General features: G+C 40.9%; 55 protein-coding genes and 1 tRNA gene (2 of these 56 cut by a window edge). 18 read left to right on the top strand and 38 right to left on the bottom strand.

Annotated elements, in window-relative coordinates:
* On the top strand, window positions 1–409 hold the 3' end of the coding sequence (locus tag RMO68_RS06145) for an EAL domain-containing protein (RefSeq protein ID WP_310439844.1). Its footprint begins 1,250 nt before the window's first position; the window shows 409 of its 1,659 coding nt (coding positions 1,251–1,659); its start codon lies beyond the left edge, outside the window; it ends in the stop codon at window positions 407–409.
* Window positions 402–1,520, top strand: coding sequence for a HAMP domain-containing sensor histidine kinase (locus RMO68_RS06140; protein ID WP_310439843.1), 1,119 nt, complete (start codon window positions 402–404; stop codon window positions 1,518–1,520). Before RMO68_RS06145 ends, RMO68_RS06140 begins: the two co-directional genes overlap by 8 nt.
* 7 nt (window positions 1,521–1,527) lie before the next feature.
* Here the strand turns inward: RMO68_RS06140 and RMO68_RS06135 are convergent, their stop codons facing one another.
* From RMO68_RS06135 to RMO68_RS06110, 6 genes are all read right to left on the bottom strand, one after another.
* A complete protein-coding gene (locus RMO68_RS06135) occupies window positions 1,528–2,748 on the bottom strand; it encodes an HD-GYP domain-containing protein (protein ID WP_310439842.1) in 1,221 nt (406 codons plus the stop codon).
* Window positions 2,749–2,810: 62 nt separating this feature from the next.
* Window positions 2,811–4,247 carry a methyl-accepting chemotaxis protein gene (locus tag RMO68_RS06130; RefSeq protein ID WP_310439841.1) on the bottom strand — a complete coding sequence of 479 codons (1,437 nt, stop codon included), beginning with the start codon at window positions 4,245–4,247 and terminating at the stop codon, window positions 2,811–2,813.
* Between the two features lie 133 nt (window positions 4,248–4,380).
* Window positions 4,381–6,384, bottom strand: a complete 2,004-nt coding sequence (locus tag RMO68_RS06125; protein ID WP_310439840.1) for a PAS domain-containing protein — start codon at window positions 6,382–6,384, stop codon at window positions 4,381–4,383.
* On the bottom strand, window positions 6,344–7,123 hold the full coding sequence (locus RMO68_RS06120; protein ID WP_310439839.1) for an MBL fold metallo-hydrolase: 780 nt from the start codon (window positions 7,121–7,123) through the stop codon (window positions 6,344–6,346). Before RMO68_RS06120 ends, RMO68_RS06125 begins: the two co-directional genes overlap by 41 nt.
* Window positions 7,113–8,630: a response regulator gene (locus tag RMO68_RS06115; RefSeq protein ID WP_310439838.1), complete on the bottom strand. Its 1,518-nt coding sequence runs from the start codon at window positions 8,628–8,630 to the stop codon at window positions 7,113–7,115. The genes RMO68_RS06120 and RMO68_RS06115 overlap by 11 nt, the downstream gene beginning before the upstream one ends.
* A 53-nt stretch (window positions 8,631–8,683) precedes the next feature.
* On the bottom strand, window positions 8,684–8,944 hold the full coding sequence (locus RMO68_RS06110; RefSeq protein WP_310439837.1) for a DUF1294 domain-containing protein: 261 nt from the start codon (window positions 8,942–8,944) through the stop codon (window positions 8,684–8,686).
* A 60-nt stretch (window positions 8,945–9,004) separates the two neighbouring features.
* Here RMO68_RS06110 and RMO68_RS06105 point away from each other — a divergent pair, with 60 nt between their 5' ends.
* The gene (locus RMO68_RS06105; protein WP_310439836.1) at window positions 9,005–9,499 is read left to right on the top strand and encodes a histidine phosphatase family protein; all 495 of its coding nucleotides are present in this window, start codon (window positions 9,005–9,007) and stop codon (window positions 9,497–9,499) included.
* A 42-nt stretch (window positions 9,500–9,541) separates the two neighbouring features.
* Here RMO68_RS06105 and RMO68_RS06100 read toward each other — a convergent pair whose 3' ends face one another.
* The 11 genes from RMO68_RS06100 to RMO68_RS06050 form a co-directional block, all read right to left on the bottom strand.
* On the bottom strand, window positions 9,542–10,261 hold the full coding sequence (locus tag RMO68_RS06100; protein WP_310439835.1) for a nucleotidyl transferase AbiEii/AbiGii toxin family protein: 720 nt from the start codon (window positions 10,259–10,261) through the stop codon (window positions 9,542–9,544).
* Window positions 10,258–10,755, bottom strand: a complete 498-nt coding sequence (locus tag RMO68_RS06095) for a hypothetical protein (RefSeq protein WP_310439834.1) — start codon at window positions 10,753–10,755, stop codon at window positions 10,258–10,260. Before RMO68_RS06095 ends, RMO68_RS06100 begins: the two co-directional genes overlap by 4 nt.
* 51 nt (window positions 10,756–10,806) lie before the next feature.
* On the bottom strand, window positions 10,807–12,060 hold the full coding sequence (locus tag RMO68_RS06090; RefSeq protein WP_310439833.1) for a TolC family protein: 1,254 nt from the start codon (window positions 12,058–12,060) through the stop codon (window positions 10,807–10,809).
* Window positions 12,057–13,424, bottom strand: a complete 1,368-nt coding sequence (locus RMO68_RS06085; protein WP_310439832.1) for an HlyD family type I secretion periplasmic adaptor subunit — start codon at window positions 13,422–13,424, stop codon at window positions 12,057–12,059. The genes RMO68_RS06090 and RMO68_RS06085 overlap by 4 nt, the downstream gene beginning before the upstream one ends.
* Entirely contained in the window at window positions 13,417–13,908 is a 492-nt protein-coding gene (locus RMO68_RS06080; protein WP_310439831.1) for a toxin-activating lysine-acyltransferase, read from the bottom strand. The genes RMO68_RS06085 and RMO68_RS06080 overlap by 8 nt, the downstream gene beginning before the upstream one ends.
* Window positions 13,909–13,925: 17 nt before the next feature.
* Window positions 13,926–21,707 (bottom strand): Ig-like domain-containing protein, encoded by a 7,782-nt coding sequence (locus tag RMO68_RS06075; protein WP_310439830.1) that lies wholly within the window; start codon window positions 21,705–21,707, stop codon window positions 13,926–13,928.
* A gap of 12 nt (window positions 21,708–21,719) precedes the next feature.
* Entirely contained in the window at window positions 21,720–22,292 is a 573-nt protein-coding gene (locus RMO68_RS06070) for a hypothetical protein (RefSeq protein ID WP_310439829.1), read from the bottom strand.
* A gap of 106 nt (window positions 22,293–22,398) precedes the next feature.
* Complete coding sequence (locus tag RMO68_RS06065) at window positions 22,399–23,505, bottom strand: hypothetical protein (RefSeq protein WP_310439828.1); 1,107 nt, start codon at window positions 23,503–23,505, stop codon at window positions 22,399–22,401.
* Window positions 23,502–24,002: a GNAT family N-acetyltransferase gene (locus tag RMO68_RS06060; RefSeq protein WP_310439827.1), complete on the bottom strand. Its 501-nt coding sequence runs from the start codon at window positions 24,000–24,002 to the stop codon at window positions 23,502–23,504. The genes RMO68_RS06065 and RMO68_RS06060 overlap by 4 nt, the downstream gene beginning before the upstream one ends.
* A complete protein-coding gene (locus tag RMO68_RS06055; protein WP_310439826.1) occupies window positions 23,999–26,044 on the bottom strand; it encodes a peptidase domain-containing ABC transporter in 2,046 nt (681 codons plus the stop codon). The genes RMO68_RS06060 and RMO68_RS06055 overlap by 4 nt, the downstream gene beginning before the upstream one ends.
* Before the next feature lie 253 nt (window positions 26,045–26,297).
* Entirely contained in the window at window positions 26,298–27,041 is a 744-nt protein-coding gene (locus RMO68_RS06050; RefSeq protein ID WP_310439825.1) for an N-acyl amino acid synthase FeeM domain-containing protein, read from the bottom strand.
* Window positions 27,042–27,176: 135 nt separating this feature from the next.
* Here RMO68_RS06050 and RMO68_RS06045 point away from each other — a divergent pair, with 135 nt between their 5' ends.
* Entirely contained in the window at window positions 27,177–27,866 is a 690-nt protein-coding gene (locus RMO68_RS06045) for a hypothetical protein (protein ID WP_310439824.1), read from the top strand.
* Here RMO68_RS06045 and RMO68_RS06040 read toward each other — a convergent pair.
* Genes RMO68_RS06040 through RMO68_RS06030 form a run of 3 tightly spaced genes read right to left on the bottom strand, consistent with a single transcriptional unit; the run spans window position 27,863 to window position 31,107 of the window.
* Window positions 27,863–28,546, bottom strand: coding sequence for a response regulator (locus tag RMO68_RS06040; RefSeq protein ID WP_310439823.1), 684 nt, complete (start codon window positions 28,544–28,546; stop codon window positions 27,863–27,865). The two genes, RMO68_RS06045 and RMO68_RS06040, sit on opposite strands and share 4 nt — an antisense overlap.
* A 55-nt stretch (window positions 28,547–28,601) precedes the next feature.
* Window positions 28,602–29,315, bottom strand: a complete 714-nt coding sequence (locus tag RMO68_RS06035; RefSeq protein ID WP_310439822.1) for a response regulator — start codon at window positions 29,313–29,315, stop codon at window positions 28,602–28,604.
* Window positions 29,287–31,107 carry a 7TM diverse intracellular signaling domain-containing protein gene (locus RMO68_RS06030; protein ID WP_310439821.1) on the bottom strand — a complete coding sequence of 607 codons (1,821 nt, stop codon included), beginning with the start codon at window positions 31,105–31,107 and terminating at the stop codon, window positions 29,287–29,289. Before RMO68_RS06030 ends, RMO68_RS06035 begins: the two co-directional genes overlap by 29 nt.
* Window positions 31,108–31,337: 230 nt before the next feature.
* Here RMO68_RS06030 and RMO68_RS06025 point away from each other — a divergent pair, with 230 nt between their 5' ends.
* From RMO68_RS06025 to RMO68_RS06010, 4 genes are read left to right on the top strand one after another with little or no spacing between them, the layout of a single operon-like run.
* Complete coding sequence (locus RMO68_RS06025; RefSeq protein ID WP_310439820.1) at window positions 31,338–31,682, top strand: hypothetical protein; 345 nt, start codon at window positions 31,338–31,340, stop codon at window positions 31,680–31,682.
* Window positions 31,683–31,691: 9 nt separating this feature from the next.
* Entirely contained in the window at window positions 31,692–32,909 is a 1,218-nt protein-coding gene (locus tag RMO68_RS06020; RefSeq protein WP_310439819.1) for a nucleoside 2-deoxyribosyltransferase, read from the top strand.
* Window positions 32,906–33,508, top strand: coding sequence for a 7-cyano-7-deazaguanine synthase (locus RMO68_RS06015; protein ID WP_310439818.1), 603 nt, complete (start codon window positions 32,906–32,908; stop codon window positions 33,506–33,508). The genes RMO68_RS06020 and RMO68_RS06015 overlap by 4 nt, the downstream gene beginning before the upstream one ends.
* Window positions 33,505–33,903, top strand: a complete 399-nt coding sequence (locus tag RMO68_RS06010; protein WP_310439817.1) for a hypothetical protein — start codon at window positions 33,505–33,507, stop codon at window positions 33,901–33,903. The genes RMO68_RS06015 and RMO68_RS06010 overlap by 4 nt, the downstream gene beginning before the upstream one ends.
* Here the strand turns inward: RMO68_RS06010 and RMO68_RS06005 are convergent.
* The 3 genes from RMO68_RS06005 to RMO68_RS05995 all read right to left on the bottom strand — a co-directional run bounded on the left by RMO68_RS06005 (window position 33,900) and on the right by RMO68_RS05995 (window position 35,399).
* Entirely contained in the window at window positions 33,900–34,079 is a 180-nt protein-coding gene (locus RMO68_RS06005; protein ID WP_310439816.1) for an addiction module protein, read from the bottom strand. The two genes, RMO68_RS06010 and RMO68_RS06005, sit on opposite strands and share 4 nt — an antisense overlap.
* 99 nt (window positions 34,080–34,178) lie before the next feature.
* Window positions 34,179–34,254, bottom strand: a tRNA-Ile gene (locus tag RMO68_RS06000).
* Between the two features lie 35 nt (window positions 34,255–34,289).
* Entirely contained in the window at window positions 34,290–35,399 is a 1,110-nt protein-coding gene (locus RMO68_RS05995; protein ID WP_310439815.1) for an FtsW/RodA/SpoVE family cell cycle protein, read from the bottom strand.
* A 178-nt stretch (window positions 35,400–35,577) separates the two neighbouring features.
* Between RMO68_RS05995 and RMO68_RS05990 the strand changes: the two genes are divergently transcribed.
* From RMO68_RS05990 to RMO68_RS05965, 6 genes are read left to right on the top strand one after another with little or no spacing between them, the layout of a single operon-like run.
* On the top strand, window positions 35,578–36,555 hold the full coding sequence (locus RMO68_RS05990) for an RluA family pseudouridine synthase (protein ID WP_310439814.1): 978 nt from the start codon (window positions 35,578–35,580) through the stop codon (window positions 36,553–36,555).
* Window positions 36,500–37,759 carry a hypothetical protein gene (locus RMO68_RS05985; protein ID WP_310439813.1) on the top strand — a complete coding sequence of 420 codons (1,260 nt, stop codon included), beginning with the start codon at window positions 36,500–36,502 and terminating at the stop codon, window positions 37,757–37,759. Before RMO68_RS05990 ends, RMO68_RS05985 begins: the two co-directional genes overlap by 56 nt.
* Before the next feature lie 3 nt (window positions 37,760–37,762).
* Window positions 37,763–38,938, top strand: coding sequence for a tRNA (guanosine(46)-N7)-methyltransferase TrmB (gene trmB / locus RMO68_RS05980; protein WP_310439812.1), 1,176 nt, complete (start codon window positions 37,763–37,765; stop codon window positions 38,936–38,938).
* Window positions 38,931–39,602, top strand: coding sequence for an ABC transporter ATP-binding protein (locus RMO68_RS05975; RefSeq protein ID WP_310439811.1), 672 nt, complete (start codon window positions 38,931–38,933; stop codon window positions 39,600–39,602). Before trmB ends, RMO68_RS05975 begins: the two co-directional genes overlap by 8 nt.
* Window positions 39,589–40,401 (top strand): cell division protein FtsX, encoded by an 813-nt coding sequence (locus RMO68_RS05970; protein ID WP_310439810.1) that lies wholly within the window; start codon window positions 39,589–39,591, stop codon window positions 40,399–40,401. Before RMO68_RS05975 ends, RMO68_RS05970 begins: the two co-directional genes overlap by 14 nt.
* On the top strand, window positions 40,402–41,616 hold the full coding sequence (locus tag RMO68_RS05965; RefSeq protein WP_310439808.1) for a murein hydrolase activator EnvC family protein: 1,215 nt from the start codon (window positions 40,402–40,404) through the stop codon (window positions 41,614–41,616).
* 10 nt (window positions 41,617–41,626) lie between these two features.
* On the opposite strand, the gene flgH is transcribed toward RMO68_RS05965, so the two are convergent.
* Window positions 41,627–42,343 carry a flagellar basal body L-ring protein FlgH gene (flgH, locus tag RMO68_RS05960; protein ID WP_310439807.1) on the bottom strand — a complete coding sequence of 239 codons (717 nt, stop codon included), beginning with the start codon at window positions 42,341–42,343 and terminating at the stop codon, window positions 41,627–41,629.
* A 57-nt stretch (window positions 42,344–42,400) separates the two neighbouring features.
* Here flgH and RMO68_RS05955 point away from each other — a divergent pair, with 57 nt between their 5' ends.
* Both RMO68_RS05955 and RMO68_RS05950 read left to right on the top strand, forming a co-directional pair.
* A complete protein-coding gene (locus RMO68_RS05955; RefSeq protein ID WP_310439805.1) occupies window positions 42,401–42,844 on the top strand; it encodes a GatB/YqeY domain-containing protein in 444 nt (147 codons plus the stop codon).
* Window positions 42,845–42,865: 21 nt separating this feature from the next.
* Window positions 42,866–44,155, top strand: a complete 1,290-nt coding sequence (locus RMO68_RS05950) for a sensor domain-containing diguanylate cyclase (protein ID WP_310439804.1) — start codon at window positions 42,866–42,868, stop codon at window positions 44,153–44,155.
* A gap of 2 nt (window positions 44,156–44,157) precedes the next feature.
* Here the strand turns inward: RMO68_RS05950 and RMO68_RS05945 are convergent, their stop codons facing one another.
* From RMO68_RS05945 to RMO68_RS05900, 10 genes are all read right to left on the bottom strand, one after another.
* The gene (locus tag RMO68_RS05945) at window positions 44,158–46,179 is read right to left on the bottom strand and encodes a diguanylate cyclase (RefSeq protein ID WP_310439803.1); all 2,022 of its coding nucleotides are present in this window, start codon (window positions 46,177–46,179) and stop codon (window positions 44,158–44,160) included.
* Window positions 46,180–46,264: 85 nt separating this feature from the next.
* Window positions 46,265–47,050: an indole-3-glycerol phosphate synthase TrpC gene (trpC, locus tag RMO68_RS05940; RefSeq protein ID WP_310439802.1), complete on the bottom strand. Its 786-nt coding sequence runs from the start codon at window positions 47,048–47,050 to the stop codon at window positions 46,265–46,267.
* 4 nt (window positions 47,051–47,054) lie between these two features.
* Complete coding sequence (locus RMO68_RS05935; RefSeq protein WP_310439801.1) at window positions 47,055–48,308, bottom strand: hypothetical protein; 1,254 nt, start codon at window positions 48,306–48,308, stop codon at window positions 47,055–47,057.
* Window positions 48,301–48,681, bottom strand: coding sequence for a YkgJ family cysteine cluster protein (locus RMO68_RS05930; protein WP_310439800.1), 381 nt, complete (start codon window positions 48,679–48,681; stop codon window positions 48,301–48,303). Before RMO68_RS05930 ends, RMO68_RS05935 begins: the two co-directional genes overlap by 8 nt.
* Window positions 48,666–49,364 (bottom strand): tRNA1(Val) (adenine(37)-N6)-methyltransferase, encoded by a 699-nt coding sequence (locus tag RMO68_RS05925; RefSeq protein WP_310439799.1) that lies wholly within the window; start codon window positions 49,362–49,364, stop codon window positions 48,666–48,668. Before RMO68_RS05925 ends, RMO68_RS05930 begins: the two co-directional genes overlap by 16 nt.
* 190 nt (window positions 49,365–49,554) lie before the next feature.
* Window positions 49,555–51,459, bottom strand: coding sequence for a DUF3732 domain-containing protein (locus RMO68_RS05920; protein ID WP_310439798.1), 1,905 nt, complete (start codon window positions 51,457–51,459; stop codon window positions 49,555–49,557).
* On the bottom strand, window positions 51,449–51,910 hold the full coding sequence (locus RMO68_RS05915; RefSeq protein ID WP_310439797.1) for a three component ABC system middle component: 462 nt from the start codon (window positions 51,908–51,910) through the stop codon (window positions 51,449–51,451). The genes RMO68_RS05920 and RMO68_RS05915 overlap by 11 nt, the downstream gene beginning before the upstream one ends.
* On the bottom strand, window positions 51,907–53,070 hold the full coding sequence (locus RMO68_RS05910) for a hypothetical protein (protein WP_310439796.1): 1,164 nt from the start codon (window positions 53,068–53,070) through the stop codon (window positions 51,907–51,909). Before RMO68_RS05910 ends, RMO68_RS05915 begins: the two co-directional genes overlap by 4 nt.
* The gene (locus tag RMO68_RS05905; protein ID WP_310439795.1) at window positions 53,063–53,185 is read right to left on the bottom strand and encodes a hypothetical protein; all 123 of its coding nucleotides are present in this window, start codon (window positions 53,183–53,185) and stop codon (window positions 53,063–53,065) included. The genes RMO68_RS05910 and RMO68_RS05905 overlap by 8 nt, the downstream gene beginning before the upstream one ends.
* The gene (locus RMO68_RS05900; protein ID WP_310439794.1) at window positions 53,182–53,769 is read right to left on the bottom strand and encodes a hypothetical protein; all 588 of its coding nucleotides are present in this window, start codon (window positions 53,767–53,769) and stop codon (window positions 53,182–53,184) included. Before RMO68_RS05900 ends, RMO68_RS05905 begins: the two co-directional genes overlap by 4 nt.
* A gap of 225 nt (window positions 53,770–53,994) precedes the next feature.
* On the opposite strand from RMO68_RS05900, the gene kdsB reads away from it, so the two are divergent.
* On the top strand, window positions 53,995–54,714 hold the full coding sequence (gene kdsB / locus RMO68_RS05895) for a 3-deoxy-manno-octulosonate cytidylyltransferase (protein WP_310439793.1): 720 nt from the start codon (window positions 53,995–53,997) through the stop codon (window positions 54,712–54,714).
* A gap of 68 nt (window positions 54,715–54,782) precedes the next feature.
* Window positions 54,783–55,124 carry a hypothetical protein gene (locus RMO68_RS05890; RefSeq protein WP_310439792.1) on the top strand — a complete coding sequence of 114 codons (342 nt, stop codon included), beginning with the start codon at window positions 54,783–54,785 and terminating at the stop codon, window positions 55,122–55,124.
* Between the two features lie 12 nt (window positions 55,125–55,136).
* Here RMO68_RS05890 and RMO68_RS05885 read toward each other — a convergent pair whose 3' ends face one another.
* The 4 genes in view from RMO68_RS05885 to RMO68_RS05870 are tightly spaced (at most 42 nt apart) and all read right to left on the bottom strand, a layout consistent with a single transcriptional unit that may run on beyond the window.
* Window positions 55,137–55,601, bottom strand: coding sequence for a hypothetical protein (locus tag RMO68_RS05885; RefSeq protein WP_310439791.1), 465 nt, complete (start codon window positions 55,599–55,601; stop codon window positions 55,137–55,139).
* A 42-nt stretch (window positions 55,602–55,643) separates the two neighbouring features.
* Entirely contained in the window at window positions 55,644–56,600 is a 957-nt protein-coding gene (locus RMO68_RS05880) for a M14 family metallopeptidase (protein ID WP_310439790.1), read from the bottom strand.
* Entirely contained in the window at window positions 56,597–57,580 is a 984-nt protein-coding gene (locus RMO68_RS05875) for a M14 family metallopeptidase (RefSeq protein ID WP_310439789.1), read from the bottom strand. The genes RMO68_RS05880 and RMO68_RS05875 overlap by 4 nt, the downstream gene beginning before the upstream one ends.
* Window positions 57,547–57,671, bottom strand: partial view of an alpha-E domain-containing protein gene (locus RMO68_RS05870; protein ID WP_310439788.1) — the final stretch only. The gene runs 574 nt beyond the window's last position; only the last 125 of its 699 coding nucleotides appear in the window; its start codon lies beyond the right edge, outside the window; it ends in the stop codon at window positions 57,547–57,549. The genes RMO68_RS05875 and RMO68_RS05870 overlap by 34 nt, the downstream gene beginning before the upstream one ends.

The raw sequence follows: 57,671 nt of genomic DNA, 5'->3' as shown, positions 1-57,671 counted from the left end.
TTGGGCCTCTCGTAATAATATCATCCCTTCAAATATATGCTTTCACATCGCCGACGGAATCAAAATTCTCCAAAATAAAGTCCTTTTTGAGTATGTCCAATCCCTCCAAAAAAGTGGATTTAAAATTATGATAAGTGATTTCGGAATAGGTGAATGCAGTCTTCCGGTTATTCTGGATCTCCATCCTGATTTCATCAAATTCCATCCTGATATTGTTAAAAAAGGGTTGAAAGAACCCTATTTCGGATCGGTCATTGCAAAAACAGTAGAGATAATCCATATGACAGATGCTCAGGCTATCGCTCCGGAAATAACACAGGAAAAAGAGTTGCAATGGCTTAAAGAAGCAAAAATAGACGCTTTCGAAGGGGCCTTTGCCGGAGAAATATTTGAGGTGAACCGTGCATAATCAACTACCGCTTTTACTCCATTTGCAAGATACCGCTTCGCACTTTGTTCCTAACGATCATCTCCGCTCTTATTTTTCTGTTGAATCTCACCTCTTTGATCCGTTGCTGCTCGCTTCTGAAGAGCTCATAGGGGTTGTTTTAGAAACCGAAACTTTTGAAAAACATCATTTAGAGAGTTTTCAAACGCTCCATTCTCTCGGAAAAAAAATGGTCCTGATTCTTATCTGTGGAGGGGGAAAAGAAGAGTATATCCGTTCGGTTGCACTGATAACCCAATGTGTCACTTTTCCTCTTTTGCAAAATGGATCGGATTCTCTGTGTGAAATGATCTTGCCGATGCTCCGCGAACACGTTGATACACTACGCTATCAAGAGGCGTTAAAAATGCGTTCCCACCGTTCAGGTTCTGTTGATTCTCTCAACGTGGTCGCCCACCAATGGCGTCAACCGCTCAATCTTATCAGTATGGAAGCCATCAATCTCTCGATTCAATCTACCCTTGAGCCCTCCGTCCCCTCCGCATCCATTCAAAAAAGTACCCAAATGATCTCAGAACAATCTCAGCGGATGGCGGAGATCCTAAAAAGTGTTCTCAATATGGGCAAAACGCATCGGGGCAAAGAGCCGTTTTCCATTAACGCCATGCTGGATCGGGTTAAACTTTTTTTTGCCGATCAGCTCCAATTTGAAAGGATTGATTGCCGACTCATCGGACTGGAAGAGGATAAATTTCTCCACGGCTATTCAACCGACTTTGAAGAGGTTCTGGTGAATCTCATTGCCAACGCCAAAGATGCTTTTAAAACTATGGCGCTCGATTATCCCAAAAGCATCACGCTTGAAGCCAAAAGTGATGAAGCTTCCATACAGTTTATCCTCAAAGATAACGCAGGCGGGGTTCCTGAATCGATACGAGAAAAAATATTCGAACCCCATTTTTCGACAAAGGGACAGGGCGAAGGGTTTGGAATCGGTCTGCATATCGCACGGCTTATTGTCACACAGGAATTTAAAGGGAACCTTTCTCTGAACGTATCCGGTAATGAGACGACGTTTACCATTACGATACCGCGCCATGATACCAGCCAGCTTAAATTTATTTATTCGTAGAAATATATTAAAACTTTTCGGCATACATGGCTCGCGTGTAACAGGTATTTAGATTTTGTTGCACCAATTCGACAACCGCATCATCAAGCTTTAGATTGCGCATCGTGTTGAGGATTTCTAAAGCCTCCTGCGCATGCAAACCGACCCGATAGGGGCGATCTTGTACCAACGCCTGAAAGATATCGGCTACCGCTAAAATTCTCGCTTCTATAGGGATCTTATCCGCCATTAGATGGTAAGGGTAACCTTGCGCGTCTAATGTCTCATGGTGCATCGATGCGATCTTGGCAATCTCATGGAATCCTTTAATTTTACGCAGAATAACATTGGAATCAAATCCGTGCCGATTCATTTGTGCCCTCTCTTCATCATCCAACGGCCCCGCTTTATGCAAAATAGCATCCGCTACCCGAAGTTTCCCCAAATCATGGAAAAATGCCGAAAGCTCTACCGTCTCCTGCTCTTTTTCCGACAATCCGTACAAACCTGCGAGATAGCGAGCCAGTATGGCAACGCCATAGGTATGTTTAGCGGTAAACGGGCTTTTTGCATCGACAATCTCCGCAAACATCATGGCAATATTTTTCAGCTCTTGAAACGCTACATCCGATGAATCGGATTGGATGATCCAATCATCATAATACCCTTCCAGTGATTCGGGATCGAGATAATACCAAAATGAGTCTACCTGAGATACTTCGTTAAAAGCTTCCACAAACTTAGGTGAAAACATCTCCCCCTCATATTTTTGAATCGTCTCCCTGACTTTTCCTTTCTCCTGCAGCGTTGTTGATCCTAGCTGAACTCTCAGCGCATCTACCCGATCGGTCAAATAGATTAGATTAGCTTCTTCTTTTGTCTGCAAATTGAGCGTCTGAGGAAGCTGATTCCAATGGGTATGATGATATAAAATCACCTCGGCGTAATCTTCATACAAAGGGACTTTTCGAAGGAGAAAGGCACCTCTAACACAATGCACTTGAGAATTATCCCAATCGAGTTCACTCACAAGATGATGATGCACATCGGTTGACGAGACGCCGCAATCATGCAACATCCCCATAAGGATCAAACGATCAATCCGATCCTTCGACCATCCTAACCTTTTCGCGACTTCGGCAGACATATATCCGACCCGCTTGCCGTGCATCGTATCATCGATCCCAACAAAATCGAGTGCTTCCGAGAGAGCGTACGTCACTTCTCTAAGATTTAACACATATCCCATTCTAAAACCTTTTATTACTCTTTTAATATCATATCCGATTGAAAATATATTTATACAAAAATTTAACGACACAACTGCACCGGAGCTTCATTCAACATTGAATCTAGTTGTCTAAACAACTCCTCCGAAGAGTTTTCCATACGTCTAAACTGCTCCGTAATCACATCACACTTTTCACCTAAAAATGCAATATCCGTAATCGTCTCTTTAATCTCACCGATAATCGAATGGATCTCTTTATGCGGTTTCATAATTTTATGATAGGAAGAGACCCCTTCTATATCTTTTTTACCTTCACCCTTTTCATCCCATAGCCCAATACGACCGTTATGATGATTCAAAAAATCCTCATCGATTGAGCGGGTATAGACGGCATTATACGCCGACCCTTTCAGGAGCATATGGTCGATCTTAGCCAAAATAACAAATGCAGTGGATTCAATATCCCGTACGACTGAAGCGGTTTGGAGGGCATCGGTATTAAACAGATGAATCGTCTCATTAAAATTTTGGATCATGGCGCTGGAGCGAACGGCAATATTATTTATCGATTCCGAACCTGACTGGATTGCGATCGTATCCTCTTGAAGCGTCCGAATCGCAATCGATATTTCACCCGTTGCACTTTGCGTTTTTTCGGCAAGTTTTCGCACCTCATCCGCAACGACGGCAAACCCTCTCCCCTGCTCACCCGCACGTGCCGCTTCGATTGCCGCATTCAAAGCCAAGAGATTGGTTTGTTTTGCGATGTCTTCGATAATATTCACAACCGAGTTAATATCCCCCGCACGCAGAGTAAAGGTATTGATCGCCTCATTCGAATCTTGAACCAATTCACTCAAATTCAAAAGATTTTGGGATACCTCTTCGATCTCATTGACCGTCGTAGAAGATTGCGCGGCCGTACTGGTAGAGATTGACGCGATATCGGAGAGATTGCTCAAAGTAGTAACCAAATCTTTTTGGATAACGTCCAAACCGTTGGTAGAGCGGCTTATTTCAGCCAGCTTACCGTCAAGCTCAGAGAGCTTAAGCGCTTCATGACTCCTTTTCATTTTGGAGACATTCAAATTTATCGATTCGGCAGAGCGTTTAAATGCCCCTTTCAAACCCGAAACCTGTACCATTCGATAGTAATGATCTTGGCTCAATGCCTCGATGACGGCATACGTATCACGCATATAAACCTCGAGCTGATCGATCATATTATTCGTATTAAGACACAATGCCCGTAATTCGCCATGCTCATCGATCCTAATAATCCGTGACTCCATGTCCCCTTGTTCGATCTCTTTCATCGTTTCGGCAATAGCGTGAATCGTTGATTGTACTTTACGTATATTGATAAAAATAGCCCATGCGATTGCAAAATTAATTAGATTTAAAAGTCGTATCCAGTCAAAACCGATGGTAATGACTTCAATAACCAGTGCGATTGCAAAAACAATGATAGATACGATATTGAGATACTGGAGTTTAGCGAGTGAAGATAGCTTCATTTATAAAGACCTTCTCTTCAAATACTTTTCGATAGCGCTTTCGATTTACTCTACACATAATGTCTCACTTTTAATTTTGAATAACAAAATTATGCATTAATAGTGTTGCATTTGTGTGGCAATTTTCTAAAGACTACCCCTCTTTCGCCAAAAGCCGTATTGTAAAACAGACTCCGTTTTCACTGTTTTCGACGCTGATTTTCCCGCTCAAATGTTTTTCTATAATTGTTTTGGACATATATAGCCCTAAACCCGTACCCGTTTTTTCATCTTTTGTGGAGAAATAAGGGTCGAAAATATGGGGCATCACGTCGATAGGTATCGTTCCCCCGTTATTGCATAATCGGGTCACCACGTACCCCTTATCATCGAAAACATGGATAGTTATCCTCTTATTTTGCACCTGATTGCTCACCAACGCCTCTTTGGCATTGTTCACAATATTGATAATCACCTGAAGCAGTTCGCGTGAATAAATCTCAACGACGATCTCGGATTCATTCACAATCTCCAAAGCAATACCGTTATTGTGCAAACTCGCACCGATCATCGCTTCGGCTTCTCTAATAATGTCGATGATTCGAGTGGTATCTTTCTCTTTGTCTGGACGTAAAAAATTGCGAAAGACATCGATGGTTTGAGAGAGATAGCTGATATGCGACAATATCTCATTTCCATTTTTTTTGCACTGATCGGGATCGAGTCCGTCGAGATCGAGATCAATCAGGAAGTTGTTAATTGCCATCGATATCGTACTCAGGGGTTGACGCCACTGATGAGCAATCATACCGATCATCTCTCCCATTGCGGCATGGCGCGATTGGGCAATCATCATATCTTGGGTATTGCGTATCTCCTCTAACATCTGCTGATGCTGCGTAATATCGGTATGAAACCCGACCATACGGATCGGCTTATTGGTCTCATCAAAAATGACTTGTCCCCGATCCAGATTCCAGATATAGTGCCCCTCTTTGTGACGTAACCGATGAATATTCTCGTACGCAACTCCGGGGCTAGCGAGACTCGCTTCGATTGCACGAATAGCCTCATCCAAATCATCGGGATGAACAAGTGCATTCCATGTTTCTAAATGGTTCGTAAGCTCTTCGTCACGGTATCCCAGCATCATTTTCCATCGAGGTGAAAAATAGACCTCATTGGTGAGAAGATTCCAGTCCCACAAACCGTCACGTGATCCGTTGATGGCCAAATCAAACCGTTCTCTGGCACTTTCAAGTTCGGTAATATCATTGAGAATCATCACGTAACCCGAAAATTTTCCGCTTACATCATCCAAAGGGCGTATAAAAACATCATAAATGCTCCGTATTCCTTCATGCCCTTTTTTTTCATAGGTAAAACGGTAGTTCTCCCGCTCCCCTAAATCACCCATAGCATCAAATATCCACTCAGGAGTCGATATCGTTTTGTTTTTCATGTAGTAATAATGGCCGCTGGATTGTTTTTGATCAAATAGCACTTCACTCGCACTTTGGTTATAGTTGGTGATCACCCCAAACGAGTCGAGTAAAATAGCACCCGAAGAGAACGAATCGAAAACGGTCAAATAGAGGTTTTTTTCATTCGTTAGATGACGATTTTTCTCAGAAAGCTCAAAAATTTGTTCTTCCGAGCTTCGTCCATGCCATTCGATGGAATAAGCAATTTCTACGCGGTCAAAAAATTGTTTGACATACTCATAATAAAACTTCGGATCCTCAAATAGCTCTTTGTTTTCTTCGATCAAATCATGATAAGTTTGGCGATAGTATTTGAACAATGAAATAAACATCGCAAAATTGACCCCTCGGCTACGGTGACGCTGTGCTTCGAGAAGTCCAAACGCGGATGCGGGATCATCGTTGTAATGATCATCAGGCCCCAATGCCGGAGGGACAGGATGCGACTGCATCAACAGCTCCAGAGAATCGGTTAATCCTACGATAGAAATTTTCCATGCTTCGAGCAGCGTTGAGGTGTACTTCGTATAGTTATGTTGTTTTGCGTAGGTGAGGATCCGCTCCATTAACCACGTTTCATTTTCCCTTAGCCATGAGATAAAGAGAGAGTTTGAGTCAATCCGATGATCGTTCTCAGTTACTCTCATGATTGCCACACCCATAAAGTGCTTCACACTGTTCCGCTCCCCCTTCGACACGCTCAAACCATTCTAAAAAATATTTGACGTTTTGATCATGAAAGAGTGACCCGTGCTGAGGAGCGATGGTGGCTACATCATAGCGGCGGACACACTCGACCCATGCACGGCAAAAACGGTTCGATGCCATATAACGACTGTGAAACCCTTCCAAAAACGCTCTATGTTCCTCGAAATTATCTACCTTTTTGTTAAGGTTTTGAGGAGAGGCGATCGCCGCACCGATATCACCCGAAAAAAGGATTTTAGATCGACTGTCATAGAGTGAAAAATTACCGGGAGAGTGTAAAAAATGGGCGGGGATAAATCTCAGATAATCACTCCCGAACGAAATTTGTCCGCCGTGGTCTTCAAGCCCTATAATCCGATCCATATCCATCAGACCGTAATGTCCCATAAACCTGACCCAAAGTTGTGAGATGATGAGCTTTGCCGACGTGGCGACACTCCATTGATCGATAGCACCCGCCACATCGGGATCTTGATGGGAGAAAAATATGTATTTGATATGCGAAGGATCGATATGGCGGGAAATCGCATCGTAAAGCTCGCTGAATATAGCTCTGCTCCCCGGATCGATAAGTACCGCACTGCCGTTTTGTATGATCAAAAACTGATTCACCGATAACGAGTACGCTTCATGTTCTTCATCTTCGAGACTAAACATAATGCATTTGTGGTGAGCATCATCAAAAAGAAGCGTTTCATTTTTCATATTGTATTCCTTTAAATTCGCGGATTAATGTCATTTGCCGTTTTGCGATATAGTCGATCATATTTTTATGCCCCTGAGGATTCAAATCGTAAATAAAAACAACTTCAAAACGGTGATTCATCTCATTGATACGAAAAACCTCCGCTGAAGTATTGATAATCAGCGGACGCATATCGCCGGTGATAACGATGTCTAAAATAACAGTGTGTTTCTCCATAAATCCGGCGGGGAGAGAGGGAAACTGGATCCTCATCCCCCGAAGCGAAACGTCCATAATCTCCAAATCGACTTCAAATTTTCGCTCTTCATACAGCACCGTTACGGTTATATTGTTATCAGGGGTAACCCGTATCGCCTCTCTCCGCGTCGGAGAGGTCTGAACCAGACGATAATGATCAAAAACAACACTTTGATCGTCAAAATCGATCCGTTTAATCCCCTCCGCCAAAATCGCCATCGGAAAAAGCTCGGAGGTGAGATAAAAAATATTTTCATGCTGCATCGCTTTGAGCTGAACATAAGGAGCTTTGAGAGTGATCTTCTTTTTATCGATACCTATGACCAACCCGTCATTGGTAATATTCAGCCCTTTATAGAGGTTATGCACTTTGAGCTTTGCACCGCCGCGCATCGCCATTTCGATCAGCGCACGTACCGTTTTTTCATCTTTGACGATACTCTCCCGCTCTACCGCATTGCTATCATAGAGGTTCAGCAATCCCAGTTCGGTCACATCGTTCAGTGAGAGGACGGCATACCCCTCTTTCTCGGGTACACTCTGAAACGTGAGGATAAAATGGTGCGAAATATCCTGTGAATCTGCGATTTTAACATTAAACACTCTTCCCGGATGGGAAGAGATATGTTCGAACCATTGCATTGATTCATGATCGTAAACAAAACTTTTATGTTCAAGGAGAATTTCACCGAACGAATGAAACCGCTTCCGAAGTGCCTCGATACTGGGAACATTAAAAAAATCGAGACAAGGCTGATTGGCGATCACCACATTACGCTCATGCAAAAGCAAAACCAGATTATTTTGATAGTTAAACACGGCATGGAGATTGGCATTAAAAATTTTGCGATGAAACGATTCGGTGAGGATACTAACACATCGGGTAAAGGTGTCGACGAGCGTATCGATTTTTAGCGGTTTGGTAAGATAATCAAAAATACCTATTTTGATAGATTGATGGAGAAACTCGAGTTCGTCATGCGCCGTTGTAATGATGATGATGCTATCCGAATCGATCTCATGGATGGCTTCGGACATCTTCAACCCGTCCATTTTAGGCATATTAATATCGGTAATGATGATTTGAGGACGATGCTGTTGGAAAAGCCTTAGCCCCTCTTCTCCATCATACGCAGAGATGACGTTATCGAAAAACTTTTTAAATAGAATGGTTGCTTGGGTATTTAATCCCTCATTATCTTCCACGTAAAGCAGAGAATAAGAGTGCAAACTGGCGCGCAGCTGTTTGAGCACATTCGGATCACCCATCTTCTATCCTTTATTCAGTGATATAGAGTACAGAAGATCACTTAAAATCGATCTTAAATTTTCATAAAAAAAACTCCGAAAACAAGGAGATGCACTACCAATATCACCGATAGAACCCCTTTGAACTTTTGCGTTTTATGGTTAAAAAGTTTTTGCCCTGCAAGAGCGCCGACACTTCCGCCGAAAATAGTGAGAAGGAGGAGTCTGTTTTCACTAATACGCCGCTTTTTATGGATTGAGAGATATTTATCTATCCCGAAGGTTACAAAAGAGAGGAGGTTCAAAATAATGAGTATTGCAATGAGGTAATTCATATAGAGTATTATACGGAGATAATGATCGTTTTTTACCTTTCACACTAGGAGCTTATCGATATGAAAACACTCTACCTTATCCGTCACGCCAAATCAGACTGGAGCGATGCGTCATTGAGCGATTATGATCGCCCCTTGAACAAACGGGGAGCTAATGATGCCCCGCTGATGGGTTCGATACTTTTAAAGAGCGGCATCCGCCCCGATTTCATCCTCTCCAGCCCTGCCCTGCGTGCTAAAACCACCGCGATAGCTATTGCCCAAGCCCTTTCTTATCCGCCGGGTTCTATCCGCTACGATCATGCGCTCTATGCCTCTGACGTTGAGACGATCCTCTCCATTATCCGAGACGTATCCGTGAGTATCGATACCCTTTTTCTCTTCGGGCATAATCCTGAACTTACCGAATGTGCCAATTACATCTCAGGCGGCGATATCGACGACATTCCTACCTGCGGTGTAGTGGCGATGCGGTTGAAAAATGATAGTTGGGAGAGTATAGGGGCGAATTCAGCCAAAATAAGCGGGTTTGATTTTCCGAAGAAATATCGGTGATATGTTTTTTGGGGGTCATTCCATCATAATCTTTTTTGCGGTTTATTCAAAGAAACTGCCCAGTATTTTATCTACTTCTAAAAGATCTTGTTTCAAAGAGGTATCAAGTCGATCAAAAAGTTTTTTTCTCAATGATTCAAATGTCGGCGGTTCTCTATTATCGGTGAAGTATAAGCTTTCATCATCCTTTTGCTCTTTCATCGTATCGATACGATCGAGGACCCATGTCTCGTCTTTTTGTTTATAGTCATACACGGCCGCAAATAAATCATTTTCAGAGAGTATTCCTCTCTCAAGTATTTCCGATACATCATAAAGATCACGGATTTTTATACGGTCCATCAACGCTTTTACTTTCATCTTTGAGACATCAATGAGATTCAAAATGTTTACATGACTCCCGTTGTATTCGGTAAGTTCACCACTTAGGCACATTTGAGAAAACGGATCTTCCGGGAAAAAAAATTCCACCTTGACCCCGTCGATCATATAACGCATAAAGCGGGTATCAAAATCGATGCCGGAATTAATGGTGAATGCTGATGCTTTTGGATCCGGGATAAAACTGCCTTGATATCTCATCGCAAATGATTTAATATCAAAGACTGGGAGCGGTGATGTAAAAGCGAAATCGAGATCTTCGGATATTCGGTGCTCTATGTGATAACTCAGCGCAGTACCGCCGACGAACCGAAATGCATGCTTTTGAAACAATGGATCATTCTTAATCTTTTCAAGCAATAACTTGGCAGCATTGGTCATCGGATAGTTCGCATTGAGTAGTTTACCATCCGAACGACCGTCTGGTATTCAGGCAATACCGGAAGTTTACTTTTTGGTATACCGAATTCTTCAAGAACGGCTTGATAAACAGCTTTGGCGATCAATAGTACACGTCTACTACCGAACAAACGAACCAGTAGATGCATGTCATGCAAATTCGGAGATTTAACATATGTACTTATAACCCCATCGATATTTCGTACTTTATCAATCGGAGAACTCCAAAAAAGATTATGTCTGAACATTGAAATTTGGAAAAAGAACTCTTTTTGTGTCTCCGGAATTAAAACGTTTTTGTCCCGATAATTACCGCGTCTACTGCGTCGGATGATACTTACGGCGTTTGATATTGCTTCGGCATTTACCGTGGTGACGTTCCCGCCCGCTGCATATCGTTTAATTGTGCGCGTGCTTACTCCACTGGTTACGGCAAGCTCATCAAAGGTGATGTCTTTAGGTTTTGTGAAACGCATTTTGTGCCACTCTTTCTATTGTGTCATTTATGGCACTATTATAGCATGTTATCAAATATTTTGTATCATCAACTGACCCGTTAAATCCAACAAGCCGACCTCATTAACCATCATATCGTGATGAGAAATGTTTAATTCACTCTCAACACTTTTCATCTTGAGTTTAGCTTCCATAATGTCAAGTTGATTTTTAATCCCCTTTTCATATCCACTTTGAACCGATTGTAGGAATAGTTTCGAAGAGTCCAATGCTTGTTTAAGCACTTCAATCGATTCGTACAACGATTCACGTTGTGTCCATAACTCTTCAAACTTATCTTGAATTTGTAGTTGTGCTAATTCTTCATTGGATTCAGCAGCATTAAGTAGTAAGATGGCTTCTTGAACTCTCGAAGAGGTATATCCCCCTTGATAGATTGGGAATGAAAGTTGAATGAAGGCCTTATTGTCATATTTATGCGCTACGGGGTCATTGGTATAATTTTGACTACGCCCTAAACTCAAATCGGCTTTAGGGTAATGATCATAACGGCGAATTGCTACTTCATCTTCAGCCGCTTTTTTTGATAAACGGGCAATTCTGACATCTTTATTTTCATGGAGTCTGCTCATCCACTCCTCTTTAGACATAGAAAAGCCTTTATCGCTTTTGAGCGGAACGATGGAATCGAATTTCGCTTTGCACAGACGTTCCAGTTTGTTTTGTAGTGTCCAATACTCTCGTTTTTTAGCGAATAAATCAATCAGGGCTTTCTCTTTGTTCACTTTAGCTTCGATCAATTCAACACTATTGGACAAACCCATTGCAATCATCTCAGAGCTTTTGCGGAACTTTGTGTCATAGAACTCTTTTTGAAACTGTAATTTATCCATATTGGCTTGCGCTTGTAGCATTTGCATATAAGTCTTAATGACATCGACTCCTACCTGCTGAGCCTGTTTTTCGAGTTCCGTAGTGGAAGTATCGTACCTCGTTTGCATTTGATCAACTGCACGCCATAATTCGGGACGATACAACGGTTGAATTAGAGAAAGTGAGTAGGTTTTGTACACTTCAGATGTTTCTGTACCGTTGTAATACGTTTCGTACTCATATTTTCCCCCCGAGGCACTGATATCCACTTTTGGTAAAAGTCGTGATTGCGTCTGCCGAACATTCTCTTCGACCGCTTGAGTTTTAAATTTCTCGACACGATAACCCGGATGATTCATCAATGCGAGTTCATATGCCTTTTCCAATGTCAACACACTATCAGCAAAAACGCTGATACTGCACACTAATAATAAAAACAAATAGCGACTCATCGTTCACGCCCCGATTCTTGCCACGCTTTTTGTACAGGTGAGAGAAGATATTCCATAACCGTTCTACGCCCCAAATGGATTTCTGCAATCGTCTGCATCCCCGAAGTTAGTTTGAGCCGATTACCGTCTACTTCCAATTCTTGGATAGTTAATTGAATCAGTGCTTTATAGGTCATTGTAGCTGGTGCTGCTGCTGGATTAGAAGTATCCTGGGGAGATTGCTGAGCTGATTGAATCGCATCGGCACCGACATGGATAACTTCACCCTCAATCATCCCATATTTTTGGAATGGATAAGCTACCAGTTTGACTTTTACTTTTTGTCCTGGACGTACAAATCCGACATCTTCGTTTTTGATCATCACTTCGACTTGAAGAGGATCATTATGCGGAACCAAGGACATTAACACGGTCCCAGGAGATACAACGGAGCCTTGCGTGTGGGTCGCCAAATCTTTTACGATTCCGCTTTGAGGTGCTTTGAGTTCCAATAGAGAACTTTTATAAATGTTTTTACCCCATTCTTGTACCAAACGTTTATACTGTGATTGAGTATCGGAACGTTCATTTTCAAGTTGGCTTTTATCATTTGATGAGAGTTGTGCCAACCGCTTACGGGAAGCTTCTACCGCTGATCTCAATCCTGAAACCGTTGATTTTTGAGCTTGATAATCTTGCTCTTTTTCGATTTTCTCTCGCTCTTTATCATCCGCTTCGATACGACTGATGTATCCATCATTGGAGAGTTTTCTGTACGATTCGGCATTGCGGCGATACATCGGCAATGTTTTATCAAGTTTGCTTAATACTTCTTGAGCCGCAGATAGATCATGCTCCGTTTTTTTAAGCATTTGCATCTCTTGAGCGATTGCATCGTGATATGCTTGGCGGTGCGCTGTGTATTGCTGCTGCGTCTGAAGATACAAATCATCAGGATCTTCGCTACTTTTTTGCAACCCTCCCGTACCTAGCTCTGCATCGATTCGGCGTAGTTGAAGCGAACGAAGATGCATCTCCCCCTCGACACTTCGAGTATCGGATAACATAGCCGTGCCATCCATCCGCATCAATACGTCGCCTTCTTTAACCGATTGTCCTTCATATACGAGAATCTCTTTAATGATTCCCCCCTCGGCAGGTTGAACGATCTTTACATACGATTTGGGGATAAGACGCCCTTCAGCAGTCGCGACAATGTCGAGCTTGCCGAAAATCGCCCATCCAAGTAAAATGAAAAATAGAACAATAACCAGATAAAGAATGGTTTTTGGAAGCTTACTGGGTGGACTCTCCTGAATTGCCAGTAGTCCCGGAGCGAATTCAATCGCTTCAGGAGTCATTGTAGAGATACGTGATTCAGCCATTCGATACAGCATCCTTGAGTGGTACATCCCAGCTCATTAGCTGAAGCGGAGGATTGGCACCAGGCACGGGAGCAAATCCGTGTACCCGTTGACCGGGAAATAAACTGAGCGCTTCATTGATTGTCTCTTCACTCTGACCAAATGGGGTAACGATGTCGATCAGCCAAATATTTTCTCCCCCTTGCCATTCGTGCGGAGCGATTTTAGGGGTTCCAGAGAGGAGCCGATTATGTACATCGTCACTCACTTTTGCCCATGTGACGAAAGCAAACGGGATTTGACTTCGGGTATATAGGCGGCATTGATCGAGAATGATCGGAGGCATGATAGTAAAATCGGTTTCAGCGATAAACGTAAATTTTCGGATCGGATCTTTGGCATAAAGCCATATCGCCGGTCCTAAAATCGGCAGCTTGGCTAGTGCCTGCTGCGAATGAGCTAAATCTTCTTCGTTAAAAACGTGCGGCTTTGTTTCGTTAGGCATTATCTTCCTTTATATAGTTAATGATGGCACAAATTATTTTGTTCCGGTGTAAGCAACTGAGCTGCTATACCAAAAGCAGGACTGCTCAAAGTATCTTGAGCCGCTCCTATCGACATACGGAATAAATCCCCCTCTTTGGCATACGCAAATGCCAAATCTCCGCCCAGTGCCATTGAATCACTCGTATTCAAATGTTCTTGGAGCATCGTATTCATAGCATTCCATGCATTAAGACGCGGGTTGGATGCTTTAGCAGCATCAAAAGCGTCGACCAATGCTTTAAAGTCAAATGTCTCGATATGAGGCGTCTCTTCAACTGACCAACCGTGTCGTCCGAAATCATAGTCGTATTCAGATGAAACGATTTGTAGTGTATCGAAATTTTGGTTCGCCTCACCACCATACCAGCTTTTTAGTGTTACTTGTGAATTACATCCGATGTCGACGATCAAATCTGCCCCGTTTTTACGAAGTGAAATATCTCGATAATCGACATCATTGAGTGAGAGGGTATTATGTGCCCCTGCTGAGGGAAGGATCGTATCACGTCCATCACCTTTGTTAAATGCGAAGACATTGTATCCAGCCCCTCCGTTTAGGATATCGTTGTGATATCCTCCTGCAATAAAGTCGTTACCCTCACCGGCAGTAATCACATCGTCATGAGATCCACCTAACAATGCGTTATTTCCTAATGTATCAACCAATGTGTCTTCACCATTAGACCCACTGAGAATATCGATACCGCACCCGCCATCCAACATATCATTTCCTGTACTTCCGGACACTGTATCATTACCGCCTTGGGCATATATTTTATCCCCTCCACTTCCAGCATAAACAATATCATTTCCTGTGCCAGAGTAGATAATGTTGTTTCGACTATTACCGTAAATAATGTCATCATTACGCCCAGTAGTAATTGTTGTTTGACGATGGGATGCATACGTAACCTGCGTTTTAATCAGCAAGTCATCAAATGTTTTACTGCTGCCATCACTGAACATAAAATGCTCGATCGGTGATACGTAATTGCCTTTGGTATCTTTGGTAATGACAAAATCAAATCCTTGATCCGCTTGCTCGCATCCTCCTGCATTGAGTACTCTCACTTGCGCACTCAACACACCATCGGTATCAACGACACGAAGTGCTACGTTATCGAGACTGAATCCTTCAGTGAAATGTACCGTATCCTCTCCTGCTTCATCGCTGATCATATCAAGATCATCACTCATATTGATAATAAAGGTGTCATTCCCAAGTCCACCGATGAGAGTATCATTTCCGATCCCCCCTTCCAACGTATCATTACCTGCTTTACCGTCAAGTAAATCTTTACCGGCTCCACCTGAAATAGTGTTATTAGAACCGTTACCGATTAGGGTATTGTCCAGTCCGTTTCCTCCGGCGTTGATATTGCCATCTCCAATAAGGATGAGATTCTCGACGTTCTCCGGAAGTACATAGCTTACAGTGCTATAAATGGTATCAAGACCTTCGCTAACGTTTTCAAACACGGTATCATTTTCGGCATCGACGTAATAGTTATCATCTCCATCTCCACCGATCATCGTATCAATCCCCTCTTTACCGTCGAGGATATTATTCGCACTATTTCCGATCAGGGTGTTGTCCAGTACGTTTCCTGTACCGTCGATTGTCTCTGTTCCGACCAATGTCAAACGTTCTACATTATCCGAGAGAGTATAGGTGACGCTTGAAATCACGTGATCATCCCCTTCATTCAATCCTTCAGTAACGGTATCTCCGATATTATCGACGATATAGGTATCATCACCTGCACCGCCGCTCATTGCATCCATTCCCGATTGTCCATCGAGTCTATTATTGCCGCTATTTCCGATTAGAGTATTATCCAGCTCATTGCCATATCCGTCAATGTTGTCGGTGCCGATCAATTCCAGACGTTCGACATTTGCCGAAGCGGTATACGTCACCGTTGTTTTTATCGTATCGATCCCCTCGGCTATGTTTTCAAGCACAGTATCTCCGATAGTATCGACGTAATACGTATCATCCCCCGCGCCCCCGCTCATAGTATCCATTCCGGCTTTACCATCAAGTACGTTGTTCACGCTATTACCGATAATCACATTGTTCAGCTCATTTCCAGTAGCGGAGATATTATCCGATCCGCTAAGGGTAATATTTTCAACATGTTCAGGCAAAACGTAGCTTACTGAGGAGATGATCGTATCGATACCATTGTCCGCTGTTTCTACAGCAATGTCACCAATATTATCAACAACGTAGATATCGTTACCGGCATCAGCACTCATACGATCGGCTCCCGCTTTACCGTCAAGGACATTATCGGCGCTATTACCGATTAGAACGTTATCCAAGTTGTTTCCGGTTGCATCGATGGCATCGGTTCCGACCAGTGTCAAACGCTCCACGTTATCCGAGAGGGTATACGTAACGCTTGCAATTACATGATCATCTCCGGCATCGACCGACTCATATACAGTGTCTCCGACATTGTCCACGATATAGGTATCATCACCGCCGTATCCCGCCATCGCATCGCTTCCCGCTTTAGCGTCAAGTGTATTAGCCGCATCGTTACCTATGAGAATATTGCTCATGGCATTTCCGGTTCCGTCAATTGCATTACTTCCGCTCAACACCAAATTCTCGATTGTATCTTCGAGTGTCCGTGTCACGCTGGAACGAACCGTGTCAACTCCCTCACCTGCGTATTCGGTCACGATATCCTCAGTACTGTCGACAACGTAGAGATCATCCCCTTTGCCACCGATCATCGTATCGGCTCCCTCTTTAGCATCGAGGATATTATTGCCGCTGTTTCCGATCAGTGTATTATCTAAAGCATTTCCGGTAGCATTGATCGATGCTGATCCAGTGAGGGTCAGATGTTCGATGTTGTCTGATAGGGTATACGATACCGATGCTCGGACTGTATCTGTACCCTCCGTTGCGTTTTCGATCACTACGTCGCTGACGTTATCGACGATATAGAGATCATCACCGCTTCCCCCAATCATCGTATCTGCACCTATTCCGCCATTTAGGGTATCGTTCCCCCCTTTGGCTTCGAGGCGGTTATTGTTGGCATTACCGATGAGACGGTTGTCCGCATCGTTTCCGGTACCGTTGATCGCATCACCGCTGAGTGTGAGGTTTTCCAGTGTGGCTGCTAGGGTATAGTCAATCGAAGCAATTACTGTATCGTTCCCCTCATTTGCTACTTCGGTAACGATATCGGCTGTATTGTCGACGACGTAGGTATCATCTCCCGTGCCTCCAACCATCTCATCGGCTTCGCTACCGCCATCTAGCAGGTCGTCTCCCGCTCCGCCGTTGAGTAGATCGTATCCCTCCGTACCGAAAAGTTCATCGTTTCCGTCACGTCCGAAAAGTGCATCGTTTCCTCCTTCGCCGTAGAGCATATCGTTGCCCTCATCACCGCTAATGACGTCGTTACCGTATCCTCCGGTAACCATATCGTTGCCGCTTCCGGCAAAGACGACATCGTTCCCTCCATCAGCGAAGATCGCATCGTGACCATCACCGCCGAAAATCATATCATCTCCTAAACCGCCGTAAACGAGATCATCTCCCCCCTGGGCGAATACGATGTCATTATCGGCTCCGGCATAGACGATATCATTCCCCTCGCCCGCATCGATGACGTCATTTCCTCCGTCTTCGAAGATTACGTCATCACCACCGAATGCATTGATGATGTTGTTTCCGTTTTTGCCGAGGATTAAATCTTTATCCTCGGTACCGTTAATCTCTTCGCCATCAGGAGAGAATGGTGAAGCAACAACGCTTGACGTTGTACCCTCACTGTTATGAACCTGTGTCTCATTAGTATATTCGAGAGTCACGTCGGCGATCGCCATAGCACTGCCATCTCCCATCTGCATACTGCCAATACCGTGCAGCGTTTGCTCGTTGACGACCGAAAAGAGTCCGTCACTTGTCAATCCGACAGAAGCTACACCCATTTCACTCAATGTTTTAAACTCGCCGTCATCCGTGATGCCGTTTTGGTTGGTATCCTGCCAGATGCCGAATTTATCCCATTGTGCATCCGAAGCATTGAAGACTCCATCACCATTGGTATCAAATGCGTTCAGCCCTTCTAAATCGCTTTGCGCACCCTCTTTATAGCCAACAAAACTAATCTCAGATGCTTTTTCGATTTTTCCGTTACCGTCGCTATCAAATGCAAGTAATCCGTCACTTTCTGATACCCAGGCAGTGCGCCGTTTCCATCCATCACCCGTGACATCAAAAAAGACATTGGAATCATCTACACTGACAAACTCAAATCCATCACCGTTCAAATCGACGGCGATCGGTTTTTTACCGCCACCGCCACCCGGAGGAGTTGGCGGCGTATAATCACCGTAATGGTCGACGTATACAGTTTTTGTATACGATGCACCAGATGGGTCAGTGACTTTTACATCGAAAGCATCTGTCAATGTTGGAGAATATTCATCATAGTAATCTACAGGCACATTAGGGGAACTCCAAGCGGTATACTGGAACGTACCGTTTGAAGTCATCGATACGCCACCGTATTGAGGGTTGCCGACTATTTGATAGGTCAAAGATGCCGCCGAATTATCAATGTCAATTCCGATCACGGACCCACTACCTGTTTGCATTCCTGCACCATTTCTGCCATAAACGATATTAGCCCCGGACGGTGCATCGTTGATACCTTGCAATGTCACTGCAACATGCCCGGTTCCACTTTGACCGTTTGCCGTAGCAGTAGTCGTATAATCGAATCCTGCATCACTTCCGAAATAGTTGGCTTCAGGTCTGAAATGGACAAATCCATTTGCATCCACGAACCCACTGCCATGCCGGAAATTAGAGACTCCTGTCAGTTCCAAATCACGTCCGGTAAATCCTCCCAGCGTGTCGTTGGCTAACAGATCGGTACCGCTGACGATCATCTCGACATCTTCGTATCCGCTTATACCGTCTTGGTTTGCCTCTACCGCCGTCATATCGTCGATACGGGTCACCAACAATGACAAACCATCCGTACTTGAATCGATGAGTATCCCCTCCGGAACGACATTGACTTTTACCCCTGTCGTATCGGCTTCGAGATCGGGGCTAGAGAGGAGCTTTTTCACACCGTTTTGGGTGAAGGTGCCCATTGCGTAGTTGAGTTCGGTGATCCCGAGTTCATCCAGGGTCAGACTCTCTGCTTCGGCTTCTACGCCGTCACTATTAGCATCCTGCCACACACGCAGTTCGTTCCATACCGGGTCAGCTGCGGTGATCTTGCCGTCATAGTTGGCATCGACCCATCCCATCCCCGCCAGACCTCTACGTCCCAGTGCGACGGTAGAGTTGCTGAACATCTCCTGTCCGCTGTTGGTTTCGCCGTTGTAATCACGGTCAAGTGTGAGGAACGCGTCTCCGCTACCGACCCATCCCGTCTGTTTGAGATAGCCCGAATCGTCTACATCGAAGCTTACCCCTGAGGCAGCTTTGGAGAGGGTATCGATCATACCGTTACCGCTGAGATCGAGGGCAACTGGACGGAAAGTTTGCGTATCTCCTGTAATCTCTCCTGCGAGTTGTCCGTCACGTCCTGCGCGGGCTTCTTCGGTGAGTCCCGCTTTAGGATCGCCTGCATCGGTTTGTATTTTGGCAGTATTAACTTCCCACATAGGAGCGATAGCACTACGGGAGAGTGCAGAACGGATGATCGCTTCTCCGATAGATTGGTACGACTCGGGTGATCCTGCTGTAGCGTTGTACGGATTACCTGAGGTATCGAAGCGAAGAGAGGGATGCAGCTCAACTCCTGTAAGAGGATCGATATCGGTGTATCGGTATCCCGACATATCATAAGCCACACTCGGCATACGGTTAGGGATGATCCCAAGTGCGCTGGTAGGGTTGGTGAGCCGTTGTTGTTCGATAAGGGAGTTCATGGCGGTAATGACGCTTTGCATTACGCCGCTAACCGCCTCATTTCCTCCTGTTTCTCCGGCGCTTTGATAGGTAATACCGTTTCCGTTCCATACATACCGACCTGTTCCCCATGGATCGGGGATATCGTCGCCGCCGAAGAGACCGCTGATCATGCTGTAGACTCCGTAGGCAATGCCAACCCATTGCATTCCTGGAATTAATGACACTGCTGCTACGGCTATACCTACTTCATCCCCACTCTGAATAGCCAGTACAAGATTGAGATAAGGAAGAGCACCATCTGTCAAACCAAGTGCATTTGTCCCCATATGATCAATACCACTACCCATAAGCTGTTGTCCTATCTCATATGACAATCCACTCGTCGCACCAGCAAAACTGGCATAAGCACTTGCAGCAAAATTAATACTATTCACTGTCGCGCTAATTGCAGCCAGCGTATCACCACTTTTCAGTGCCGCATCTAAACTCATAATACTAAGAACTCCCGATGCAACACTAGATGCACCACTTAGTATTGTACTGCTTCCATGTGTTAAATCATTTGCTAGACGTAGTCCCGAAGTCACTATTGGTAAAGGTTCACCTGATTGGATTGCTTTGATAAGAGATAATGCGTCAATAATAGATGGACCATATGTTGAAACACCATCAATTAAATTACTAATTCCTGATGTGATTGGGGCAATTATTGCATTTATTTGTTTTTGCAAATCAATACTTAAACCTAAAATTGTATTAGGTTCTTCTTTGATCATTGTCCCATAACGATATAAGGATGCCAATTCACTATCAACCCCGAATGTCCCATCACCAGCCATAAAATCTGAATATTTGATTTCTCGATTTAATGTCTTGGTATAAAACCATTCACCCTCTACAGAGTTATGTATCACATACATTCCTTCATCTGTAGGAAGAGTAAGAGGCTGAATGATGTTTTGACCTAACATAGTGTTTAACACCGAAGCTGTCATATTGAAATTTAATGCAGGTAATCCATCTACATAATATCCGCCTCCAATGTCTGAATGAGCTCCGGTAACGGTTACATTCAAGTATCTTCCATCTTCGCTCATTCCAGGAGTAACAAGACTCATTGATGGAAACAATGTACGATACTCATTTGCCGCTGTAATTTGAAGAGCAGAAATAGTAGATGAAGATAGCGACAAATCACTACTTATTCCAGTTACAACAGGATCATATAGAATTACTGATTGGGCAATTGTGCCGGGTTGTTGAAGCACTTTGTCATATGTCGTAATCTGCTTCCATTGAGTCGGATCACCACTCGACATGTCTATAGAGATTACAGTTGAATCTGGGTCAACGATACCACGCTCATGAACCAACTGATTAAATTTTGCAATGACGGCAGAACCACGACTAAATCCCAATTCGCCTAATGAAATTTCAGCATTAGGATTTTCTATTAACCAATCTTTTGCTTGATAACAAAATTCTTTATATAATATTTCAGCTCGTTCATCATAAGAAAAACCAAAACCAGAATCCAAGCCACCATTTAAACCACCTTGTGTACCTGGACCTTCTTCATAAAAAAACCCTATATTAGAATTTGTTGCATTTATTGTTTCAAGCTGTCTACTTAAAATTCCTATGTTTGTTGCTGCACCCATTGCTGGATCATTAATATTATTCTCTGTACCATCTGCCAATGCTAAAAAAACACGTGAATTGATATTAGAAGTATCATATAGTTTAGGAAGACTCATTTGTTCAACTAAACGAATTGCAGTCATGTAGGTGTCGATTCCTGTCGATACAGGTATAGTTGTGACACCATCAATTAAAGTTGTCGTATCCGCCATTTCAATTCCTTTCTAATATATTTTTGAGAACATCAAAGTTCTATTACGATGGGAAGCTCTGTTAGACACATTACCGTCCTCGGGAACAATACTAATGTCGGCATCGCTATAAATACTAAGTGTTCGATCGTTAACTTCAATGACTATAAATGGTAATCTTGAAGTAGGTATAGGCCAATAAATACGATTAGGATCTTCTTTATTAGGAATAATTTTTCCTGGAAAAATTTCATCTAAATCGACCGTTGTATCAATAATACTATCATCCAATGCATGCCACTGAATTCTTAATGGACCTTCAAATGCTCGATAATATCCCATACCTCCACTTAAAAATTTAGTGTCATCATTTGATTTCTTTGATGGACAAATATCTCTTTGATGATTAGGGGTATATTCTCTATTATTTAATCCATGAGTACGATAATTACCATAACCAATTTTTAAATCACTTGCATCAAAACACTTTAATTTAATATTATGTTTCTCAAATGTTAAAACACCAGATTTTGCCATTGCACATCCTCCTAATGATAAAGTTGATAATATTAAAGTACTAAATAATGTACCTTGAACAATTTTCATACTGCTCTCCTAATCTCAATCAGATTATTAATGTACCCATATGTTTGGTCGGTTGCCGTAGCCCCCAGTTTATAGAGGCGGTTGATAAAATCAGCTGTGATATCCATTATTCATCTCCTTCGCATAGATTGATCATTTGAATGGTGCTCTCATTTTTGACACGGGGACCATCGGTATGTTTGTAGGCGATTTTGCATCCATCGGGGGATACCGCCAGACCTCGGTGAATATTGTCCAGTCCAGAACGTTCATTTCCGACGTACCAATCGTTGAGCCGTACGACCTGTTCTCCGCGAACTAGATAGGCTCCGCTATACATCTTACCGGGAGGCAGGGCATTAGCCTGTTCGTTTACAACAACAACTCCTTTTTTAGAGATAGCGGCTCGACTGGTGTATTTACTCCACCAGTAGGCATAAGGGAGCGGATAGTTCTCTACTGTCCCGTTTGGATGTAAAAATATCAATGCATCGGGACGGCTTGGGAGTTTACCGACCTTGTTTGCTCCGCTTAAAAGCATCTTAATGATATAGGTCTCTGCCCATTCATCCCACCAGACTCCCGATACATCTCCCGCTTTCAGCGGTAAATCAATCCGTTTTCCATCAGGTCGGATAACCCCTACCGGCGTTGAAGGGCGGGGATCGTTCTGGTCTTTTTTCCATCCCAGATCAACTACACCGTCTTGCTCGCGTAAGGGGTAAGTCCAGTTAGGAGTATTAGGTTTGAATGGTGGAGAGTTATATTTAAGACACATATGCATGTCACTATGCGTTGTAATAGGGTCTCCTTTCTGCCAAAAACGTTTAACTTTCTCTTTATGTTCAAATCCATTGAATCCATAGGCACTTTCTTGGGATTGCGCTCCATCGTTATAATATATACTTGAATATCCATTATACGAACACCACAACATCCCATCATGATAGGGAATGATTTTGTCTTTTTTTGTATCCCAAATTACCGTTTCACCGCTAAAAACAAAAGGCTTGAATGAAGACGCCTGCAAAAACGGCTCCCCTTTTTTCAGACGGGTAAAGATCACTCGGTCGTTATCAAGCCATGAAACGACGCTGGGGCAATCGGTACATACCTCTTCACCGCTTTTATGGATTGTATACGGGTAATCTTTTGTCGGGAACGGACCGCTGAATTCGAAGGCGTATCCGTAACAGCCTAATCCAAAAAGGATTAGCCGAAATAGTGTTTTCATTTTTGTTCTTCTCCTTTATTGGATTGATTGAGTGCCAACGCATAATTCCCACCCGTCTGAACAAACCCTAGACGTTTCATATAACGGTCCATAATCGATAAGTTATTCCCGCTATTGATTCCGGCATACAGTTCGACTGCACCACGGTTCTCAGCCCATTTTCTGAATGCGCTAAGAAGCCTAAGCCCAGCACCGCTCATTCTATGTTCTTGTAAGACCCCGATAATGACTATCGAAGCAATTATTTGGTCTGAAAAAATATGTTGCTCCGTCGAACCAATCAGTAGACCGACAATTTTATTTTTGCTGTTAACAGCAACAAAAAGACAATGTGTCTTGTTTTTATCTTGCCCTATCTGTATGATCGAATTTACTTGTTGCGTCACACGTTTATGATCAAATTCATACAGTTGTCCAAACCTGCTTAGTCGCTGAATTTCATATCCTACTTCTACAACTTGTGGTATATCTTCAACTGTTGCAAATCGTATTGTCATGCTGGCAGTGCCTCCTGTGATGGTTGGGATTCTCCGATCTGGACAAGTCGGTCTACTTTCAGATTTTTCGGAAGTCCATGGGTGATAAAGAGCATTGTTACTTTGCCGTGCAGCTGATTGACCGTCGTGGCAAAGTGCTCTGAGGTTTGTTCATCGAGCGCACTCGTTGCTTCATCAAAAATGAGAATTTTAGGCTGTTTGAGCAATGCACGTGCAATAGCCAAACGCTGACGCTGACCGCCGGAGAGTCCTGAGCCTCGCTCACCGATAACGCTTTGGTATCCGTCAGGGAGGGTTTCGATCGTCTCATGAATCTCAGCGAGTTTGCACGCATGGATAATTTGTTCAAACGTGGCATGCGGATTGGCGGCGAGAAGATTATCGTAGATCGTACCGGAGAAAAGAACCGTTTCTTGAGGCACTACGCCGAAATAGTGACGTAATTCGTTGGCGGAATAGTTTTGAATATCGTTTCCGTCGATACGAATCCGTCCGTCACTGGGTTGATAAAATCCCTGCAGCAGTTTGGCAAAAGTGCTTTTTCCCGATCCCGAGGGTCCCATAATCGCCACGGTAGAACCCGGAATAATAGATAGGTTAAAATCACGATATAAAAATGGGTGCTGCTCACTGTGACGAAAGCTAAGTCCTTCAATCTCTATGAGTCCTTTACCTTCTCTCAGACGTGAGGGCTGAATGGAGTACGGTTCAGTCGGAGCGTTCATCACATCCCCAAGACGTTTAACCGAGAGATCAGCCTGCTGAAACTGCTGCCATAATCCGACCAAACGCATCACCGGCTGAGAGAGTCGTCCTGCGAACATCTGAAACGCTACCAACATTCCTATCGTGAACTCAGTGCTGCTCATAACCATATAGGCTCCAACGACCAAGATAAGCAACGTCAAAAATTGCTCCATAAAACCTGCAATCGTGTTATACGTGTTGGAGAGTTGTTTTGTCTTGAATGTTGCGAGAAGGTATTCAGATAGATAGTCCGAATATCGGTTACGTAGCTGTGGTTCCATCTGCAAACTTTTTACCGTTTCGATACCGGAAACATACTCGGTTAAAAAAGCTTGATTTCGAGCACCCAGCAAAAATTGCTCATTGAGTTGATTTTGAAATAATGGGGCAACGAAGAAACTCATCAGTGCAATACTACCCAGAACCGCCAATGCGATGAGGGTCAGCATCACGCTGTAATAAAACATTATTCCTACAAAAATCAGTAAAAAGGGAAAATCGAGGATTAACGTCACCGCAGCCGAAGCAATAAACTCGCGTATCGTCTCAACGCCATGCAGTCGCGCGGCAATCACCCCGGTAGGGCGATGTTCAAAATAGCGGGGAGGCAGTTTGAATAGATGATCGAACACTCCTGCGGCAAGTACCGCATCGACCCGATTTCCAGTATGGAGAACCAAATACTGGCGTACCCATGAGAGGATTGCCGAAAAGACCATGAAAACTGCCAACCCGATCGCAATAACAAAAAGGGTACTCTCGGTACGATGGACAACAACCTTATCGATGATAGTTTGGGTAAAGAGCGGCGTCCCCAATGCCAAGAGCTGAATCACGAGTGATGCCATCAGTACATCTCGCCACACTTTTTTATGTTTTAACAGCTCAGGAACGAACCACTTAAATCCAAATGACCCCTTTTCATCCTCTAGGGCATCGGGATCATCCAATTTTCCCATCGATTTGGCCGCTAAAACAACAGAACCTAGATAACGCTCAGAAAATGCTTCCAAGGATAGTTTTACGGCAGCATTCGTTCCCGGTTCAAACAATACGACTTGCTCTGATGAAGCATCCGAGATAAGTACTACAGATGCACCCGAACCGTCTTCAGAATTCTTTGGTTTTACAAAAGCGAAACAGGGAAAAGAGAGATTTTGGAGTTTATGGGGTAAACATGTGATATTTTTACTTTTAAATCCAATATGGCGGATTGCCCGGATAAAAGCATCACTCGTATGAGGTAATGGAAATTGATTAAGAACCAGTTTAGGATCAAAAGCTACACGATTCAACGCACATAGACTTCCTAAACCCCATACGAATTCATCCGTGTGAAGGATATATGTATGAGTTTTGTTGGTTGATGATATGGAAAACTTAGATGTAATACGTTTAAGCATTCAGCATCCAATGGCAGACATTAAAAAACACAACTAATTGTTCCTTATAATTTTTAATACAAATTGTATTTTAAAGTTATCATAGTTTGCGTCACATTTTTTCAATTTAGCCTATATATAAAGCCGAAAATACTTTTTTTTGAATTTATTCTAGAAAGTGTTTTTTAAAAAAAGGGGATATTTCTTTCGGGTTCCATGAAGTGACTACAACATCGTAGTCTATATGTCCATAACCCTTCAATTCTTTTTCCACCTTAAACCCGCCAAACTTTGAATACAATTTAAAGTGACTTTGTTTCATAGCAGATACGGATGCGTTTATAGGATTATTTTCAAGTATCCGATAAATTCCTCGTGTTAAATATTTAAATTCCAAATTTAATCCGGATTTATCCTGTTTTGTAACAAGTCTGGATACTTCTCCTATAGAGGAATATTCTTCCCTTATATAGTCTAATGAATACTTTTCATCTGTAGGGAGTTTTTTATGGGTATCAAAAATAAGCCTGCATGTTCCGCTCAATTCATTGTTCGCTTTACAAAATATAATTGCGGCATGGTGATCAAATGTATCAAAATTTAAACCGCTTATACTATCCGGGAACTCATTCTCATATTTTAAGCTACCAAAAATATCACTTCGAAGTTTAAATACTTCAAGTAGTTCCTCAGCATTGTTTACAAGATGAACATTTTCTTCTTCATGATTCCAATTAAGACTTCTATTAAAATCCAATGTCTTTTCAATTGTACTTTCTAAAAAAACTCTTTGTCGAAATTGTTCTAAAATACTTATATTGTTTTGAGCTTCATGATGATCATTGTCAATTCGAAGTTCTAGTATTTCTTTTAGCTCTCTGAACACTTTATTTTTATTTATGTAGAACATGATTTCTCCTTATTTTTTTAAAGAGAAATTCTAAATATTAGCCGTCACAGTTAACGTTACTATTAACATCACGATAAGTATCACGTTTTAAAATTGAAATTTTTGATGTAGAATATTGTTTTCAAGGGGAAAAATTTGAAGCAGATTGCTCTAGTTTTACTGATCGTAATGAACTTATTTGCGGAAGAAAAAAATTTACATCTTTTTACAATTGAAAATCTCCGCTACGATTACACAGCAACTACAGAATCGCTTAACGATACACAGATATCTTATGATCTTCCTAGTCTCAACTATGTTTTTATGAATAAAAAATATCTAGCCTTAGCATCTTTTAAATACAGTCCTAAACAACATATTGGAAATACTGTTTTGGGAACTACAAATATTGACTTTGAACAAAACGGGCTGAAATATGAACTGGGAGCCGGATATAAGTATTACTTAACAGAGACCCTATATATAGGCCCTGCATTATTATTTAGCAATTCACACTCTACGCTTTATCAAATCATTAACAATAATGTAACGAAAACTGAAAAATATGATACTGATTTAAGAGCTTATTTTATAATGGGCTTGAATATTACCCATTCAACAATGTTGTTTTCTAGTTTAGAACTTAAAAATGATTTGCTGAGTAATGATTATGCGAAAGACTATTCACAATATAACACCTCTATGACTTTGTATCAATTTTTTTCTCCACAATTCTTTTTATATTTAAAATATGAACAATCATTAAGAGACAAAAACATACAAAATAATATTTCTGGAAATGAAAATTATAAAGGCTATGGAGCAGGCATTGGAATTAACTTTTAAACTTTCAATTTGAGTCCAAATGAGGGTATGGTCTCTATAAGCTCATAGTGTAGTTTCCCTCTTAATCTATAGAGTAATGTCCTATAAGACCCTGTAGATACAGGATAACCCCAGATCAATTTTTCCAATGTTTTAAATGGTACAATATTCCCTTTTACTTGAACCAGTTTAGTGAGTAGGATTTTTTCCTTCGGACTTAATTTTATAGGCTCATTTTTATAATACAAAAGCTCATACTCCACATCATAATAATACCCTGCTCCGATATCCGTCAATCTATTGTCAACGACACTATTATTTTGATCTACTTTATTTTTATACAAACCTAATGCAATGGTTGAATTAAGATCTTCACGTTTAAATGGTTTTTGTAAGTAACCGACAGGATCAGTTTGAATAGCTCGCTCTATCGTTTTGGAATCTGAATCGGCTGTTAAATAAATAACCGGTATATCTTGCGTCATTTTAATTTCTTGTACTGTTTCTATGCCATCTTTGTAACTATTTAAATTTATATCCATTAAAATGAGATCGGGCTTATTTCTTTTTACACTTTGTATCGCATCTTTGTAATTAGTCACGACAGCAGATACTTCATATCCGATTCGCTCGATAACTCTTTTAATTTCCATTGATACGATCGCTTCATCTTCTACTATCAAAATTTTAGAATTATTCATTGTGCAACTCCTAAAAATTTTTTAGCAGTTTAATGGGTATCCATCACAAAGAATATCACTTTTGTTGAACTTCCAACTTTAACCCAAACGTAGGAATAGTGTCAATGAGTTTATGATCTAATTTAGTGCGTAATCTATAAACTAAGTTTCTAAATGTGTTTTCAGACACTACTTCATTCCATATAAGATGTTCCAGTTCTCTAAATGTGACAATATGCCCTTTTGCTTGAACCAGTTTAGTGAGTAGGATTTTTTCCTTCGGACTTAATTTTATAGGCTCATTTTTATAATACAAAAGCTCATACTCCACATCATAATAATACCCTGCTCCGATATCCGTCAATCTATTGTCAACGACACTATTATTTTGATCTACTTTATTTTTATACAAACCTAATGCAATGGTTGAATTAAGATCTTCACGTTTAAATGGTTTTTGTAAGTAACCGACAGGATCAGTTTGAATAGCTCGCTCTATCGTTTTGGAATCTGAATCGGCTGTTAAATAAATAACCGGTATATCTTGCGTCATTTTAATTTCTTGTACTGTTTCTATGCCATCTTTGTAACTATTTAAATTTATATCCATTAAAATGAGATCGGGCTTATTTCTTTTTACACTTTGTATCGCATCTTTGTAATTAGTCACGACAGCAGATACTTCATATCCGATTCGCTCGATAACTCTTTTAATTTCCATTGATACGATCGCTTCATCTTCTACTATCAAAATTTTAATACTACTCAAGTTTGCTCCAGACAACTTCAACGCGGACTCCATTGTGTGAATCTGTTGAGATTTTCCCTTTTAGTTGACCATACACTAAACTCTCTACCAGTTCTAAACCTAAAGAATTCGTTGTTCTGCACTGATCATAACCAATGCCATTGTCACTGACAATCAGGCTATATACATTATCTTTTTCATCTAAACTGATGCTGATTGTCCCTATGTCATCTTTAAAAGCATATTTGCACGCATTTGTGACTAATTCGTTCACAATCAGTCCGCAATAAATAGCTTGGTCGATTTCTAATGACGCATGGATTTGATAGTTGATCTCCACTATCATCTCATAACTCTCTTGTATATCTTCAACGATACTATGAAAATATTGAAATGCATTGACGTCTGAAAATAATTCTTCTTTATACAATAGCTCATGGAGATGACTCATTGTACTTACCCTGTTTTGAATAGTCGTAAATGCATCTTGCAGTTTTGTATTGTCAAATTCATCGCTTTGCATTCTAATGAGAGAAAGTATGGTCTGCATATTATTTTTAACTCTATGATTTAATTCATTCAATAACAGTTGCTTGGTTGCAAGTACCTCTTGCAAATCTTCTGTTTTTTTCAATACTTCATACTCAAGTTTTACCTGTTCATTTTTTTGTTGTTCCAGAAGTTTTTGATGTACACTATCTTTTTCTAACTGAAGTTGCTTAATTCGGTATGCTAAAGCAATAGAAAAAACAATAGCTTCCAAAACTACTAATATCTCTATAAAGTAATGTGACAATTTATATATATCAAACCAGCCGATGCTTGAAAGATACATTGCAATACCCGCCACAATAAAAAGAAACCATCCAAATAATATGAATTTAGCTTGAGAATCTTTTTTTAGTGCAGCATATACCGTAATAAAAAGAAGTAACAGAAGTAAAACAACAGAAAATAGATTTCTAAATTGATTAAATTCATTCGTAAATACAAAAATCAGCAGTGTAAACGGAAATAGGATTAAATAATAGTGGAGTAACTTTTTAAGCTTTGGATACCGATTCATTTCCAACATAGAGTTTGTAAATAAAGCAAGAGCAAAAGCCGGAATACCGACAATTATAGCCGCTGCTTTAATAATAAACTCATTGAGTCGAGCATCGAGTTGAAATATATGAAAAAAGCCAGTATACACTGTATGGTGAAAGGAAATGCCGATCATATAGGCAACATAATATAAATAGGATTTGTCTCTTGTAAAAAAATAGAGCGATAGGTTATACAAGGCCAAAGCGATCATTGCACCAAAAAAAAGTGCCAGTTTTTTTTGATGATCAATTTCTGCTTCATAAAATTGGTTAGTTTTCCATAATTTTAAATCCACTATTAACGTTGTTACCTCAGAGTAAACTTTAACAAAATAGGTTTTTTCTTCATGGGCTTCCAGATTGATTTTAAAAATAGGATTAATACTTTTTTGACCAAGATTTCCAGATAAAATCCCTGATGTTTGCGGCGAAAAATTTTCATCAGGAGAATAGAAAAAAATATTTGTTGTCATAGGATTGTTGTATTCAAGAAGCCTAGAAATTTTAGCATCTGTTGTGTTTTTTACAGTGAACTTGACCCATAGATCAAAATCGGGAGAGTAGCCCAACAAGAGTCTTTTTGTATTGTTTTGGTTAAACTGAATATTTCCATTTTTTATTTCATTAAACCCTAAACTACGTGTATGGTCAATATAAATTGAACTATTTTCCAAGACATCAAATGAAGTCGTTTCATTGCCCACTTCTATAATACTTGCATGCATAGAAGTAATCAACAAAATCATGAATAAAAAATATTTAATCAATTACACCCAACTTTAATAAGAATACAAAAACATTGAGCTATTATCTCTTTTTGACCCTACACTTCTTCTGAAAACAATATACCATTATTACCTTATGCAACTTATATCTTTTCTTATCATTCTACAAAATACCAATGTAAAAAATATTCGTGACGCTAATCATGATGCCATATGGTTAGAATAAAAAATTTCAATAATATGGAGTAACAATGTCAGGTAGTAGTTCAAGTGGAAGGTCATACAGTGGTGAAAGAAGTTTCGGAGGTTTAGGAACTCCATCTATTATGGACTGTTCCAATCTTCAAGGTTCAACAAAAGTCATTTCACCTACTATGATCTATTTTGCCAAAGCATCTATTGGGAGTAAGTTAAAAATTGAATTAAAGGATGAAATAGTTTCCTTACTTGATTCATCTGACAATGCTGTTGGTGGAATAAACCCTACTTGGATTACACTTCTAATTGATTGTCTAAAAAAAGGTAATAACTATGAAGCAACTATCAATGATATAAATGGAGCAGCAATTGATGTCTATATCCAACCAATCCATTAAGGGCTAACAATGATACATATAGTTGGAGGGTTTTATAAAGAGTTATGTTTATATCCTAATTGGGATTATAATTTTGGTTCTGGAGGTAGAGCTGTAGCTATTCTCTCTCACTTTGGTGAAAAAATTTGTTTGCATTCATATGTTCATTCAGAGAAACAAAGTGAATTTAACTACTTTGCAAAAGCTTATAATATAGATATACAATCAATATCTTCAAGCGAAATAATTAACTTTGAATATTATCATGCATTATCAGCTCCTAATATACATACATTAAATAATCCTATTGAAATTCAGAAGTCTTTTACACTAAATGAAGATATTATTATTTGCTATGGCATGATGGAAGCTGAAAATCCTATATTAAATGCAGACTATGTCATTTTTGATCCACAATCTGAAAACAATCCTTCTATGATTTTTGACAATGGATCAGATATCAATCATCTTGCTTTAGTTTTAAATGTTGAAGAAGGGAAAAAGTTTACTTCTAAAGAGAACATTGACGATATCGCCAAAACTCTCTTTGAAAGATCGAAAAACTTAGAAGTACTAATATTGAAAGATGGACCATTTGGTGCACATTTATTTTGTGAAAAACAATATACTCATATCCATGCATATGAAACAAAAAATGTTTTCAAAATAGGCTCTGGAGATGTTTTTGTTGCTGTTTTTGGATATTTATGGGCTCAAGATAAACTATCCCCCATTGAAGCAGCTCAAAAAGCATCTTTAGCTGTTGCGATGTATTGCAATAATCAAATTTTACAAATCGTCAAGGATTCTTTATCTAATGATGAATTTTTCAAGAAGATTGCAATAAACGAAGAAACTTTTACAAAGAAAATTTATTTAGCAGGTCCCTTCTTTACTATGGCTGATCGTTGGTTAATTGAAGAAGCAAAATTTCAACTGGAAAAATTTGGTGCCAATGTTTTTTCTCCACTCCATGATGTAGGTTATGGTAAAGCAGAAATTGTTGCTAAAGCAGATTTAAAAGGTATTGAAGAAGCTGATATTTTATACGCTGTACTAAATTATTATGATCCTGGGACTATCTTTGAAATAGGCTATGCAATTTCAAGAAATATTCCTGTTGTTATTTTTATTGAAAATAAAACACCAATCAATATGACTATGTTTGAAGGGTCAGGATGTATTATTGAGAGTGATTTTGCTTCATCAATATATAAGGTCATTTGGGGAGCATCAAAAACATTATGACAGGCTTATTATTATCTGGTGGTCTTGATTCCATATCTATTTTATATTGGCAAAGACCTGATATCGCTTTAACAATTGATTATGGACAAAACTGTGCTAAGGCAGAAATTAAAGCTGCTGAGTATGCTTGTAAAGAACTAAACATTGAACATCATATACTAAATATAGATTGTTCCGTACTCGGTTCTGGAGATTTATCTCAAAACTCACCTCATAAACTTGCATCTCAAACTGATTGGTGGCCCTTTAGAAACCAACTTTTAATAACTTTTGCTGCAATGTACTTAATTAAATTTAATATTAAAAAAATATTGATAGGTTCTCTAAAACCTGATGAGCAATTTAAAGATGGTACATCGCAATTCACTGAGCTAATAAATAATCTTGTTTCATTTCAAGAAGGAGAAATAACTATCGATGCGCCTGCAATAGCGATGACAAGTAGTGAATTGATTGAAAAATCAAAGATACCATTATCCATTTTATTATGTGCCCATTCTTGTCATACTGGAGATACTCCTTGTGGTCATTGTCGAGGTTGTAATAAATATACAGCAACAATTGATAAATTATTAAAACAAATAAGCAAAAATATATGACACTCTCTAAATCTCTCTACACCCGCGGAATCCAATGCTCCAAATCCCTCTGGCTTAAAAAATACAGCTCTGGGGTGCTGTCCCCTCCCGATGCTACCGCACTCGCACGGTTTGAGATGGGAAATATCGTCGGCGATCTGGCATGTGCCCTTTTTCCAAACGGTCGTGAAATCCCCTATATGGAGAAGAACTTCGCAGGGATGGCGGAGCTGACACGGGAGTGGATGGATGAGGGGTTAGGAAAAAAGAAAAAAGGGGACAGGCTACTTAAAAGAAAAAAGGGGACAGGCTACTTATTCCCATTCTCTACTCCACTCATTCTGATTGAAAATACCCAACATAACGATATTTTCACCGTCGATCAAATAAGGGATTGTGCAACCTCTGTGGATTAATTTGTATGCTTACCTAATCCATTTAAAAACTCTTCTATCTCTTCCCATTCCTCATGTAACGGCGTAGTCTCCATCTTTCCACTTTTATACTCTTCGATTCGGCGCTTAACCTCATCAGCATGCCACGGGAGGCGCTGTTCATTTATAATCGACTTTTTATCTTCAAGAGCGGTCAATATAATGCATCTTAATTAAAGGTATTAAAATCATAACACGGTTTAAAGTATTTGAATTTAGGTGTGGAATGTTTTAATGAGGAGATATTAGACATGATGTGGTGGGTCAAGCAGGATTTGAACCTGCGACAACCCCGTTATGAGCGGGGGGCTCTAACCACTGAACTATTGACCCGTTTTTGAAAGAGCGCAATTATAAACGCTCTTTGATTAGACGAAGCTTTTTTTACCCGTATCTCCGTAAAGATATCGGAATCGATAGGCGAGAAGATTTTCCAAAATCGCTAAAATGACCATAAAGTTCACAAAACTGCTCCCTCCGTAGCTAAACATCGGCAGAGGAACCCCGACTACGGGGGCAAACCCGATCGTCATGGCGATGTTAACCGCCATATAAATGAAAAAGAGGAGCGATAACCCCCCTGCGACTACTTTTATATAGTAGTCCTCCGTCCAAAAGGCGATCATAAGCAGATGGATAATCAGCGCGGCATAGAGGGTGATAAGCAAAAATGCCCCGAAAAATCCGAACCGCTCTACCACATAGGCGAAAATAAAGTCACTTGATGCGATGGGGAGAAACTTCATCTGCGTTTGGGTCGCATCATCTTTATCTTTACCGAAAAAGCCCCCCGATCCGACGGCGATAATCGACTGCTCGACGTGGTAACTCGGTTTTTCGCCGACGAAATCGTGCAAACGCTGTTTTTGGTAATCATGCAGCTGCATGTAAATCAGCGGTAAAGAGATAACAAAAGTGACCGCCAAACCGATCCATACTTTCCAATGCACTCCGACAATAAATAAGATTCCGAATCCCAACATTGCCAAAACGGTGGCCGTTCCCAAATCGGGTTCTTTGGCGATAAGAAAAAACGGCATAATGATGAAAAATGAGAGTTTCAAAAACTCTTTAAGCCGATATCCGTCTCGCGGCGGGGGGTTACGGTTGATCAGATACGCAAGCATCAGAACAAATGCAGGCTTGAGAAGCTCAGAGGGTTGAAGGGTAAAATGGACAAACGGTATCTCAATCCACCGTTTTGCCCCCAGACGGCTATGCCCGACAAACTCGACCGCGATAAGAAGTAAGATACTTGTCCAATACGCAATCGGAATCATCCACAATAACCGACGGATGGGGAGGAGAAAAAGGGTAATAAATACCCCTAGCCCGATAGAAACATATACCATATGCTTTTGACCGAGGGTAGGATGGATCTCATAAATGAGCCAACCTGAAGTAAATATGAGCGGAATCAATAAGATAACCGTTATGAAATCAAAGTGTGCTAAAATTCGGCGATCAATATTAAGCACTACGATCCTTATTTTTTTGCTAATTGTAGCATAGCGGGCTTATATATATTTTTTTGAACGCAAATGGAATAAAATCCCTTTTGTTACGCTTGCCGCTATGGCACTGAAACTTGTCTCATTATGAGGCAGATTTTACAATGTCTTATCTTGAAAAAACGATACCAAAAGGCACCCTATTTTGACACAAGAAGAATCTTCATTCACGACTGACGAAGCCGTTCGTTTAGACGTTTTTTTAACGCAACAGCTGGCTCAGACCCGTAATCAGATCACTCAGCTTATCGAGCAGAACTGCGTTAGCGTGGACGCTAAAGCCACCGCTAAGTCGGGACTCAAACTCAAACCCAATCAAAAAGTCACCATCCGCTTCCCCGAACAAAAATCAACCCCCGCTCAAGAGATTGACTTCGATGTCGAAGTTTTATTTGAAGACGATGATATTCTCGTTATCAACAAACCCAGCTCCCTCACCGTCCACCCCGCACCCAGCGTCAAAGAGGCGACTCTCGTCGATTGGCTCAAACACAAAGGGATCGCCCTCTCAACCCTCAGCGGCGAAGAGCGTCACGGAATCGTCCACCGACTCGACCGCGGAACCAGCGGTGCGATGGTAATCGCCAAAAATAACGAAGCCCACGAAGCGCTCTCCTTACAACTCCAAGACAAGAGTATGGGGCGTTTTTATCTCGCCGTCATTACACCGCCGATGAAAGAGGAGATCACCGTGATCGACCGTCCTATCGGACGAAGCGCCCACAATCGTCTCAAAATGGCTATCAGCGAGAGCGGCAAAAGTGCCAAAACCGCCTTTGCCAAACTCCTCATGAGCCATGATGAAACCGAAGAGCTGATCGCGTGCAAACTTTTCACCGGACGGACCCATCAAATACGGGTTCATCTCGAATCGATCAGCCGCCATATCATCGGCGATCATCTCTACGGAACCTCCGCAAAAAGCGATAAAATGGAACGTATCTTGCTTCATGCCTATAACCTCTATTTTACCCATCCGACCACTAAAATAAGGGTCAATTTCACCGCCCCTTTAGGTTCCGTGGTAGAAAATTATTTAGAAAAACATTTTGATTCAAAGGAATTGCATGAACTCATCGATCCGTTACGCATTGAGCGCCTCTTTAGCTCTGAGTCTCTTTAGTTTTACCGGTTGTGTCCCTCAGCCTGTAGCCCCTAAAGCCGTTACGATTGACTCGACACTTCCGACTCCGTCCATGAACGGATTTATTGCCGATATCACCTCTATCGCTTTCGAGTGGAAGCCGGTTGAAGACCCTAGAGTGAGCGGCTATTACGTCTATCGTAACACTCCCGGTGCCGAAGATCAAAAGCTCCAGCGAATCGCAACCATCGATAGCCGTTTTGCAACCCATTATGTAGACAGCGACCTCAAACCCGCAAGTGAATACCAATACCGTTTTTCCGCTATTACCAAAGAGGGGAGCGAATCGGTTGCCAGTGAAACCATGCTCGTTGCCACACAACCGATGATCGCGCCGGTAAGCTTTTTCCAAGCGGTCGGCAATATGCCACGCAGTGCCAAACTCCTTTGGCGTCCGCATCCAAACGGTAAAATCAACAGCTACATTCTTGAGCGTCAAGATGCAACCGATTCAAAATGGGTCGCTATCGCAACGATTACGGGACGTTTAAACGCTGAATTTATTGACCGCGAGCTCAAAGACGGCCAAGTGTATCACTACCGCATTAAAGCCGTAACGTTCGATAAACTGGTAACAGAACCGAGTGAAGCGAGCAAGGTGATCACCAAACCTCTTCCTCCCGAAATCCGTAACATCACCTCGACCAACGATCTTCCGCGTGCCATTAAGTTAGGCTGGGAGCCGAGCAGTATCCCTGATCTAAGCCACTACAATATCTATCGCTCCGCTACGCCTAACGGTTCATTCGAGTATCACGTCAAACTCGAATCGACCAGTTTTACCGATACGATTACCGAAGACGGAAAATTTTATTTTTATAAAATAACCGCTGTGGATAAAGACGGATTAGAGAGTCTTCTCTCTTCGGTAGCGACCCAAGGCTCCACCCTCTCCAAACCGCAAACACCGATTGCCTATGAGGGGAAAATCGTGAACAAAGCGACGGAGTTACAATGGAAAAATACCGATCCGCGCACCGTTTCTTTTACCGTAATCAAAACCACTAAGACCAGTTGGATTAGCCGTGAAAGTATCGATATCAATAACATCATAGAACCGAGTTTCCGTGATACCGATATCCGAGCCGATGTCAGTTATCTTTATGAAATCATGAGCGTCGATAAAAACGGTATCCGATCTCTCCCGACCCAAGCTATCGAACTTAGATATGAGGCAAAATAGAGAATGCCGCATTTAAACCTCGAATCATTTCATCCCCTCACCTTTCCCGCTCATTGCGGTGAGGTAGAGTTTCTTTTTCAAGCGAATTACAAAAATCGCGACGAAGGGGCCCTGATCGCTACCCGATACAAAGGGAAAGAATTCTTCTTGGTTTACAAAAATAACGGCATCAAAAAACTCCTCAAAAGTGATAAAGTCACCCGCCCTTCCCCTAATTTCTTACTCAAACACGCACTGCTCGCCTATGCGAAGTGTTCAGGTTCCCCTGTTCTCGATTCCAATGTCGACAATGCCCCTGAAAACGCCCATCTCAAAACGCATGATGCCCTTAAATCAATCCAATTTTTCGCCGACAACTTCCCCAAAGAGCGTGAAGTAAGGATTGAGGTCGGATTCGGTTCGGCACGCCATCTCCTCCACCAAGCCCTCGCCAATCCGGATGTCTTGTTTATCGGGCTTGAAATCCATAAACCCTCAATCGAACAGGCACTTAAACAAATCGTTATCCAAAACATCACGAACCTCATGATCCTTGATTACGATGCGCGCCTCTTTTTGGAATTTGTCCCCTCCAATATCGTCGGTAAAATTTACGTCCATTTTCCGGTACCGTGGGATAAAAAACCTCACCGCCGTGTTATCTCCGAAGCCTTTTTAAAAGAATCGGAGCGGGTATTGCGTGTCGGCGGAACCTTGGAACTTCGCACCGACAGTGAAAACTACTACCGTTTCGCGTTGGAGACATTCAGTTCCCCGCGTCAAAGCCGTTTTGATGTTCGCAAAAACCAAGAAATCGCCATCGTCAGCAAATACGAAGACCGTTGGAAAAAGCAAGAGAAAAATATCTATGATGTCACCTTTACCTGTGACGTAGAGAGTCCCGAACCGGATATGGTAGGCGATTTTACCTTCTCCGAGGGGAATATCGACGCCGCTGTGGTAAATCGTCTCTCTAAAGAGACCTATAAACGCGAATGGGGATTTATACACGTAGAACGTACCTTTAGCGTCGGCGATAACGGAAGCATGATACGTATTGCTATGGGAAGTTTTGACCGTCCTGAGAGCACCTATGTTCTTATAGAAAACGGTACAGCACGCTATTACCCTTCCCTACCCGTTCGCTCTTCTGCGAATCTCAATGCCCACATCTTACTAGACGAGTTGATACATGGATAAAGTTATTATTGCAGAAAACCTTTCACTCTCCTATAAAGAGTTCGAAACCATCATCAGCAAAGCCAGTTTTGCTATCGACGCAGGAAGCTTTGTGTTTATTACCGGTGCCAGCGGAAGCGGTAAATCTACCTTGCTTAAATCGTTCTACGGAGCGATTGAACCTCGAGCGGGTCAGCTTATGGTCGGTGGAGTCAAAATGAGTCGTATCAGTACTTCCAAACTCAATTTCCTCCGCCGCCATATCGGTATCGTTTTCCAAGATTACAAACTGATCAAAGAGTGGACGATCGAAAAAAACGTTATGCTCCCTCTTATTATTTCAGGCTATACCAAAGATATCAGCAGTTCACAGGTACAAAAACTGCTCGGTCACGTCAAACTCATACATCAATCGGGTAAATTTCCGCTGGAACTCAGCGGCGGGGAGCAGCAACGTGTCGCTATGGCGCGAGCGCTTGCCCACAACCCTATTTTGATTTTAGCGGACGAGCCGACCGGAAATTTGGATGAATACTCATCGCAGGTGATTTGGAACCTATTAGAGGGTGCAAATACCCAGCTTAAGACGACAGTCGTCGTTGTAACCCATAATATCCCTTCCAGCATTACCGTCCCTTATAAACATTACCATATCGAGATGGGGAATATTCATGAAATCGCTTAAAAACCATATTTCACTCATCATTGCACTTTTTACCGTTTTGTTTTCGGTACAAATCTATGTCGCCGTTGATCGTACGATTGAAGCGTATGAAAATCGTCTCAAAAATGATTACTCTATTATTGTCGTTTCTAATAAAACGCTCAGCGGGGCTGAATTTAAAGCGATGGATTCGATCATCGAGCGAAGTGAGAGCATTGCTACCGATCAAGTACTCAAACGGTTGGAAGGGGAGATGAGCAAAAAAAATCTCGATCTTCTCAAACTGACATTGCCGAAGTTTTATCGTATCTATCTCAGCCGTTTTCCGACCCCTCAAGAGATTTCAAAACTTCAAAAACGGCTCCAAAAACACTCTGCGGTTGAGCGGGTTGAAGGGTATGCGCAAAGCCATGATACGGTTTATAAATTGATGCTTTTGTTTAAAGATGTTGTCCAAATTTTCTCGATTGCGATTGCGGCGGTCACTTCACTTCTCATCCTTAAAGAGATGCGATTGTGGCAATTCCAACATGCGGAACGGATGTCGATTATGGCGTTATTCGGTGCTCCCGTATGGCTTCGTTCGGCGGTACTCTTCCGTCTGGCAATCGTCGATGCCATCATTGCGACAATCGTGCTGTGCCTTGCCTTCTTTGTTATCGAACAATACGGATGGATGGATCTGCTCTTGCGCACCGTCGGCATCAGTATCGAACTTTTTGATTTTGTTAATGACGCTGTCCGATCCCTTCTCATTGCACTGGGGGTATCTATCGTCCTTACTTTGATGATTGTCATCGGAAATGAAGAAGAGGAATAAATGCGCACCCCTTTCTCGCTGATTCTCGTCACTTTATTGTCGATATCGCTCCCTGCGGCAAAAATTGATGATAAGATTCAAAATACCTCGAAACAATTGAACCAAACCAAACAGACCTATTCAACTTTAAATGCAAAACTCGAAGCAACCGCCTCTAAAATTATCCAACAACGTCAGATCGTCGGAACCCAGCAGCAGCATCTCAACACACTCGTACAAGAGCTTAAATCGAAAGAAAACACCTATCTCTCCAACAAAACGACGTTACGAGGACTCGAAACACAGCAATCAATGTTGATTAAAACTCAAAATGATATTGAACAACGTCTTGTTTTTGCAATCGCGCGCAATACTTCCATCTCATTACTCATCAATGACGACCGTGCGAAAGAAGCCGATGCTATCATTACCGAAGAGGCATTGAAACTTCATCTCAAGCAAATTCAACAAGAGATTAAAGAACTTAACTTCGTTTTTGCCGAAAATGCCGAAAAAATCTCCGGCCTTTCGTCACAAACTACGATACTGAAAAAATCGATTGCCGTGATTGATGAGCAAAAAAACAAAGTGCTAGAGACCAAAAAAGAGAATGAAAAAGCGATAGCGCTTCTCGAAAAAGAGAAAAATCAGTATAAAAAATCGTTAGACAAAATCCTGAATCAGCAACGCTCACTCCAAAACACCCTTGCCAACCTCAATATTATCAAACGTGAATCTCTAAAACCTAAAAAAGCTCCGCCATCTTTGGTAGCCCAAAAACCGGGTTCCAAACCGGTACCTGAAGATGTTAAACGTGCCGTTGCCCAATACAGCCCCTCTAATGTTGCGGGGTATTCGGGGGAACGTACCATTGCACCGCTTGATGGCTACGTCGTAACCAAGCGCTTTGGCCCGTATACTGATCCGATTTACGGCATCAAAATCTTTAATGACTCCGTCTCACTCCGTCCAACCGAAGCCGATGCCAAAGTCAAATCGGTACTCAACGGCAAAGTTATCCTTGCCAAACCGACTGCAATGCTTGAAAACGTTGTTATTATCGAGCACGATAACGGATTGCACACGATTTATGCCCATTTGGACAAAATTGCCCCTACGGTCGAAGTGGGAAAACGTCTTAAACAAGGTTCGATTATTGGGCGCGTAGGAAAAGAGTTGATGTTTCAGGTAACGCAGCGTAATGCACACATCGATCCGATGCAAATGATCCGCTAAGGATCATTCCTTAAAACGGCCAGACGGCTCCCACCATTTTACTTGCCCACCCTTGGTTGATAGAGCGGTCAATATCTCCTTCATTCGCATAAAGAATTTTAGCGTCAGAAATTTTAGCCGAGTTGATTTGGTTATTTTGATCGATATCATACGGTCGTATGACTCCGCTAAGTTGCATAATCTGCTTTTGTTCGTCTACCATTATCTCACGACGTCCCGTGATAAAGTAATTACCGTTTGACATCACTTTTACGATTCTTGCGGATACGGTCGTCGTAAAAGAGGCATTTTTACTGGAGGATCCCGATCCGGAATAATCCGATGACGATCCGGCACTAAACCCGACATTCGTTAAGCCGTTTAGTTTTCCGATTGCAGAATTTACGGCTGAATTTTGTCCTGCCGAACTGAAGAGCCCTCCGTTGAGACCCATAGTATCTTCTTCCGTCAATGCTTTATTCGCTTGATTCGAGCTTCTCGCCTGTTCAGAGATTACGACGGTGACAATGTCATTAACATGCATCGCTTTATGGTCGGAGAAAAGGGGACTGTCCCCTTGCCCAAAAAGACTACCCCGTGCAACGAAGCTGTTTTCTTCTTCACGGGATGGCATCTCTTCGACATATTTCGGCGGGGTAAACGTAATTTCAGGCTCAGTTAAATGGGCAGTACAACCGCTTAGTAACAAGGATGCTGAGAGTATCGAAAAATAAAGTGGTATGCGCATTATCCCATCCGAGTCATATTTAGCTATAATAAGCAAATATAGTTCCAAGGGATAGTTATGAGTTTAAAAGAACAAATCAATAATGATATTAAAACGGCAATGAAAGAGAAAAACGCTCCCCTGCGGGATGCACTGCGCCTTTTAAGCAGTGCGATGAAACAGATTGAAGTGGATGAGCGCAAAGAACTCAGCGATGAAGATATCATCAAAATCATCCAAAAACAAGTTAAACAACGTCAAGACGCAATGAGCCAATACCGTGATGCGGGACGTGAAGATTTGTATGAAAAAGAGGCTTCCGAAGCGGCTATTTTTGAACTCTATCTCCCGAAACAACTGAGTGATGAAGCACTAGAGAATGCTCTATGCACTATCATCGCAGAAACCGGCGCAGAATCGATGAAAGATATCGGACGTGTCATGGGTGCGGCGTCTAAAGCACTCGGTGCGACGGCTGATGGCAAACGTATCAATGAGTGCGCCAAAAAACTATTAAGCTAAATTACAAAAAAAAGGGGTCTGATGCTTCAATGGAAAAGTTATCTGCCGATTATACGCTTAACCTTAGAGCGTTTTACCCAAGATGTACAAAGCAGTGAATGCTTTGCCCACTACGATTCATCGTACGGACAAGTAATCAACGAGCAAAAAGAGCGGCTCCTCGTCGTATTTGACTCCTTTGATACCCAAGATGAAGCCGAAACCATTGAAGACTACCTCGATTTTTGTATTCACAATGATCTCCCCTATCTTTTCGTTCATAGTGAACTCTCAAGTGTTGCACGTGAAATTTTGGGCCTTTTGGCATCGGAAGAAAAGTGCTCTTCCATCGCCCAAGCTAATACCCAATTTACCCGTTTAGAATCCCGTATCGCAGAAGAGTATTACCATCAATTTTTACGTAAATTGGCAACCAAACATCATGTACGCCTCTCCCATCTCTCCCACCTGATTGAAAAACATCTGATGATCCATTATCAGCACCATCTAGAATGGATGCTCTTGCTCATCGCAGAGTTACAAGGAACCGCACGGGAAGGGAGCCATTGTGAACTCGACCATACCCAATGCTCTTTTGGGCAATGGCTACACAACCCATCCATCCCTTATCTCTCCAATACAAGTCATTTCAGCGATATTCAACGTCTTCATATCACCTTACATGAGTTGGCTTTCAATATTTTTTCACAACACAACTCCAAGCAACTCGATCATAAAAATATGATTCAGATGTTACAGCATCTGGATTACACTTCTTTAGAAATCGGTAATGAAATCGCGATTATCAATGATATGCTGATCATCGGAGAATATACGAAAGATCCGCTAACCGGACTTCTTGGACGGCGTCTGTTTGAAAAAATCGTCATGGGACAAATTGAGATCGCAAAAGCGACCGAAAGCGAATGCTCCATCATTATGTGTGATTTGGATCATTTTAAAGAGGTTAATGACCGTTTCGGCCATCTTGCCGGAGATGAAGTCATCAAAAGCTTTGCGGTGAGTTTACAGACAACTCTGCGGAAATCAGATTTTATTTTCCGATTCGGCGGAGAAGAGTTTTTAATCCTCCTCCCCTCTACGAACTATAAAGAAGCCCACCTTTTGGCTGAAAAAATATGTCGGCGAAGTGATGAAGCAAAACTCGAATACGAAGGAGCTCTTCTCACCTATACCGTCAGTATCGGTGTCTGTGAAATCGATACCCACGATCTCGCTTTCGTGACCAAAGATACCATTCAAAAATACATTCAAATGGTTGATTCCAAGCTCTATCTTGCTAAGCAAAACGGTCGAAATCGGGTCGAATAGCGTTATACCAGCTGATGAGGCTGACCGTAATGGAACCCTTGCGCATAATCGACGCCGATCTCTTTTAGGATGTCGAGAGTCTCTTTATCCTCTACATACTCCGCAATGGTTCTTTTGCCGAATTCTTTCGCGATCTGATGGATATGTTTCACAAAAATACGGTCTTTCTCATTGACCACAATATTTTTGACAAATTCACCGTCGATCTTCACATAATCGGTATCGAAATATTTTAGATAGACAAACGAAGAGAACCCTGAACCGAAATCATCAAGGGCAAACGTAATCCCTACTTTCTTCATCTCTTCAATAATATCCATCAATCCGTTCACATTGTGGATTGCTTCACGCTCTAAAATTTCGATGGTGACACCCGTGTTTTCAATCCCCTGAGGGTATCGTTCATAATGGGCTTTAATGACATCAACATAATCACCACCGAAAAGACTTTTGGTTGAAAGGTTAAAGAAAAAACGTTTATCCCACATCCCTTTCTCTTCACGTGCCAATAGCCCTTTTGTCAAAATAATCTGATCGATTTTCGGTGCGAATCCGAGGCTCTCCGCAACTTCGATAAACTGTCCCGCCGCCATATATCGCTGACCGTCACGAATACGCGCCAATACTTCGTATCCAAAAATATCTCCGCTTTTGACATCATAAATCGGCTGTACAAAAGGTTCCACTCTATCTTCATCAATCGCACGACGTAAGAACTCCCCTTTTTTCTGAATTTCGCTTGCCATCTCCTGATCACTCTGATCGGCGCGGGCAATCGTATTTTTCCCCGCACGTTTGGCCTTGTACATGGCCAAATCCGATCCGGTCAGCAATGTTTCGATATTCTCACCCTGTTCGGGATACTCGGCAATTCCGAAACTTGCGGTCAAAGAGACTTGATCGAACATCAATGAGATCGGTGTTACTTCAAGGGAAGAGCGGAGTTTTTCTACAACAGCATATCCGCTCTCATACGATGTTTCCGGCAAAATAACGGCAAATTCATCCCCTCCGATACGGGCTAAAACATCGGCATTTCGGAGATTCGATCCAAAAATATTGGTCACCTCTTTGAGTACCAAATCTCCCGATGCGTGTCCGTAGGTGTCATTAATGTATTTGAAATTATCCAAATCGATCATCAAAACGGTAAATTTATGACGGTGACGCACGGAACGCTTAACCTCATACGTTAAAAACTCTTCAAATTTTCGGCGGTTATACAGTCCGGTCAGATAATCGCGATCGGAAAGTTCTTGAAGCTTTTCATAGTAATCTTGGATCGAGTCCAACATTTTATTGAAATAATTTTCAATATTTTTCACTTCTAAAATTTTTGTTTTGAGGCTGATACGTTTCGCCATATCGTTATTACTGATAATATCTTGGATCATTACAATAAATTGCTTGATAGGCTGAACCAAAAGGGCGTTAAGTTTGTAGTACAAAATAGCAAAAATAATAATGGTAAAACTGACAAAAAAGATAATAAAGGAGTTGATCATCGTGGTCAGTGAAATTTTCAGATTGGCAACCGGAAATCGAACGTCAATAACGCCGTTGATATCTCCTACTTTTGCATTGGTGTGACAACTGAGACACTCTTTTTTAACCTCAATCGGGTAGAGATAACGGATTTCATCATCGCCCGCTAAAATCTCTTCACCCTTCATGGCACTGGCTACCATCGGGTCATGTTCACGGATATTTTTATCATTCTCGCGGTCACCGAAGAGTTCCGCAACGATCGGACTGCGATACGCATTGATACGCATATTCGGCTCTACATCGTTGAGCCGAACAATGATCGAGTCCAGTTCTTCTTTACTCCACCCTTTTTCCATAGCCGAATAAAGCGCTTCAAACGCCAATCGGCTGGTTTTTCGGGCATCGACACGGGCAAGATCGTCAATCGCCCGTTTTTTAATAAAAATACCGTATACAAAAGCGATTGCTAAACTGGCCAGCAGAGAGATTATAACGGTCTTAGCGATTAGACGCTTGTATGTAGTATAAGAATTCATAATAAAATTTACCTGATAATTAAAATTTTATTATTATATCACTAGATTTATAAAATCAATAGGTAACAACTATTTTTAGCTGCTTTTACCCGTTTTTCAATTGTTTCAATGCTGTTTCGACATCATCCTGACGCATCAAAGACTCACCGACTAAAAAGGCATCGACCCCCGCTTTATTCAAATCTTCCAATTGACCGTGTTCATAAATACCGCTTTCGGCAACAATGATTTTTCCGTTTGGAATAAGGGGAATGAGATCGTAGCTGAGATTCATATTCATCTCAAAGCTCTGGAGGTTGCGATGGTTAATCCCGATAATATCGGCACCTGCATAAATCGCTTTGGTGAGTTCGCTTTTGTCATGAATTTCAACAAGCGCTTCCATTCCCAAATGGCGCGTATAATTCAAAAGTTCTTTGAGTTCGTCCCTGCTCAGTGCCGCCGCGATAAGGAGGACGAAATCGGCTCCGTAGACGAGTGCTTCGAGAAGCTGATATTTGGAGATGATGAAATCTTTGCGCAGAAGCGGAATACTCGTGTAGCGGCGAATCTCCGCGAGATAATCGAGATTGCCTTGGAAAAAATGGGGTTCCGTAAGGATAGAGATCGCATTAGCACCGCCCCGTTCATACGCTTGCGCAATCGCGACGGGATCGAAGTCCTCACGAATCACTCCGCGTGAGGGAGACGCTTTTTTTACTTCGGAGATAATGCGGTAGGGCTCCTCGGGAGTCGAGGTGAGATACGGACGGACGTCACGGGGAGCACGAGAATTGAACGCAAGTGAGCGGCCAAGCCACTCCATACTAAATTTGGCTTCCCGCTCTTTTAAATCTTCTTTGGTTTTTGCGATAATCTCATCTAATATCATTAACTTATTTCTCCTTGGTTTTACACTTTTCTATGGCTTTAAGGTGTTCTCTCACCTCTTCTTCGTCACTGCCGATCATCGATTCGACCTGTTTGATCAAACGGAGTGCTTCGATACACTCCCCCAGTTTATAATGTCCCCATGCAAGCGAATCGATATAAAACGGAGAATCCGGTTGTTTTTCCAGTGCACGACGGACATAGCCCATCCCTTCGGAAACATTGACATCATGATCGATCATCAGGTAACCCAAATAATTGAGATACAGAGGCTCTTCTAAATCGCTATTGGCCCTTTTGAGCCCTTCAATCACTTCGGCGATCAATACGGGATCGCTTCGGTTGGTTGCACCTTCGTATCTAAAAACGGAGCTTTGTGCCAGATAAATAGGGTTGTTTTGACTTTCATAGAGTGTTTGTGCAAGGGCTGAAGCCTTATCAAACGCTTTGACTCTCACATACAAATCGAGTAAAAGGGGATCATTTAAATGGGATTTTTCAAGTAAACCCGTCATTTTTGAAAAATCTTTCTCATAAAGATATATTTTAAGCGCCTCTTCGGCAGATGCCGGATCTTTGAAAGCATCATACGTCTCTTCATACATGAGAGCGGCTTTACCCAGCTCGCCGTTGTCTGCGTATAAACTTCCCAGACGTTTACCGAGGATTTGACTGTTCCCCTGCGTTCCGATATGCTCTTTCAAAAACGTAATCGCTTCAGCCTTTTTCCCCAACTGGGTATATTGAATCAAGGCTATTCTCTCTGCCGTCGATTCATCATAATTCAAATCATACGATTTTTTCAATGCCGCCGTTGCCCCTGAAAAATCACCGAGCTTTAAACGTGTTTCCGCATACAAAAGATAATCAGGAGATTTTTTACCCTTTTCGCTCAATACTAAAGCTTTTTGCGACGCTTCTGCAAATTTCCCCTCTTTAAGCAAAACAATCACTTCAAACCGTTTTAACACTTCATCTTCAGGGAGAACTTTAAGCGATTCAAAGGTTAATTTTGAGAGTGTTTTCAAATCGTTAGATTGTTCCAACATACGCAAAGACTGGTAAAGATACTCTTTTTTTGAGGTCTGTTTGTAAAGTTCGGCAAAAAATACTGAGGATTGATGGTATTTTTGACGCATTTGGGCATCAAGCGCATACAGAGTGTAAGTATCTTCTAACACTTTTGTGTTGTACGCCACAGCAGGTGCGGCATGAGCGATAGAGATAGCCAATAACGCGGCAGAGAGATATTTAATCATGAATTATTCCCGGACATTCTAGCTTAAGCTCATCGATACGGTGACGAAAGTAATCCCAAAAAGGGAAGGTTCGACATTGCAACGGTCTAGCTTGATAAATAGTACACCCATTTAGTGAACGGTCAAAAAACACACAATCATAAGAGTCTTTTACCATCTTCTCTTTGAGTGAAAATCGAAACCCCTCTTTGCGCAAAAATGTACGACGAAACTCCCCCTCATCGATCTCCAGCAGTTTTGCGATTGCCGCTATCTCCGTAACAGAGACAAAAATATTGCCGCTCTCACCGGTACAGCAGTTTCCGCCGCATGCGGCGCAAGCAGAGGGATCGAATGCGTACGTGAAACCTTCTTGTGTCATATAATCGGACATTTGATACTGTGTGCCTTTGCTTTATCGTAAATTGCCTGCACGGCGACGGTATATCCGCCCTCTTCTTCCGTGATAAGCGGAGGTAACACGGTGAGAGCCGATTTACTGTTTTTTTTAACATGGATCATGACCAGCGTACTGGGACGATCTGCTTTAGAATGGACGAATTGTACCTCAACGACTCTTAATCCTCTACTCTCAAAAGCACTGCAAAGCTCTGCAAACTGGCGTGCATCGTAACAAATCGCCGCTTCGCCGGAGGATTTTAGAAGTTTCGATATTTTAGTGACAAACGGAACGATCGGGAGATGGACGTTGTAGCGGGCTTGGTGGAGAATCGGGTTCTCAGAGCGTGATGATCCCTCATGATAAAAAGGGGGATTGGAGACAATCCAATCATAGCTTCCGTGAGCACCGAGTTCTAAGAAATCTCCCTCATGGAGGGTATAGCCGATCCCGTTTATCTGTGCGTTACGACGGGCAAATTCGGCGTATAACGGCTGTTTTTCTACAGCCTCCAGCGTAACCTCCGAAAAATCGCGCCCGATCAAAAGCCCCACGATTCCGCTCCCCGCACCAACATCGAGCATTTTTCCCTTCGGGGTAAAACGGGAGATGAACCCGTACAGCAGTATCGAATCGCTGTTGTAACAATAGCCTCCGTCGGGTTGATAAAGGAGCATTTAGATACCTTTTTTAGTTATATATAGATTTTGCTGTTTTTTCGACACGTTTTTATAATATGTCGAAATTATTCACTTTTTTCGGTATATTTTCTCCGTTCGCCCTGAGCTTGTCGAAGGATTCACACTGATCGATTTTTGAATACTTTGATGATTTCTCTCTCTACTACTAAGATTTATTATCCCCATTTTATCCCTTAATCAATCCTAATTTTTTGTCTTTTTCCCATCGTGGCTCTACTAAATATTTTTGATACCATTCTTCTCCACTATAAAAATGGTCAACTATAATAATTTGGATTTTACTAAACATTGAAGTTTTATTTGCATCTTCAATAAATTTAATTATAGATTTATACATATCTTCAACTTTCTTAATATCGCCCGTTCCATTTTTAAAATCTTCTTCTTTAGGAAAATAAACTTGACTTGGTTGATCTAAAAATATTAAAGATGGTAATATTGATTGATTATGTTCCAATATATATTTATGAAGCCCTAAGAATACAGATAAATGAAATGACAAATGATTTTCGGCACTACCAATATCTGATAAGTAAAAAATATTATTGGTAGTTTGTTGATAAGCAGTTACATCTTTTATATCAAATTTTAAATTTGGCTCACCAAAATCTCTATCAAAAGGCAATGTTTTTAGCATTTCTGTGGAGTAATTTCCTATATATAATTCTGCTTCTTGTTTTTTCTTTTTTATATCTATTTTAATCAGTTCTTTTTCTAATATTTCTAATTCTTGTTGTAAAGCTTCTATTTGAGAATCATTCGATGATTTCTCTTCATACTCAATTATTGTTTGAATATTTTTTTTAATCATTCCTTTTATTTCATAAAGCAATTGTTCCTTTTTTCTAATTGTTATTGCTTCTTTAGAATCATGCTTTAATTCATTAAGTTCTTTGTTTAGAGCATCTAATGATACTTTTTCAGTATCTAATTTTTCTTTTATATCTTGTTTTTTTTCTTCTAAGATATCCCGATTCACATTGTGTAAAAAAGTCTTTTCACTTAATATTTTTTGTTTTGCTATTTCAAAAACTTCTATCTCTTTTTCAATCTCTGAATTACAAGTAGGACAATGTTTTGAATAATGTATATCTTGCTTAACTTGTAATTTTAAATTAGCAGTATCTATATGCTGAATTTGATTTTTTATATTTGAGTATTCAATTTTTAAATTTTCAACCAATCTGCTTTGCTGATTAGTTTTGTTTTCGAGTTTTTCTATATTTTTTCCTATATCGCTATCTATGTTATATTCTAGTTTTAAATTATTCAGATTCTCTTGATTGAGTAAATATTCCTTATCTAATGTTTCAACATCTATATTTTGATTTAAATGAGTAAACAATCTATGGTAACTACTTTTTAAATTAAAGTATTCTTTTTTTAGTTCATCTTCATACAGACTTTTACTGTTTTCAATTTTTTTTAATTCTTTTATAATTTCATTTTTTCTATTGATCTTATTGTAAATATTGAAATCAACTAAACCTAAAAATAATTCAAAATCTCTTTTAATTCCTTTTGATTTAATTCCTGACATTTGATAGAATAAATGACTTTGATTTTTAATCGTATCTTGCACTTGCAGCATAAAAGGTGGCATATTCCTTACGGTAGGTCTAACCATTTCCTTACCATTAAGTCTCGTTTTTGGAGGGAATGAAGAAAAATATTTAGGAATTTCTAATTCTATAAAATCATCTTTTGTAAAGTATTCTGATTGATTGTCATTAAAAAATGACATATCTATATCATATAAAGAAAAGTTATATTCAACTTTTTTTAAAAATATATATTTTTCACCTTTTAACTTTGTAGCATTAAATTTATTTCTAGCTATTAAAATATTATGAGTATCAATAGTTACATTGATTGAAAAAATATCTGGTTCATTTGCTATTTTAGCCCCAGGAATATTTTTACTTGAACCTAAACAATAGTTAATTATCGCTCCAATTGAACTTTTCCCAGTGTTTGACTCACCACTAATAAAATTTATTTCATCATTAAACTTTACAATGTCCTTCTTACCTTGTTGAAACAACCCAATTTCATTTATTCTAAATAACATTTATATCCACCTCAAAAAAATTATATAAACTTGCTGTTGATTTTGTTGAAAAAACTTTTCCCATATTAAAAATAATTTTAATATCACTTGTGAATTTTGTATTCATTGTAATATCCAACTTATCATCCATTACTATTAATTCTTTCTCTAAAGCGTATAAAATACCTTGCTTTATATGCCTGATACTCTTTTCATATTGAAAATTAAAATTTGAAAATATCTCTGGATTCCGTTCTACATCTCTTTGAAATGAATTTATTTGATTAAATACTATTCTTTCAAATTGTTTTTGTGCAGGGCTATAGCTATAAAAGGGAATGATAATGAATAAATCAAAATAATTGAGCTTTCTTATTTTTGAATTTTCAAAACCTTTAACAATATTCAAAACTAATTGGCTAATATTTTCAGGAGCTATTGAGTTATAATAAATTGCTTTAGCTAAATTCATCTTTCATCCTCTGGTTTTAATGACCAACATACTTTTTTCGGTTCATCTTCGTCATCTGCTAAAAAATGTAGATAACCTTTTTGGAAAAAAGTTGTTTGATCATCAAATTCTTCAGGCATAAACGGAATCTTTGTTGAACCCATGATTTTAAAATAGCTATCTTGTGATTTTTCAATATCTGTCAAATTTCTTTTATATCTACATTCGGTTTTTGTATCATTGACAAGCTTCACTAAGCTTTCATCATAATTTTCCAATCTTTCATCATATTCTAATGAAGAGCTTAAAGTCATTCTTTCTGCAACTTCAATAATTGTTTTTGCATAATTATCTATTGCTGATTGAAAGACATCTTCTTTGAACTCAATATTTTCAAGCTTTTTTATGAATTGTTTATTTTTATAACTTGTAATATTTGTATCTATATTTTGTGTATTTACACTGCTATTGGTTCTTAAAATTTTATCTTGAACTAGTCCAGTTGACTCAACAAGTTTTTGATCAAATTCACTTTTTGTAATTTCCCATTTGTCTTTATTTTCTAAGCCTCTCCCAATTAAACCATATAATTCATCAACTACTTTGTCTTTTTTTTCTTCACTATTTCCAAACAATCTAAAATGGGATGTTTGCTTTATTTCATTTTTGATTTCTAATATGTCACACAAAGAATATTGAATATCAAATTTTGCTAATATTACTTTTAATTCATCAATATTTTTATTGATTTTAAAAAAATACTTACTAATATTGACATAATAAGTTCCATCATTTTTAGTTTGATTTTCTTGTATAGTTTTATATTTTTTATTTGAATCAAATTCATTCCAATGTTCAAGTGGATTACCTGAAGATATGGTAGAAGTTGTCATTAAAATCAACTTAGTTTTTTCATTAAAAAGAGTTCTTATGTCAAACCAATTTGATAAAGTTTTTAAAAACTCTTCTTCATAAACATTTAATTCATTTTTATTTGTATGGTGTTTAACTTCAATGTTGTAGATTTGCTTTCCCGTATTATCAATTAAAGCAATATCGCCATATTTTTCAATTTTACATTTAACCCAATCATTATTTTCCAATAAAAGCTTTATGGCTACATAATAATGAAATATATCTCCCATTTTTTGAGATAAAGCATTTTGTTTTATTTTACCCATAATCACTCCTCATCAACCCCAACTCCCAAACATCCCTCTCTATCTCCGCCCTCAACTCTTCTTCCGTCGGCAAATAGAGCTGATATTTCGACACAAACAGGTTTAATAGACTCATGAATTCAACCTTTTTACAAACTCATAAACATCATTATTTAAAAAATAAAGCACTTCATCTATATCATTTTGAATTGTGTTAAATTCTTCTTTGTTTATTACTTTCTCAAAATGAAAAATTCTGTTTCTAAATTTTCGGATATGGTTCAGTTGCGCCGAAATAATTTTTCTATCGATAAACTTAACCTCTTGTTTTGGAAGATTTGAAAAAATCCCTTTGAGTGTTTGTAAACGCATCGTTTTATCGTATGGTTTTTGAAAAAGAGAAGTCCAAAAGCCTAACGTTAATTCAGCCGTAAGTTTAGCATGAGTGATATTTTCACGTCTTTCTGATAGCTTCGCTTTTGCATGAAAAATCTTTTCAAGAGCATCTCTCTGTAAAAATTGTGCTTCATTAAGAAGCCAATTATGACCGTATAGATTTACAAAATAGCTATCAATTGCATTTCTCAAAGATACTTCTAAAATCGATAGTGGAATATAAAATTGTTTTGATAAAATCAGATTTTCTTGATATTCATCAAATGAACTGTATTTATTAAAACGTGCATCTGATATGTATTTTTTAATAGCTATTTCAGTCATTTGAATCTTTCCCTAAAAAATGTTATAATCTTCTTTGAAATTCCCTTGTAAGTCTGCATACTTGAGATGCAGCCAAGGGTATTGAAACTTACTTACTAATTCTTTCAATCTCATCAATATAACTACAATACAGTTGTCATTTTAACCAAAAAAACTCAAACCACCCAATCTTTCACCCTTTGGGATATAATTCAACAATTATATCACTTCATATCAGGTTTAACTATGATTATCATCCCTGCCCGTCTCGCCTCCACCCGCTTTCCCGAAAAAGTTTTAGCCGACATCGGCGGTCTACCGATGGTGATTCGTACCGCCAAACGGGTCGCCTCCATCGACCGTGTCGTGGTTGCGTGTGACGATGAAAAAATCCTCGATATCTGCGCCGCTCACGGTGTCGAAGCACGTCTCACCTCGACCACCCATAAAAGCGGAACCGACCGTATCAATGAGTGCGCCCAGATCATCGATGTACCCGATGATGAGCTCATCATCAACGTCCAAGCGGACGAACCGTTTATCGAAACCGAAGTACTCGAACTCCTGATCGAACGGCTCAACGCCCTCAAAGCGCAAAACACACCGTTTATCATGGGGAGCTGTTACAACGCGATCAATACCGAATCGGCGCAAGACCCTAATTTGGTAAAAGTCATTACCGACGTCGATCATAACGCCATCTATTTCTCCCGCTCTCCTATCCCGTTTAACCGAAGCGGAGAAGCGAACTATTTCGGACATATCGGGATTTACGGATTTACGAAAAAATCGCTCCACGATTTCTGCGCCCTCGGCGAAGCACCGCTGGAGGACATCGAAAAACTCGAACAGCTCCGCGCCCTCTACCACGGCAAAAAAATCTCGATGGTCAAAGTGGCAAGTGCGGGATTCGGGATCGATACGGTGGAAGATTTAGAGCGGGCCAAAAAGATTTTCGGGGTTTAATAAGCTTTTGCTACGCTCTTGCTATACTTAAGGCGTACAATAGTTTCACGGATAAACAAGGAGAAAACATGTCACTCATAGAAACTTTTACTGATTACGTTCTCAACCGCAAAAATCTAAAAGAGTATGTAGAGATTCGTAAAACGATCAACGAACGAGGCGAGTTCAATGATACTAAGCTGATTCAGGCCGAAGAAAATCTCCAACGGCTTAAAGCGGAAGAACCTGCCATTTATGAGGGGATGTACGAAACTCTCGCTAAAATTTACGCACGCAATGCAGGTCTCTCAATCGAGTACCCTATCGATTTTATACGCCAAATTCTTAAAATGTATAAAAACTCTCTCACCCCTCAACAGGTGTATGAAGAGTATCAACGGATGTTACACCATTACCACCACGACGTTTAAAAAGAGAAAAGATTAATATTTTTGAGCTTTTGATTTAGCTTTTTCGGCTTTATCAAGCTCCCCCGCATTCTTATAAATAACAGACGCTCTCAAAAGATAATCGGGATCCTCATCCACTTCACTATCAAGTAGTATAACCGCAGTATCAAACTCTTTATTTTTTGCAAAACACTCTGCGATCACAATGGCGTGTGCCTGTTTGGCGTGAGAGCCGAGGCTGTAATACAATCCTCTCTTCACGATAATATCGCGCGTCTCTTTGGCACGGGCGTATTCAGAAGCCGCTTGCGTACAATTTCCCTCATTCAGATAATTTTCAATGTTTTTGATTTCTGCATGGTATTGCTCTTGCATCTCTTCACTTTCTATTTTTTCCAGTTCTGAATAGACAAGTACCCCGATTAAAGCGATGAGAGTGACAACCCCTACAATGATTAAAGCCGGCGATTTAGATTTATTAGATTGATATTCTTCCATCTCTCTTCCCACCTTGTATAAATTAAAACTTTACCCTCTTCTTCATTTACTTTTTGTTATAGATTTTTTGTGCTCTACCGATGCGATCCGAAAAGCAATCGAATTTTGAAAAATAAGAGGATGAGCATACTGACACGTCAATACACCGTCAATCGGCGCAATAATTTTTTCCAACTTTTCCCCGCTGAGGGCATCTGTGATCCGTCCCAACGTATCCCCTTTGGATACCGTAGTACCGCAAGATACCAAGGAGTCGAAAATTCCGGCGCGTGAAGCTTTCAGCAGAGTAATACTTTCCGGTTCAATGATATTGCTGACAAACCCCTCAAATACTGCGGTATCCAAGATTTTACGTTTGACCATAAACCGCACCAGTGCTCCGTGAACCTCCTCACTGCTTATCGGGTCAATCGAGCCGTTTTTACCGAATACGACCGAAAGTGCTTTCGTCCCCCACAACTGCCAGTTGTACTGCAGCATTACCGTCTCTATAGGGCTGTAAGGACGAAAATGGATAAAACGCATCCCCAAATCACGTGCCGAATCGATATCTTCATAATCGCTTTTAATCAGTTTTACATACGGAAGGCACATCCCCTGATCGCGGCGGCCTTCCAAAATAATGCCGTAATTAAACCCTTGCAATGCCTCAAAAAGCTTTGCGGCAATCCGCTGTGTCGTCTCCCCTTGCGCATATCCCGGAAACATCATGTTGATATCCGTTTTATCGAGCGGCCAAAAGGTCTCTCCCATGTTCAGCGCATACGAGTTTATGGCAGGGATAACTAAAATTTTTCCGCTGATTTTTCCCTCTTCCTCTTTTTGGCGCAGATACTCGACAAGACGTGATGCCACATAAAGCTGGTTGATATGATCACCGCTCATCGCTCCGACGATTGCGACCGAAGGGCCTTTCGACTCTTCTCCGAATAAAAATCCTTCGACTTTCAGCGGAGCCCGATTAGGAGATTTAAAATTGAATATTTCGATACGCTTCATACATTCTCCCCAAAAATCCGACCGACTAATGAGCCTTCATACACGATGGGATAGGCTCTAAGGGTAAAGAGAATCCCTCCGATAGGGGCTATGACCTCATCGAGGGTTTGACCGCTCAGAGGATCAACAATAGCCCCTACAATAGATCCTTTTTCAATCATCTGGCAATGCTCGATCGCGGGGACGAATAATCCCGGACACGAAGCGTTGAGATACGCCACCTCGCCGACATGCGACTGTATAGGCATCCGGACATCAAGCGGTTCGATATCTAAAAATCCCTCACACGCCATCAAATTTAAAATACCCTCGAGCAGTTGATGTCCGTAGGCTTTGCCCAGTCTCATCCCCACTCCCATCTCGACGACAAGGGTTTTCGTCCCGAGGGTATTCATCGCATGGGCAAATGTCGATTCCAAAACGGTTACCGCATCGTGTACCCAGACAAAATCGATATTGAGCTTATTAGCTAAAGGAACCAGTATCTTCTCTTGAGATTTAGCGATCCGTACCTGCGGGATTTCGCGCAAAAATACATTGCTGGAGTGAATGTCGATAGCGATTTCAGACCCCCTCATCGCACTCACGACACCATCGGCTATTTGTGCGGGGAGAAAGTCGTTTTTGCTCCCGGGAAAAATACGATTCAAATCAACGTCATAGAAAGGGACCGAGCGGGTGATACTATCCAACCCGAGACTGTTAATCGCCGGATAGATATCAATCGTCGCTTTGATTTTATCCGCATGGGCGCGAAGCCACTCTCCAAGAAGAAAACAGACATATTGCCCTTCTAGCTCGTCTCCGTGGATTCCACTGACGATAGAGATACGTTTTGAGGTTTCACCCCCTGTTGGGGTATATCGGCAACGCTGTATCCGAAACTGTTCCCCTACGGGAAGATCGATCGAAAAGACCTCTTCTATGACACCCATATCACAGCCGCTCACGATTGGGATTGAGTCGATGCCGAAACACAAGCATCCGTTTGTATCACACGATCAACAACGCTGTTTAAGAAAATAAGAAACTTAGAAATATCCGAAGTGGTCACATTGATAGGGCGATAAT

Source organism: Sulfuricurvum sp. (assembly GCF_031427015.1).
In the GTDB taxonomy this organism is placed as follows: domain Bacteria; phylum Campylobacterota; class Campylobacteria; order Campylobacterales; family Sulfurimonadaceae; genus Sulfuricurvum.
This window is presented reverse-complemented; position numbering and strand designations above follow the sequence as displayed.

Coding starts and splice junctions, on each gene's coding strand:
- RMO68_RS06030 (WP_310439821.1), bottom strand. CDS start 31,107: ATGATTTTGTTGATTACTTCTATGCATGCAAGTATTATAGAAGTGGGC.
- RMO68_RS06110 (WP_310439837.1), bottom strand. CDS start 8,944: ATGAATTACCTCATTGCAATACTCATTATTTTGAACCTCCTCTCTTTT.
- RMO68_RS05890 (WP_310439792.1), top strand. CDS start 54,783: ATGTCACTCATAGAAACTTTTACTGATTACGTTCTCAACCGCAAAAAT.
- RMO68_RS05945 (WP_310439803.1), bottom strand. CDS start 46,179: ATGAATTCTTATACTACATACAAGCGTCTAATCGCTAAGACCGTTATA.
- RMO68_RS05975 (WP_310439811.1), top strand. CDS start 38,931: ATGGATAAAGTTATTATTGCAGAAAACCTTTCACTCTCCTATAAAGAG.
- RMO68_RS06070 (WP_310439829.1), bottom strand. CDS start 22,292: ATGAAAATTGTTCAAGGTACATTATTTAGTACTTTAATATTATCAACT.
- RMO68_RS05955 (WP_310439805.1), top strand. CDS start 42,401: ATGAGTTTAAAAGAACAAATCAATAATGATATTAAAACGGCAATGAAA.
- RMO68_RS06010 (WP_310439817.1), top strand. CDS start 33,505: ATGACACTCTCTAAATCTCTCTACACCCGCGGAATCCAATGCTCCAAA.
- RMO68_RS06075 (WP_310439830.1), bottom strand. CDS start 21,707: ATGGCGGATACGACAACTTTAATTGATGGTGTCACAACTATACCTGTA.
- RMO68_RS05970 (WP_310439810.1), top strand. CDS start 39,589: ATGAAATCGCTTAAAAACCATATTTCACTCATCATTGCACTTTTTACC.
- RMO68_RS05920 (WP_310439798.1), bottom strand. CDS start 51,459: ATGTTATTTAGAATAAATGAAATTGGGTTGTTTCAACAAGGTAAGAAG.
- RMO68_RS06050 (WP_310439825.1), bottom strand. CDS start 27,041: ATGTTCTACATAAATAAAAATAAAGTGTTCAGAGAGCTAAAAGAAATA.
- RMO68_RS05965 (WP_310439808.1), top strand. CDS start 40,402: ATGCGCACCCCTTTCTCGCTGATTCTCGTCACTTTATTGTCGATATCG.
- RMO68_RS05915 (WP_310439797.1), bottom strand. CDS start 51,910: ATGAATTTAGCTAAAGCAATTTATTATAACTCAATAGCTCCTGAAAAT.
- kdsB (WP_310439793.1), top strand. CDS start 53,995: ATGATTATCATCCCTGCCCGTCTCGCCTCCACCCGCTTTCCCGAAAAA.
- RMO68_RS06080 (WP_310439831.1), bottom strand. CDS start 13,908: ATGCCTAACGAAACAAAGCCGCACGTTTTTAACGAAGAAGATTTAGCT.
- RMO68_RS06025 (WP_310439820.1), top strand. CDS start 31,338: ATGTCAGGTAGTAGTTCAAGTGGAAGGTCATACAGTGGTGAAAGAAGT.
- RMO68_RS06105 (WP_310439836.1), top strand. CDS start 9,005: ATGAAAACACTCTACCTTATCCGTCACGCCAAATCAGACTGGAGCGAT.
- RMO68_RS05985 (WP_310439813.1), top strand. CDS start 36,500: ATGAACTCATCGATCCGTTACGCATTGAGCGCCTCTTTAGCTCTGAGT.
- RMO68_RS05930 (WP_310439800.1), bottom strand. CDS start 48,681: ATGTCCGATTATATGACACAAGAAGGTTTCACGTACGCATTCGATCCC.
- RMO68_RS05935 (WP_310439801.1), bottom strand. CDS start 48,308: ATGATTAAATATCTCTCTGCCGCGTTATTGGCTATCTCTATCGCTCAT.
- flgH (WP_310439807.1), bottom strand. CDS start 42,343: ATGCGCATACCACTTTATTTTTCGATACTCTCAGCATCCTTGTTACTA.
- RMO68_RS05880 (WP_310439790.1), bottom strand. CDS start 56,600: ATGAAGCGTATCGAAATATTCAATTTTAAATCTCCTAATCGGGCTCCG.
- RMO68_RS06135 (WP_310439842.1), bottom strand. CDS start 2,748: ATGGGATATGTGTTAAATCTTAGAGAAGTGACGTACGCTCTCTCGGAA.
- RMO68_RS05910 (WP_310439796.1), bottom strand. CDS start 53,070: ATGGGTAAAATAAAACAAAATGCTTTATCTCAAAAAATGGGAGATATA.
- RMO68_RS06100 (WP_310439835.1), bottom strand. CDS start 10,261: ATGACCAATGCTGCCAAGTTATTGCTTGAAAAGATTAAGAATGATCCA.
- RMO68_RS06120 (WP_310439839.1), bottom strand. CDS start 7,123: ATGAAAAATGAAACGCTTCTTTTTGATGATGCTCACCACAAATGCATT.
- RMO68_RS06015 (WP_310439818.1), top strand. CDS start 32,906: ATGACAGGCTTATTATTATCTGGTGGTCTTGATTCCATATCTATTTTA.
- RMO68_RS05950 (WP_310439804.1), top strand. CDS start 42,866: ATGCTTCAATGGAAAAGTTATCTGCCGATTATACGCTTAACCTTAGAG.
- trpC (WP_310439802.1), bottom strand. CDS start 47,050: ATGATATTAGATGAGATTATCGCAAAAACCAAAGAAGATTTAAAAGAG.
- RMO68_RS05925 (WP_310439799.1), bottom strand. CDS start 49,364: ATGCTCCTTTATCAACCCGACGGAGGCTATTGTTACAACAGCGATTCG.
- trmB (WP_310439812.1), top strand. CDS start 37,763: ATGCCGCATTTAAACCTCGAATCATTTCATCCCCTCACCTTTCCCGCT.
- RMO68_RS06065 (WP_310439828.1), bottom strand. CDS start 23,505: ATGAAAACACTATTTCGGCTAATCCTTTTTGGATTAGGCTGTTACGGA.
- RMO68_RS06115 (WP_310439838.1), bottom strand. CDS start 8,630: ATGGGTGATCCGAATGTGCTCAAACAGCTGCGCGCCAGTTTGCACTCT.
- RMO68_RS06090 (WP_310439833.1), bottom strand. CDS start 12,060: ATGAGTCGCTATTTGTTTTTATTATTAGTGTGCAGTATCAGCGTTTTT.
- RMO68_RS05900 (WP_310439794.1), bottom strand. CDS start 53,769: ATGACTGAAATAGCTATTAAAAAATACATATCAGATGCACGTTTTAAT.
- RMO68_RS06130 (WP_310439841.1), bottom strand. CDS start 4,247: ATGAAGCTATCTTCACTCGCTAAACTCCAGTATCTCAATATCGTATCT.
- RMO68_RS06095 (WP_310439834.1), bottom strand. CDS start 10,755: ATGCGTTTCACAAAACCTAAAGACATCACCTTTGATGAGCTTGCCGTA.
- RMO68_RS05885 (WP_310439791.1), bottom strand. CDS start 55,601: ATGGAAGAATATCAATCTAATAAATCTAAATCGCCGGCTTTAATCATT.
- RMO68_RS06060 (WP_310439827.1), bottom strand. CDS start 24,002: ATGACAATACGATTTGCAACAGTTGAAGATATACCACAAGTTGTAGAA.
- RMO68_RS06085 (WP_310439832.1), bottom strand. CDS start 13,424: ATGGCTGAATCACGTATCTCTACAATGACTCCTGAAGCGATTGAATTC.
- RMO68_RS06040 (WP_310439823.1), bottom strand. CDS start 28,546: ATGAATAATTCTAAAATTTTGATAGTAGAAGATGAAGCGATCGTATCA.
- RMO68_RS06020 (WP_310439819.1), top strand. CDS start 31,692: ATGATACATATAGTTGGAGGGTTTTATAAAGAGTTATGTTTATATCCT.
- RMO68_RS05905 (WP_310439795.1), bottom strand. CDS start 53,185: ATGAGTCTATTAAACCTGTTTGTGTCGAAATATCAGCTCTATTTGCCG.